We start from the raw sequence: 57,671 nt of genomic DNA, 5'->3' as shown, positions 1-57,671 counted from the left end.
GGCGGCACAATGATAATGTCAAAATCAGATGGATCTTCAAAGGTAATATTCGGTTGAATACGAATACCTGCGGTGAGGGTTGGAGATTCAAGAGTAGAAGCAATGAGTTTAATTTCAAAAGGAGATTGTTGTTGTGTCTTACGATCTCGAAGGCTAGCTGCACTGGTTAACATCTCAGCACTAAGTGAAATTCCCGTAATTAATGCCCTATGAAAAAGTATAAAACCCACTTTCATTATTCCACCTCTGACTATAATTGTGCATAAAACACACATCATTGTAATGTTTTCACACTTCTGGCTGAAATGTCAGTGATTTTGGCATAAATGCAGAATGAATCACAGGTCAATGCTGATATTCTGTTTCAAACGGTGTATTAAATCGATCTCAGGATATTAAAATGGCAAAATTACCGCTAATTGTTGGTTTGGGTGGCATTAATGCCGCTGGTCGCAGTTCTGGTTTTCATAACTACAAACTTATGATTGCTGATGTGCTATCTGAAGATGCAATGCAGTCAACATGGCAAGATCTTGCTCGTCGAATGGGATTGAGTGATGATGGCGCTATTACTGAAGATATTATTACTGCAATTAAAGCGGGTACTTGTGTACGCCGTATTGATTCTTTTGATCCTGATAATTTGCTCTATCAATATAAAGCGAATCTCAATTCAGCCGATGATCAAATCACCTTTACTTTACGTAAATCGAAATTACCTAATCATATTCCAAGTAATTGGCAGGTTGATATTCAAGGTACAAAAGCCGTTATTACTGTGAATGGTAATTTTGATGCATTAGTTGAAGGGCGTGTTACTTTTCCTGTTTCTAGTGGCGGTAATATTCCAGCTGGTTTTGATCCTAGCAAATTATATAACTCTCGCTTCCATCCACGAGGTTTGGCGCTGACTGTCTATGGTGCTTCTGATGCACTTAACTCGTTAGGGTTTGAATGGGATGATGTGCTTCGCCATATCAAGCCTGATGAAGTGTCAGTCTATGCTGGCAGTGGTTTAGCACAAATTGATGATAACTCATTGGGTGGTATGATTGCGGCGCATCTTACTGGCGGTCGTGTAAGTTCTAAGATGATGGCATTATCATTAGCGCAAATGCCTGCTGACTTTATTAATGGTTATGTGATTAATAGCATTGGCGCAACGGGCACAAATATGGGGGCGTGTGCGACGTTCTTATATAATTTACGTCAAGGTATGCATGATATTCAACATGGCAAAGCGAAAGTTGTTATTGTTGGTAATGCAGAAGCCCCCGTTGTTCCCGAAATAATGGAAGGCTTCCGTGTGATGGGTGCACTGGCAGAAGATGAACAATTAAAAGCACTTGATGGTACTGACAGTGTTGATAATCGTCGTGCTTGTCGTCCATTTTCGTCAAATGCGGGCTTTACCATGGCAGAATCAGCGCAATTTGTGGTGTTGATGGAAGATGAATTGGCTCTTGAATTAGGCGCTAATATCTATGGCTCTGTGGCTGATGTATTTGTAAATGCTGATGCCAATAAAAAGTCAATTTCAGCGCCAGGAGTGGGTAACTATGTCACCGTTGCGAAAGCGGCAGCATTGGCAAAAGCTATTCTTGGTGAAGAGGGCGTAAAACAAACATTTGTCCAAGCACACGGCACGGGTACTCCTCAAAACCGCGTGACTGAAAGTCATATTCTTAATGAAGTTGCTAAAACATTTGGTATTGAAAGCTGGCCTGTTGCAGCCATTAAATCATATGTAGGTCATTCAATGAGTGCAGCAGCAGGCGATCAGCTTGTGGCTTCATTAGGTGTGTGGCAATACGGTTGGTTACCTGCGATTAATACCATTGATCATGTTGCTGATGATGTTCATCGTTCAAATCTGAATATTCTTACTGAGCACACCTTTGCGGGTGATTGTGGCCAAGATTACAAAGCCGTTATTCTTAATGCGAAAGGCTTTGGTGGTAATAATGCTTCAGGGCTTGTGTTATCTCCTCAACAAACACTTGCAATGTTAACCGCGAAATATGGTACTGATGCAATGGCTGCTTATCAGGTGCGTAATCAGGCAGTTAAAGCGGTAACAACCCATAATGATGCTAGTGCATGCCAAGGGCAAGAAACCATTCGTTATCAATTTGGTGAAGCAGTAATGAATGAACATTCAGTTACTATTACACCTGATGCGATAAAATTGTCTGAGTTTGAACACGCGATCGTATTGAACAGTGTTAATCCTTATGCTGATTATAACTAGAATAAGATAAGAAAATAGAGAATAGAAAGCAGGTTATTTATGGCCTGCTTTTTATTACGACGAAAATGAACAACAAGGATCATAGGTTAGTGACTAGAAAAAAAATAGCAGCGATATGGATTGGTGTTACCACTTTACTTGCTGTATCAACGTCGGCTTATAGTGCGACATGTTCAAATAATGGCGATGTACTGCCATTATGGAACACCAGTGCTAGCCGTAGTGCGATCACGCAGTTTGTCAATGAAGTAACAACCGTTGGAAATCCTGATTTTGTAAAACCCAGTGCCCGTATTGCGGTATTAGATAATGATGGAACCTTGTGGCCTGAAAAACCAACTTATACGCAGTTTTTGTTTGCCTTTAGTCAAATAAAGCATGAGAGTGCGCAGCACCCTGAATGGAAAACAGAAACACCGTATAAGTGGGTATTAGATAACGACACTAAAGCTATTTTTGCAAAAGGTTGGGGAGCATTACTGCCTATTCTTGCTACATCACAAGCAGGATTAACACCGGAACAATATAATAAAGATGTCTTAAATTGGCTTTCAACAGCGCAATCACCACGATTTAAGCGCCCTTATACCGATCTTGTTTATCAACCGATGGTAGAGTTGATTGATTATCTCCATGCGCATCAGTTTAAGGTGTTTATTGTAACCGGTGCTGGTGGTGCGTTTGTAAAGCCGTGGAGTGAAGCTATTTATCACATTCCTGCTGAAAATGTGATTGGTACTGCATTTGGTTATACCTATAAAGATGGGTCATTAATTAAGAATGATAAGCTAGTGTACATTGATGATGGTCCGCAAAAGGCGATCAATATTGCGACGATCATTGGTAAGCGTCCTATTCTTGCGGTGGGTAACTCGACGGGTGATAAAGCAATGCTCTCATGGACAACCTCTCAAAAAGGGGCAAGCTTAGGTATGCTGATTCATCACACTGATAGTCAGCGTGAATGGCAATATGGTGCTGATTCTTTTGAAGGTAAATTTACGCCGGAGCTAATGCAAGCAGCGAAACAGCATAAATGGCAAGTGGTTGATATGAAACAAGATTGGTGTCGAATTTTTCCAACTAAAGCGGAACGTCGTCCATTATAGTTAGATAATGACTTGATGATGCAGTGCTTACGCTTTTGCTAAAATGCATGAGTGAATAAACAATAAAAAGCCGAGTAAGAGAGTAATCTTAGCTCGGCTTTATCGTGTTTAGTCTTGTTTAAATTACTTCTTTAAACGAGTGATTTTAGTTGCTTTACTGCTAATAGCTTTGCGTAAACGTGCACGACGTTCAGCGGCTGATTGATCTTGTGTTGGGTTGTTTTGACGACCTGCACGATCACGGTAAGCAGCTTTAGTGTTCATTCGCTCAACTAAGGCTTCACGGCTCTTAGGCTCGTAGCCTTCTAATTGTACGCGGTGAATACGTTGATTAATCAAACGTTCGATTTGAACTAAGGTTAGTTCTTCTTCACGGCTTACAAACGAGATTGCATTACCTTTTTGTCCTGCACGACCTGTACGGCCAATGCGGTGAACATAGTCTTCTGCCAAAAATGGCATGTCGTAGTTAACAACATAAGGCAAGTTTTGAATATCTAAACCACGAGCAGCAACTTCTGTTGCTACCATTACGCGTGCTTTACCTTCTTTAAACTCTTCTAATGCACGACGACGCGCACTTTGTGCTTTGTCACCGTGGCAAAGAACCGCTTTAATACCATCAAGTTTTAGCTCTTTAACCAGTTGGTTAGCTGTTTCTTTGTAGTTTACAAATACAAGTACTTGAGGCCAGTTTTTCTTACCAATTAATTCAGATAGCATTTCACGTTTGCGATCTTCATCAACAGGGTATACCACGTGAGCCACTGTAGAAGCAGTACTGTTTTCTGGTGTAACTGTAATGCGTTGTGGTTTACGAAGAATATCTGCTGCTAATGCGTTCATTTGTGCAGAAGATGTCGCAGAGAACAACATAGTTTGTGGCTTAGTACGAATATCTTCTAGAATAACGCGAATCGCACCGATAAAGCCCATATCAAGCATACGGTCAGCTTCATCAAATACTAAACATTCTAGATTAGCTAATGAAACGTTATGTTGTTCCATGTGTTCAATTAAACGACCCGGTGTTGCAACTAGAATATCAACACCTTGTTCTAGGCGTTTTTCTTGTGTTGCCATTTTTTTGCCACCAAAAACAGCCGTACAATTAATGTTGGTGTATTTAGCATAATCGTTGATGTTAACTGAGATTTGTTCTGCGAGTTCGCGCGTTGGTGCAAGGATTAATGCACGAACGTTAAAACGGCTTTTTGTTGCTGGTTTGTCCAACAACTTTTGAATAATAGGTAATGCAAAAGCGGCTGTTTTGCCTGTTCCTGTTTGTGCTAATGCTAAAATGTCAGCACCACGTCGCGCTTGAGGAATCGCTTTTTGCTGAATTGGGGTCAATTTCTCGTAACCAATATCGGTTAATGCTTTAACAAGCTCTGGAGAAAAACCTTGAGATAAAAATGACATGCTGTGTTCCTAAACTGTCGGCCTATGCCGATTACATTCATAAACTAATGATTATGGTCAGTTTATGAATGTAATCCGCGAATAAAATGACCGCGTATTATAATAGATTGTAGATTATTGCGCTACCGTATCCTGAGCTAATATAAACCCCGCATTACGCGGGGTTGATAGCATCATTGATAGAACAAAAAGCTTACTTAAATTCAGCTTTGCGCATACGGTTTAATACCGCCATAACTTCAATGACGCGAGGTTTAGCCATTTCACCATACTTAGGCATCATATCAGCCCAGTTATCGTGCAACATATTGGCAAACGCACGAGTAGGATTTTTTTCCCAACCTTTTGTTTGTGCTAGTTGGAACCATAGGTACCCAATAGCTAATAGCTGGCTAGAGTGAGCTATTTGCTCTAATGCTTGTAAATCAATGTATTCACGACCAAAACGAAGAGACGTCTTGTCTTTAACCTGAATACGGAATTTACCTTCTTCTAGCATTGCTTGTAATGCACTGCGGTTTATTTGACGTGTGCGAGGATGAACAATAACTTCTGTTCCTTCTTGCTTACGACGTGTTGGGTGAGAAGCTACCACAGCACGTGCTTTTTCTGTCACATCAACAGCATCATAGTTGTGCATTTGAATGACAGTATCAGCAACATCAAGATAGTCACCAGAACCGCCCATTACCAACATAACTGAGATGTTGTGTTGATCGCGTAATAGTGCAATACGGTCAACCAATGGTGTTATTGGCTCATCTTCTTTACAGATCAGTGCTTGCATACGTTCATCACGGATCATGAAGTTAGACGCTGATGTGTCTTCATCAATCAATAAGGCTTCAGCGCCTGATTCAATTGATTCTTGTAACCATGATGCTTGTGACGTTGAGCCTGACGCATTTTGACTACTAAAAGCAGTTGTGTCTTTACCCATTGGTAAGTTGCTGATGTAAGGTGATAGGTCAACATTGTGAACACAACGACCATCTTCAGCGCGAATTTTAGCCGCCGCGTAATTGGTAACAACGTACTCACGGCCATCGCCAGGAATATGATCATATACTGAGCGTTCAATAGCACTCAGCAACGTTGATTTACCATGGAAGCCACCACCAACGATAAGCGTAATACCTTCAGGAATACCCATACCGCGTATTTTGCCTTTATGAGGCGCTTCTAGTTCAACCGCTAAGTTATCAGGGCTTAGGAATGGCACTGCTTCCGTTAGTGGTAAATCACTATTACCAGCAAGGCGAGGTAATAAGCTGCCATCAGCGACAAAGGCTAATAATTTGTGTTGTTTAAGCTGGCTTCGTAGCGCAACTTGATCTTCAACCGCTTCACAGTGACGTTGTAACTCATCCATGGGTAATTCACGCGCGATAGTGGCACGACGAATCATCTTTGGTAAGTAGAATGTCAGTAGATTAAGGGTTTTTTTCGCAATAATAGTACGGCCATCAGCGGGCATATTAATGCGGAAACGTAATTCAATACCTTCTTCATCAAACACAACTGAAGTGCGATCAAGAATGGTTTGTCCAGGCATGTCAATTAAGACAGCATTATCTTGCTGGGATAATTCAGCAAAGAAGCGTGCAATAAAATCACGAGCTGCACGTTGATAATCAGTCGATTTTTCACGTAGCCATTCAAGGTCAGTTAATGACCAAGCGCGACGGGCACGAACGCGAGAAGCAGGCGCAAAAGGATCCGACTGAACGGTATCGATAAAAAAGTCGAAATCAACAAAGTGATATTCACCGCGCATACTTGAATAGCTACGGTAGTTATGACGGTCAATTTTATGGAGTTTGGCTTCGAGTAATTGCATATCGCCCCGATATCGTTCGTTATTAAATACAGAGCGCATAATGTGGTTGGCTCTAGTCGCTGGATATTACACTAAACACTGACTTTTAGCATGAAAACTTTATCTAGGTCACAAAAAAACGTTTTAAGCGTCGATTGTTTCAAAACGAAGAAATAACAAAATGTAAAGTAATATTACGCTAACAAAATAATACTAATGCTGAAGTGATCGTTATGAAGCAAAGCTTTTATTTATGAGCCATATCATCATTAAATAGCACCAATAGGGCATTGAATACCCAAAAGGCATATTAATTCCTTGTATATATATGTTTATTCTTGGTTTTTTTGGGGTGATAAATTAATTATATTTATATGAACATTTAAATATAGTTTAGAACACTAAAATATTGTTTATTAGAAGTGATTATTAGCACTAAAAATGAAATTGTAAGTAAAAGTAAACTATTTTCGTCTTTTCTATCACTCAATACTGGTTATCTTTGCTGTTATGATGCATTCTTAAAAGATAAAACAACGAAAACTTACATAAAACCAATGAGTTATTCCTTTTTGGTATAATTTATCTGTGTTATGTAACAATGATTATCAAGGTAACAACTATGAATAAACCACAGCTTAAAACTATTGCCGAAAACGCTTTTTTTTCAATGTTTCGTCGCAAAGCTGATGTGTGTGATATTCAGGAAACCTTTTATGGTTGGGTAGTTTTTCTTGCCTCAGGGAAGTCGAAAATTGTGGTCAAATTTTCGCGTGAAGTAGGTCGAATTGGTAAAGAAGTGGCGAGTTTAGAGCAGTTACGTAAAATTGTGTCGTGCCCTGTGCCTGAAATTTATTTATTTGGTCGAGAAGCAGGCTATGACTATATCGTTTTAGATTGGTTAGACGGTGTCTCTGCACATCAATTACCAGAAGATTCTAAAGCGGTGATGACATTCAGAGAAGATTATACTGATATTTTATTAGCGCTACATGAACATCAGCATCCACAAGGTTTTGAACTTTCAAATGGTCAATTTAGCCAAAATTTAAGTTCAGCATTTGATGATTGGATGGGAAGTGTCTATCACTATTTAATGAGTACAGGTTCCCCTTTCAGCTCGAAGTTAAAAGAAAAATTCACAGAACTTTGGGAAAATAGGACCAAAATATTAGCACCAATTGCCCATGAGTCATCGTCATTTGTACATGATGATTGTCATATTGCGAATGTGTTATTTGATCCTACCACGTTCAAAGTTGCAGGATTATTAGACCCTTGTGACAGTGGTTTTAAACATCGAGAATTGGATGTGATTCATTTATTTGATGTGCGTAGTGATTTACATATTGCAGAACGCTACTTAGAAAAAAGTCATTTAGATGATGGTTTTGAAGAGCGTCGTCATTTTTTTAGTCTATGGGATGATGCTAAGCATAGTCGCAATATGGGTTGGTATAATGAACAATGGTTAACGAATAAGTTTTCATTATATGAATCAGCAGTGCAGTAACGACGTACTTTAACGATATAGAATTATTTGGCATAACGTGAATCTACGTATTATGGTTAGTTATGGTTTGTAAAAATGTAAAGGAAGATGTGATTTATGAAGAAAACGGCAGTAGGTTTATTAACCTTGTTTCTTTTTGGTTGTGCTCAACAATTACCTGTCGACGATCAGCAACAAACAACAGCATCGGTAGCTAAGCCAATTACCAAACCATTAGCATTTGCATCAATGGTGACGGCTGCTGAGATAAAAGCAGCGGCAAAAGCACAAACTGCCGCCGCTGAAAAAAAAGCATCCCAAAAGCATCAACAGGCTTTAGTTAAAAAGGATGTGACAACAGATAAAATTACGGCTTCAACCGCATCAGCTAAGTTAGCATCTGTTGATCATAAGCAAAAGGCGGCCACAAAAAAGACCACCAAAGATGGCATGTTAGTTTTAGGTCACCATGAATGGGTACTAATATTATCGGGTACCAAACATGTTTCTGCTTATATTGATCCTAAATCAACAACGTCTCGAATTGGTGTTAAAGATTTAGTGGAATTTGAGCGTGATGGTGATAATTGGGTGAAGTTTAACTTTCAAGGTAAAGAATATAAATACCCAGTGAAATCATGGTCAAAATCTGAAGATAAAAAACGATTACCTGTTGTGTCACTACGAACAAAACTTGGGGATCGTAATGATGAAGTTGAATATCAATTAATTGCAGGTGGTAATGGGGTTGTTTTAGGTAAAAACTTTATGCGAGATATCGCGATACAGAATATCCAACGCCAATACGTTCAGCCGCGAGCAAAGTAATTTTATATTAAGTTAACAAGATAAGAAATGGCATTGATCTTACTTAAGATCAATGCCGTTTTTTGTTACCGATTAGTGTGCTTTATTCAATAACGATAACTTCATAGCTACTAAATTTTCGTATATTAATCACGCCGGTATCAAACAATAAATACTGACCTTTAATCCCTTCGAGAATACCACTGACTACGGGTTCTTTATCAAAATTATGTGACGCTATTTTGGTTGGAAACTGATCAACAGGGTAATGAATATCCACAATGCTATTATCCAAATATTCGATAGCATCTTCACCAAATTCTGCCGTTATCTCAGCTAATTTTTGTTTTACTTGTGGTAACAGTAACTGCGCTTGTTGCTGTAAATCGATATCGTCATTATTGCCTTTTAGCATTGTGCGCCAATTGGTTTTATCTGCCACCATTTCAGCGATAGCAACTTCAACGAGCCCTGATATTTGGCGGGTTTTTACTTTTAATACCGCAAGAGCTTGAGTTGCACCTTGATCAATCCAGCGAGTTGGGAGCTGAGTATGACGAGTGATGCCAACTTTAAGGGCTGATGTATTAGAAAGATAAACATAGTGAGGCACCATGCAATTTTCTTCACCCCATTGTGGTTCACGGCAAGTTCCTTCAGCGTAATGACAAGTTTCTGGTTTCATGATGCACATGTCACAGCTAGCTAGCTTTTTCATACAAGGAAAACAATGCCCTTGAGAATAGCTTTTTTTTGTCTTTTTTCCGCATGAACAGCAGAAGATATTGCCTGTATGAGTGAGCGTTAATTGCTTACCAATATAGGGATTAAGATGCAGTTGTTGATCGCCAACAGGGAGATAGTAATCAACGATATCTCCAAGAGATGATTTCATTTTACTGAGTGTACCTTGCATGCTCGTGCTCACCATTAATTGTTTGTTCTGAGTGTATCAGTGATTGGTATCAAGACCTAAATATCTTGCGATGATTGATATTGAATCGCAAACCCTATAATTAGGCGGATTCTGATCTCATTACATAAACAGTAGCTATAATTAAATGAATATACATTTGTTGTCATAGAGGGGGCAAATATGAAAAATAAATTTAAGAGGCTAATAAATGCTTATATAAAAATAGTAAGTAGCAAGCAGATCCATAATATTTACAAATAATAAATCTAGTAATGATATTGTTATAATTATACTTATTAAATTCAATCGAAGACGTTATTACAAAATGAAAGTTAAAAAACAAGAAAACCCAAGAATATTGACTATTCTTGGGTTTTATAATAAATATTTATTAATGTTGTAAATGACGTGAACTGTGTTTTTCTAGCTTGCTAAATAGCAGTGATAAGCTAAAGCACAATAAAAAATAAACAACACCAACGATAAGCCATATTTCAAAGATAAACCCAGATGAGTTAGCAATTTCAGAACCAGTAAAAGTAAGCTCTTGTATCGAAATTAATGAAATAATGGATGAATCTTTTACGATTGATATAAATTGTCCCGCTAGTGTCGGAACAATAGCTGTTAATGCTTGTGGGAATATAACAAATCGAAATCGACTATAGGTTGACAAGCCAAGTGAATCTGCCGCTTCCCATTGCCCCTTACTGATAGTATTAATGCCTGAACGAATTATCTCAGCTATATAAGCCGCTGCAATTAATCCTACACATAGCACACCTGAAAATAGGTTTTCCCATAGGTTACTATGTCCAAATAAAATAATCTGTAAGGCGTTTTCTTGGCCATTATAGTGACGAAAGATACCGCTTAAGCCGAGCAGTGGAACTAGCTGATTTGAAATGAAAAAGTAGAAAATAAACACAAACACAAGCGGCGGAATATTACGCAGTAACTGGATATAGCTACTTGAGATAAGTCGCATTATTTTAAATGATGAGAGGTTAGCGAGTGCGAGTAATAAACCAAATGTAGCGGCAAAAATCATGCCCCAAATACTAACACGAATGGTGCTAATGATACCTTGTATAAAATAAGGTAAGCCACCATGATGGCTACAAGTAAAGATAAGCTCAAATGCTTGACGCCAATGCCAATGGTAGTGAATACCAATAGACGAACGATAAGCTAGCCAACTCAGAAAACAACCAATAACAATCAGTAAAAAGATATCGAGTTTATTCAGTTTGAAATTAAAGCGACGCTTTACAGGAGGGCGTAAACCCTCCTGTATTGTATTGTCACCTGACGTTTTAGCGACAGTCATTATTAATTATTCTCGTTAACCAGGTTTTGCCAATCAGTTGTTTTAAACCAATATTGGTAACGATTGTTTAACCAGCCATCTTCTGTGCGTACTTGAATCCAGTTATTAAGGAAATTTAGCAAGTTAAAGTCACCTTGACGAATCGCAAAACCGGTTGCGTAACGTGTTAGAGGCTTTTTAAATGGCATAAATAAGCTTTCTGGATTTTTAATGACCATTTGCTCAGGTGTTGGCGTTGATGCTAATGCAGCTTGAGCATTACCATTAAGCACTTCTTGGAATGCTTGGGTTTCATCATCAAACTGACGTAGTTTTGCTTTTGGAAATAACTTACGTGCAGTTTGGACTGGGTAAGCGCCACTACGAACGGCAATTGTCACACTGCGTTTATTATAGTCAGCAATTGTTGTCATTTTTGATGCTAGTTTTTTGCTAGCAACCATTTGAACCGCAGAATATGAGTATGGGTGAGTGAATAGCACGCTCATATTACGTTCAGGGGTAATGGTTAAACCGCCAATGATGACATCAAATTTACCTGCTAATAGTGCAGGAATAATACCATCCCAAGCGGTAGGTACAAATTCAACTTTTAATCCAGCATCAGCCGCTAAACGCTTAGCAACATCAACTTCAAAACCAATTAAATCGCCTTGCTTATCACGCATAGCCCAAGGAACAAATGTTGATAAACCAACACGTAACGTACCGCTTTCTTTAATTTGCTGTAGCGCATTACTGTCGTCTGCAGCAAAGGCATTATTAGCCCCTAATAAGCAAGTAAAAACGGTAACGAGTACCGCAATAAAGCGTTTCATAGCTTTCTCCATCGATGTGCATAAATTTAATGATTAGGGATACTTAAACGGCGCTCTAGCCAAACTGCTAATGCTGATAATGTTAAAGTGATACAAAGATAAATTGCAGCCACAGTGAACCACACTTCAAATGGCATCGCTGTGTCTGCGACAATATTCCGTCCTTCTGTTGTAAGATCAAATATAGCCATAATACTTACAATAGAAGAATTTTTTACTAACGATACCGCTTCATTTGTGAGCGGTGGAATTATTTTTCTAAACATTTGTGGAATAACAACAAATCGGTAACTATCAATTTGTGATAAACCTAAACTTTCTGCTGCTTCAATCTGACCTCGAGGGATCCCTTGTAGTCCAGCTCGAAAAATTTCAGCGCTATAAGCCCCTTGAAATAAAGACAGCGCTAAAATAGCAGTTGTAGTGCGATCAATTCCTAATACTGGGCCAAAAACGAAATATAATAGGTAAATTTGAACCAATAATGGTGTACTACGAATAACCTCAATATACCCACGAGCAAGGCTTCGCCCGACAATAGAGTCAGACATTCGTAATAACGCGGTGATAAAGCCGATAACAATAGTACAGATTAAGCTGATACTTGATATTTTCAGCGTTACCATTAAGCCTTCAAGTAAGTCACCAGGATACCATTGGCCATCTTCTTTAAACCAAAGGTATTCAGGAATACGGTACCATTGCCAGTGATAATGCATGGCTTTAGCACCGCTATTGAGTAGCAACATGATGATAGAAGCGACACAAATTACTTGTAAGGCGATGGCGATAATTTTAGGAATTCGAGATCGTGTGTTGTGGGTCATTATTTTGATCTCAATAGCTAAGGATATTTTCTAAAAATTGTTGTGTACGCTGATGTTGAGGACGATCAAACAATTGCGTTGGAGGTGCTATTTCAACAATTTCACCTTGATCCATAAATATAACCCGATCGGCAACTTGACGAGCAAAGCCCATTTCATGCGTTACACAAACCATAGTAATACCATCATCGGCGAGTTCTTTCATAACATCAAGAACTTCACGGATCATTTCCGGATCAAGGGCAGATGTAGGCTCATCAAAAAGCAATATATTGGGTTTCATACATAAAGAACGGGCAATCGCTACCCGTTGCTGTTGACCGCCAGACAGTTGGCCTGGAAACTTATCCGCTTGATGACCGATGTTGACACGATCTAGAAACTTACGAGCTAAATTCTCTGCGTCAACTTTTGACATTTTCAATGCGCGACGAGGGGCTAATGTAAGATTATCTAAAACCGTCATATGAGGAAATAAATTGAAGTGCTGAAAAACCATGCCAACTTGGCCACGAATAGTATGAAGTTCTTTGTGGTTTAATATATGCCCAGCGACTGTTATCTCACCATTATTGTATTTCTCTAATCCATTTATGCAGCGAATTAATGTGGATTTACCTGAACCTGATGGTCCACAAATGACCAGTCTTTCACCTTTAGTAATAGAAAGATTAATATTTTTGAGTGCATGATAATTGCCATACCATTTGTCAACATTATTAAATGTGATTATGTTTTTTTCAAGCAACGTTGCACTCCTTAAATTTAATAGGCATCTATTTATATGATCTTTAGTTATGTTTTTTTATGATTAAAGAATACAGAATTATTGAATTAATATGTTAATTTTAGTCAATGATATATTAATAATACATTGAGTGTGTCTATATTTCTTAATGTATAACAAATTTGGTCGCTAATAATTTTTATAAGTATATTTTACAGTGTTTCTATTCTCTAGTGTAATAATATATCCTGTATTTTTGATATTTCTGTTCATATATTGTCATTTATATGTGAAATGATGCAGAAGCTTACAGTGTTATGGAAAAATTGATGCGATTTTTGATTCAATAACCGTTTGCACTCTTAGTTTTTAAAAGATAAGTTAAACAAATGTATCAGAATTAATATTATATGGTTATTTGTCTCTGTAGGCTAATCGTTGGGTATTAAAAGGAATTATAGGAAGTAAGTATATGCATAAGACGGATGATATTCGTATAAGTGAAATCAAACAGCTTTTACCACCGATTGCAGTGTTAGAGAAATTTCCTGCGTCTAATACCGCGGCTAAAACAGTTTATGAGTCACGTAAATCAATTCATAACATTCTCAATGATGAAGATGACCGGTTATTAGTCATTGTCGGCCCTTGTTCGATTCATGATCCTGAAGCGGCATTAGAATATGGTAAAAAGCTGAAGACATTAAGAGATGAGCTTAAAGGCGATCTTGAAATTGTTATGCGAGTTTATTTTGAAAAACCACGTACAACCGTTGGTTGGAAAGGGCTTATCAATGACCCCTATATGGATAATAGCTTCCAGCTAAATGATGGTTTACGTATTGGTCGAAAATTATTAGCGGATCTTACCGATTTAGGATTGCCAACAGCGGGTGAGTTTTTAGATATGATCACGCCGCAATATATGGGGGATTTGATAAGTTGGGGGGCGATTGGTGCTCGAACAACAGAATCCCAAGTGCACCGTGAGCTTTCGTCTGGGCTTTCTTGTCCTGTTGGTTTTAAAAATGGTACCGATGGTAATATTAAAATAGCTACAGATGCTATCGGATCAGCGAGTGCGCCTCATCACTTTTTATCAGTGACAAAATATGGCCATTCTGCGATTGTTGCCACTGCGGGTAATGAAGATTGCCATATTATATTACGGGGCGGTAAAGCACCTAATTACAGTGCTGAAGATGTGAATGCCATTATGCAGCAACTCGCAGATGCAGGTTTACGTAATAAATTGATGATTGATTTCAGCCATGCGAATAGTTCAAAACAATATCAACGACAAGTGATTGTGTCTGAAGATGTTGGGCAACAAATTGCTCACGGTAATAACGCCATTTTTGGGGTGATGATTGAAAGTCACCTTATCGAAGGTCGTCAGGATATCGTTGATGGTAAAACACCGACTTATGGTCAAAGTATTACTGATGCCTGCATTGGTTGGGACGATACTGATAAAGTATTACGCCAACTTGCCGCAGATGTCAGAACGCGTCGTCAAAAATAGTGGTGTTAATTGTTTAATACGCTGTAAATAAACATATTTTTTAAAGCTCCTGCTTATATAGAGTAGGGGCTTTTTTATTGGTAGTATCGATAACCATCATTAAATTCAATATCATAATGTTTACCGTAGTGGTAGCGATTAAGTAAGTTAGGATTAAAAGGAAATTGGCAATAGATGCAATAATGCTGATGTAAGCCATTATTGATAAAAGCTTTAAAAATATCGTGAGTGTCAGCAATAAGTGTTTTTTTATTCATAATGACTCCAAGAGGCGATTCCCGGTAAGTAATATCATGAAAACAAGTTGTCACTTATTTAAGTGTATGCGAATTTGTTGAGAACAGGCGAAATTATGCTTAAAGATGTACACTAAATAGGACACTATTTGTTATTATTGTTTATTAAGAAGACTGTTATTTTTTAGTTTTGTTATTAATAATAAAAGATATATTTTGTTCGTCATCAAATTTGTCGAGATTCATCTCTTATCATTGAGTAAGGAGAAGATGATGCGTAGTCAAAAATGGACATTCAACCTAAAGAGTGCATTGGTGTTAACGCTTTTATTGGGTGGGCACACAAATGTGACTTATGCTAATAACCTGCATTCAACGCACCTCAGTGTCATTTCAACGATCCAAACTTACATTAATCAGCAAACGGTTTATCAACAACCACAGCAGAATATTGTTTATCATCCCACATTAGGCTACATGGATTATCAACAAATTTGGTGTAATAATTCATACCAACAACAAATGATAAATTATCAACATTTTATATTAAAGGTATGCAGTGAAAGAGGTGGAGAGTTAGTTAATCATTGGTGTTCTTTATCTGATTCACATCAGCCACTATTCTATACTTCCATTGCACCTTATGATGCAAATTGTAGCAGTAATAGTGCAATAATTGTTCATATTATTGAGACGCTGCCAGAGGCAAATAAAGATCCTATAGTGGCTGTTGCATGGATAAAAACAGCAAAAAGCTTTGGTTTCTAAATTAACGTTATATCAACTGTTATACCATTGTTTAAATAATTGCTGACTGATTATTTGGTTAAGATTATACCCCATAGAGGTTGTATTAGGGGTTTGTTGACTGAAGTCTTTTGGTGGCGTTAACGTATTATGCCCATTATAAATGACACTGTAACTTTTTTTGACATCAATAACTATTTTGTAATTATTTTCTCGTATTTTTGGAAGTATAAAATTACCGTTATTAGCGATGCTGAACGTTAACTCTTGAGGGTATTCGTTAAGAATTTTTGTTGCGTATTCTTGCGTCAATTTAGTTACTAACGCTTTATTATTATAGAGTATCGCAAAATTAACGATAGGATCTTTGATCTTATTGCTTAGTCGTAGCGGTGATAGTTTTTCATAAAATGCCATACTTGAAATGTTAACTTTGTTCTGATCGTCAAGTAGGGTTTTATCGATGTTATTTGCCATTGCCATCGTTAATTTGTTGTACTGTTCAACATAATTATCGATAGCATGTTGAGATTGTCGTCCCATATTAATTGTTCGTTTGATAGCTAAATTATTATTAGCAATCATGAGATCTTTCTGTAAATAATGATCAAAGACTTGTTTATTATAAGTTGATTCAAAATAACCATTAAGTAGTACCATTGTCTTCCATAACTTTGGTACGTATGTATTCATAACAATATTTACTTGTGATTGATATTGTTGGGGTATTTTATTTATAAGCTCTTCTTTATTATAATAAATACAAGTGTCAGGTGATGTGAATGTGATTTGTTGATATTCACCTAAGTATTTTGAACAATGAAGTGTTTTATCTGTCTTATATTTAAACTTAATATTTGAGATTAGATCAAAAGTGAGATCATCATCAAGCAATATAGTCTGTAACTCATGTTTAAGCGAACGACGTAGTTTTATATAATATTTTTGTTTTTCTTGGATCTTGTTTTTTATGGTTTTTATTTCATTAAGATGTTGTTTTTCATCTTTTTTTATAATTTCCAGATGAGAATTAATAGATGCTAGTTCTTGTTGGTAATACATTAATTTAGCATCGATGTCTGCTTGAAGTTTTCTTTTTATAATATTAACTTCGATCATGTTTTTTTTATATATTAATGCGCTATTATTAAGTGCTTGAATAAAAATATTCGCATTTTTTATATGTGTTTGGTTAAATTGGTAAATTAGATGATTAATATCTTCAAGATAATGTGGGTTAGATAACCAATTTGAGTTAATTAATGCTTTGGATGTGTATTCGAGATTTTTAAAATCTAGCGGTGTTTTAAATGGGCTACATTTATTAGTAATAATAAACCCTTGTTGTTTTTGATCCGGAATAACTTCAGGTTGGATATTAAAAGAAGAATAATCGATATGGCTCTCTTTATCACAGCCTGCAACCATGCATAACATAATAAAAAAATTGCGCAAGATGTTCATATTCCACTGCATTTACAATTACTAATCAATAATATGAATTATACCGAGATTGATAGTATATACAAGCGTATGCTTAGTTGCGATCATCACCTGTGAAACATGGTGTGATTCTAATGTGATAAAAGTGTTTATGTGGTTAAATGTTTAAATAAGATAAGTGATCATAAATAGATAGGAGGCAATAATGCTCGTTACGTTTAGTTGTAAAGCACACAATGATGTCACCATGTTTGGTGATATTGCTCAATCATTAATTAAGATGATGGAATACACAACGGATATACCTGGGGCGATCATTGCAGAAGATGTTGAGCTTGCACTGGCTAATTTAGAAAAAAATCTCATTGGTGCAGCAGCAAAGCAATGTGCAACTCAAGAGCAACAGCAAGTGGTTGATCTGGATGATGAGGATGAGAAAGAACCTGAGATTGGTATTAGCGTGCGCGCAGTACCGCTGATAGAACTATTAAAAGCGGCTATTTTAGCTAAAAGTTATGTGATGTGGCAGTAACCTTATTTAGCTATTTATAGCGTGTCTATTTGACTAAATGCAGGGGAGCAAAAGGGTCATCATTTGGGTCATTGAGCCACAAATATTCAGTATCTGCGGCAATGCGACGGGCAAGCGAATCGCCATGTTGATGACCAATAATAGCTAATGACATATCAATACTGGCAGAACAGCCTGATGCCGTAAAAATATTGTTATTACGCACCCAACGTGCTGATGTTTGCCATTGAATATTGTTGCCAAATTGAGACACCCAATCAAGGTTCTTTTGGGTAGTGGTGGCTTTACTATTATCGAGCAAACCTGCATTTGCAAGTAATGCTGCGCCCGTTGAGGTTGAGCAGATAATGTGTTGTTGTGGCGCTATTTTTTTTAACCAAGTTAAAATATCTTTGTTATGAGCTGCAAAACGAACGCCGGCCCCACCTGGAATAATCAAAATTCCTGCAGAGATTACGTCATTAAAGCTTAATGTTGGTTGCATATTAATACCTTGCGTACTGGTAACATGCTGTCCATTCGTTGTGATTATTTGTAATTGATAATGTTCAGGTAATAATCCAAACATGTGCAGTGGACCTAATGCATCAAGTAATTCAAATTGTTCAAAAAGTAATACCGTTACTGTTTGTCGTTCTAACATCATATATACCTTGCAATAAACCTAATGTTATTAGTCGATACTATTAGTAATAGCCCAATTCATCATGATCCATTGTGTTGGAGATGATAATTTGGCATTTATAATTGCATTATGAGGATAATGCTTGTTATTCAGCTACGAATGATTACAATCAGCTCCCTGTTTGAAAATGGCTCAAAATAACAGCTGACACGATTATGAATAGAAAGAAAAAAATTAACGAAACGTTAAAAAAGAGAATGAAGAAGGCGAATGCTAAGCTTAATAAAAGCAATAAGCCTCGTTATATTTCTAAAGCAGAACGTGCCAAGCTTGATGACGAAGCTGCACAGGTTACTGAAACTGCAGATGTAATATCTGATACTACTGTTGATAGTGATACTGAATCTGCGCTTTAATCAATAGTCAAAAAACATGAATTTTATATCTTAAACAGAAACATGATTTTGGTCGTTTTTCTGTTTTTTCGCATCATGCCTATGAATATTTATAGGATGATTGCTTGCTTATCATTAGATGAGCAATCTACTACGCTATTATGCGTTTAATTTATACAAAGAGAGATGCTATGAGTTTTGCCTCTTTAGGCCTATCCGCCCCAATTCTTGAAGCCGTTGCAAAGCAAGGCTACGAAAAACCATCCCCAATTCAAGCGCAAGCAATTCCAGCAATTTTGGAAGGCAAGGATGTCATGGCGGCGGCACAAACGGGTACAGGCAAAACAGCAGGTTTTACATTGCCGCTGCTAGAAAAATTATCTAGTGGTCAACCTGCTCGTTCAAACCATGTTCGCGCACTTGTGTTAACACCTACGCGTGAGCTTGCAGCTCAGGTTGGTGAAAGTGTTGCAACATACGGCAAAAATTTAGCAATCAGCTCTGCTGTTGTATTTGGTGGCGTAAAAGCTAACCCACAAATGGTACGCATGCGTAAGGGTGCTGATGTTTTAGTCGCAACACCTGGCCGTTTGATGGATCTACATAGTCAAAATGCGGTTAAATTTCGTGATATTGAAATTTTAGTGTTAGATGAAGCTGATCGTATGTTAGATATGGGCTTTATTCGTGATATTCGTAAAATTTTAGCGCTATTACCAAAACAACGCCAAAACCTACTGTTTTCGGCAACGTTCTCTGATGAAATTCGCGAACTCGCTAAAGGCTTAGTGAATAATCCTGTTGAGATCGACGTTAACCCACGAAACCAAACTGCACCGACAGTGAAGCAGTGGATTTGTCCTGTTGATCAAAAGAAAAAAGCGAATTTATTAACAAAATTATTAAGTGAACGTAACTGGAAGCAAGTATTAGTCTTTACTAAAACAAAGCATGGTGCAAATCGCCTAGCAACGCATCTAGAAAGCCGTGGTATCTCAGCTGCTGCAATCCATGGTAACAAGAGTCAAGGTGCACGTACTAAAGCGTTGGCTAACTTTAAGTCAGGTGCTATTCGTGTGCTAGTTGCAACAGACATTGCAGCACGTGGTCTTGATATTGAACAATTACCACAAGTGGTGAACTTCGATCTACCACACGTAGCAGAAGATTACGTTCATCGTATTGGTCGTACTGGTCGTGCTGGCTGTGTGGGTGAGGCGATTTCATTAGTATGTGCTGATGAATTTGGTGATTTGATTGCCATTGAACGTTTAACGAAGCAAATCTTAGATCGTGAAATTGTTGAAGGTTTCGAACCAACCAACAAACTGCCTGCATCAAAGTTAGATACGCGTCCACTGAAGCCTAAAAAGCCAAAGAAACCGCAATCATTTGCAGCGAATGGTGAAAAACGTCCACGTTCAAATGGTAAGCCAACAACGCGTCGTAAACCAACGCCACGTAGTGATGACGCACCACGTGCAGAAGGTGCAAAGCCAGCACGTAAGCCGCGCCCAACTGATGCTAAACCTAAAGCAACTGATGGCAAACCAGCGCGTCGTTACAATGATGAAAAGCCAAAGACTGATGGTCGTCGTGCTCCTCAACGTAGTCGTAAGCCAGCAGCAACAACAGCTAACTAATATCCGCTGACGGTTTAATCCGTTAGGGTGGAGTCGTTGTAATAAAAACCAGCGTGTAATGATAATCTGTCATTAGCGTTGGTTTTTTTATGTGTATTTATTCGAAGTGATTAAGATCTAAGTGACAACGTCACACATGGAATAGCATGATCGGTGCTATAACCATCTTCATCAAAACTGCTATTAACAAGATGTTTATCTTCAGTATGATAATCGCTAACTTCAAACAATGAACCGTGGTATTGGGCGTTAAATTCTTGGGATAATAAAATATAATCAAGCACAGAGCTTTTAGCACCAAAATAGTGTGTTGGTGGGCGAGGCAGTGTGGCTTGTTCTGTATTTTGGGTAAATAAGGTCCAGCTATCGTATAAGCGGTAATAACCAATTAAACGTTCAATATCACTGTCTGACATTCCAAACACATTTCCAGCGATAAGTTGCTCTAAACATGAACTGGATATCTCATCATTGAAATCGCCCATGAGCAGCATTGGATGCGTGCTTGATTCACGTTGTTTAAGTATCGCTAGTAATAATAAATTCGCTTCGGTGCCACGCAACATCGCAGAGCCCCAACTGCCTAGGCGTTGGCTGGCAAACCGTGATAATGCAGTATTTGTTGGTACAATGGTATCAGGTAGTGGATCGTCAAACAGGGAACGTTTGGATTTGAAATGGGTGACATAGCAATCGGTTAAGCCTATATGAGGAATATCAATCGTGGCTCTAAGTGGTTTACGGCTAAAATGAAAATCCGTTAACCCAAGTAATGTTGCGGCTTGTTGATCTGCTGTAACTGCTGCGACTTCAGTGATCGGAAATTTAGAAGCAATGGCTACCACAGGGCTACGGTAGATAAAATCATCAATCACTGTGGGAGAATCAATTACCGCATAATAAGGGTAACCTGCTTTTTCCAACAAAGATTGTAGACTCTCGCTACTGAATACTTCTTGAAAACCAACAATATCAGGTTGGTTTTTATCAAGAAATCGTGTTATCCATGCTTGTTTTTTATGCCACTGCTCCATGGTATAAATATTTTGAAAATCATAATAAGCCATCGGAGGCTCAAGATAATTCAATAAGTTAAAACTGGTAATTTTAACTGTGGGTAATGGCACTTCATAAGAAGGCTGATTTACGTCAGACACTCTACACTCTCAATAACTATAGCCGAACTGTATAACTCGGCTCTATGATTTCGTTAAATTATTGATATGTAGCATACCAGAGTGAGGTCTTAATGACAGTGGTGCTTTGATATAAGTAAATTAATGCACGTTAATTGAATAATTTATTGATATTGGCTTTGGGTGTTTTAGCAAATTTTTGCATTAACCCAAACGATACGTCTTCAACACCATATTGATGTTTTATATCGTCAATCATTGCTAACCATAAGCGGGCGGTCATTTCGGAGTCGGCTAATGCACGGTGAAAGACGCCATCATGATGAATATGTTTATAATCAACTAATGTGCCCAGTTTGTGGTTTGGAGCATGTTGATATAAACGTCGTGCAATAAGCATAGAACACGCAAATTGATCGCTATATTTTCGATTAATTAACGCTAGTTCTGCATCTAAAAAACGCTGATCAAAAGAGGCATTGTGAGCAACAAGGTTTGCATCACCAATAAAATCAGCAAATTCAGCCATGACATTTTCACAGCAAGGGGCAGTACGGAGCATATTGTTACTAATGCCAGTATAGCTCTCGATAAAACTGCTGACTCTAAAGCCTGGATTCATTAATTGCTGGAAATGCGCGACGACCTGACCATCTTCAAGTTTAACAGCACCAATCTCAATTGCTCGATCACCTTGGGTTGGTGATAAGCCTGTGGTTTCAAAGTCGAGTACGATAACGCTATTGGCAGAACGAGAATTAAACATTTGTAAATCTTTAACGATAAGAAGAACAGTATTGTAGCGTTATCCGTTCAGTTGTAAATTGCAACCAGTCAATTTTATGCCACTTTTAATGCTGTATTTTTAAACAAATAAATGTATTTTTATTCATTATTGGGCTTAGATGACATTTTATATTCTATAAAAGTATCAATAGGGTGTTATATTTGACGATTAGCAATTTATCGCCCTCGATTATGAGTCAATTAAACGTTCTATGAAAAACAAACGCTACCGCCAGATTCGCGATCATAAGCAAGAAAAAGCCTTATTCATTCGACGAGCGATTCAAGCTTTTGTTGGTATTTTGATTTTAACCTGTGTGTTAATTGCCAACCTTTATCATTTACAAGTAGAAGATTACAGTGAATATAAAGCGCGCTCAAATAACAACAGTATTAAACTTATTCCTGTCGCGCCTAATCGGGGTCGTATTTATGACCGTAATGGGGTGATATTAGCGGATAATATTCCCGTTTGCTCATTAGAAATAATTCCAGACCAAGTAAAAAATTTATCACAAGTATTAATTCAACTACAACAATTATTAGGTATCTCAGATAAAGAGATAGTGGCTTTCAATAAAGCGAAATCACAAGTACAAGCATTTAAACCTGTCACCCTTATTTCGCACATGAACAATAAACAAGTGGCGGTATTTTCGGTTAATGAATTTGAATATCCAGGGGTTGATGTTGATGCTCATTTAGAACGTTACTATCCTTATGGCGCCTCATTAACGCATTTATTAGGGTATGTCGGAAAAATTAATGATCGTGATATTGCTGCTTTAAAAAAGAGCGGTAAATACGATAATTATAAGGCAACTCGCACTATTGGTAAGTTAGGTATTGAGCACTACTATGAAGATTTACTGCATGGTAAAACTGGCTATGAAACAGTTGAAGTTAACAGTCATGGCCGTGTTGTACGCACATTATCTTATATTCCACCGGTGGCTGGAAAAGATCTCAAATTAACGCTTGATATTAATCTACAACTTTATGCTCAAAAATTACTGACACTACAGCAAAAAGATCCTACAACAGGCTTAATGGTAACCAAAGTTCGTCGCGGTGCTATCGTGGCAATGAACCCCAAAAATGGGGCGATTTTAGCTATGGTTTCAAGTCCGAGCTATAACCCGAATTTGTTTGTTAATGGTATTTCCTCAAAAGCTTATGCCGCATTGTTGGATGATCCTGCACGTCCACTTATAAACCGTGCTACATTAGGTTTATATCCACCGGGTTCAACCGTCAAACCTGAGTTAGCTGCGGCAGGGTTAACAACAGGGGTTATCACAGTACATACTGTTCGTAACAATCATGGCTGGTGGCGCATTCCTAACAGTAAAAGCCGTAAATTTAGAGATGACAGAGTGCAAGGATTTGCCAATGTTGATATCTATAAAGCGATTGAAAAATCAGTGAATACCTATTTTTACCAAGTGGCGTATGATTTAGGTATTGATCGATTATCAATGTGGATGACTAAATTTGGTTATGGTCAGCATTCAGGTATTGATATTGATGAAGATTCAACCGGTATTATGCCAACGCGAGCTTGGAAAATGGCACGTTTTCATCATCCTTGGATGCAAGGGGATACGGTACCACTTGGGATTGGCCAGGGTTACTGGACTGCGACGCCAATACAGATAGCCAAAGCCACATCGGTTATTGCAGAAGATGGGGTTGAGCATCGTCCGCATTTATTGAAAGATATCATTGACGGTAAAGTCCAACAGCCTGTTACTTTTACTGATTTTAAACCGCTTAGCTCTGTACCTCAAAAAGATTGGGCGATCATTAAAAAAGGCATGGAGCTTGTTGTAGAAAAAGGGACAGCCAGTCAAATGTTCCAAAATATGCCATTCCAAGTTGCGGGTAAAACAGGTACAAGTCAGGTCTATTCAATGAAGGATACTGAACATTACAACGCGAATGAAGTTGCTGAGCATTTTAAAGATCACGCTTTATTTACGGGTTTTGCTCCTGCTAATGATCCCACTATTTTAGTGACTGTAGTGTTAGAACATGGTGGTTGGGGGTGGCATGCTGCTCCATTTGCACGAGATATCATGGAGTATGTTTTACTAAAACCAACATTACGTCCACAATCTGATGAGTTAGTGCAACAACCATCGCCATCACTTGCAGGATCAAGCAATGTATCTAAGGTTGCAACGAAGACCGTATCTGTAGTGGCTCATAGTCATTAATTTAATGGTATTAATGCCATGATGTTAGTTGTTTGACTCATGGCTTAAATGGCGTTGATGTGAGGTATTGCACCATAAATTAAGCATTGCCAGCAATTCTGCTGCCATGTAAGGCTTACATAAAATATCGTCCATACCCGCAGTAATACAAGCTTCTCGTTCGGCCGTTGTTGTGCCTGCTGTTAGTGCAATAATGGGTTTGGTGAAGTTTTGTTTACGTAATACTTTGGTAGCATAATACCCATCCATAATCGGCATACGGCAATCCATAAGTACAATATCAAATGGTTTCTCGGCAATAATCTCTAATGCTGTTTGGCCATTATCGACAATCGTGACATTAATATCATGTTTTTGAAGCATTAATTGAATAATCATTTGGTTGGTTTTTAAATCTTCAACAACCAAAATATTTAATTGTTGTAATGCTTCATGTGAAATAGGAGGGTGATTCGATAGTGTCTCATCAAGTGTACTTATTGTTAATGGCAATGATACTGAAAACGTTGTGCCCTTATTGGTTTCGCTAGATAAGGTAATATTACCGTCCATTTGTTCGCATAACTGTTTACATATCGCTAAGCCTAAACCTGTACCTTCATGGCTGCGTTTACTTGATATATCAATCTGGCTAAATGGTTTAAATAACTTATGTTGTTGTTGTTTTTCAATGCCACAACCACTGTCTTCTACGGTAAAGATGAGGCAATTATTTTTCCAACTAAATTTCGCTCTTACAAATCCTTGATGGGTGAACTTTATCGCATTAGCAATGAGGTTAACGTAAATTTGTTTAAGACGATCTTCATCGGCATTAATTGAACGCGGAATACTAGTGTCATAGTCGATAGTAAAATCTAACCGTTTTTCTAAAGCACGATGAGAGAATATATCTCTTAATTTGATGACTAATAAATGGCTATCGAATGGTTTTTCTATGAGCTCTAACATGCCTGCATTGATTTTACTGTAATCAAGTAAATCATTAATAATCGCGCGAAGTAGTTCACCTGAATGATTTAATGTTGTTAATAACTTACTCTGATTTTGGTTTAGTTCGGTATCTTGTAATAGCTCAGCAGTGCCTAATAAACCATTAAGCGGTGTGCGTAATTCATGATTAATCATTGCTAAAAAATCACGGGTTGATTGTTCTGAATCTTCGGCACGTTGACGCGCGTGAATAGCTCGACTAAGCGTTATTTGACGACCAATGGCGGAACGGAATAATTCACAAAAAAGTGCTAGATGTTGCTGAATAATTGTAATCCTATTTATTGGTGCCGATATTCTTGCCGCAAAATACCCCACAATATCGTTGTTATTAATCAATGCCGTCCAGTAAAGGTTGGTGGTTGGGTCCCATAATGAAATCTGATTTTTAAGTGCCGCTGGTGGAACCCACATTTGTTCTCGACCGCTGCAATAATCACCACTAATAGTAATGTTTTCAATAGGCATGATAGAAATATAACAGGCAGTAATGTAGTAGCCATCAATGAGGCTTTCGATTAATTGCTGAATATTTTCACGGCAAGGAGCTTGCTTGAGGAATAACCGTGCATAAGTAAGGAGCAAGTTTTCTATTTTTGTTTGATAAGCGAGTTGAGCGGAATCTAATTCTGCCTGTAAACGTAGTTTTTCTAATGATTTTTCTAATATGTTATTAGTCTCAAAAAGTTCACGACTTTTTATCTCTAATAATTTTTCAGCCATAATACGAGATGCATGTTCTCGTTCTAGTTTGCGTTCTAATAACATAATATGGCGTTTGGCATCCATGTTAGTCACCAGTGAGAGTTAATGAAAATCTGACATGACTTTGTGATGTATTCATTGGTTGCATAGCGATGGTTAATGATTGATTAAAATAATTAGCACAGCCTTCTAATACGCCCATGCAAACATGCCCCATACAACGGGCTGAATGATAATCCATTGTCATTGTTGATTGTGTTTTATTGCTAAAAACAAATTTAGGTGGCGTCACATCAGGGTAGAGTTTTTTAACTTCAATATGAATATGGTGCTCCACTTTTTCGATAAAACTGAAAGTATCATCACTTTCAATATCGGGAATAGGGAGCGTTTTTAACAATGTTGGAAAAACGAGCCGACCATAGGTTTGTTGAAGTTGTTGTGCGGGAATATTAGTAATGTGACTTAAGCTCATGATTAGCCTAATTAATTGTCGATGATCATAGCTACCAACAGCAGTATAAACTCCCGTATCATTAGCATGATCAAACATTTTTTGACTTATTTCTAAACCAAATTGTTCTTCTACTATCGTAATAAACTCTGTGAAAATGATTCCTTTCATATCATTCCTTATTATCTAATTGTATTTAATTAATATAGCCATTATGCAACCAGTCACTATAAATAGAATTGTATTAATATTATGGCAGAGTTTATCGATGCGTCAAAAATACGGAGCGAGAACATCGTATTTTTTAGAGGTCGCCAATATAAAGTATCAAGATGCAATATGGTTACATCTTGATATTTTTTATTATTTTTGAAGTACTACAGTTGTCGCGGCTTGTTGAGCAACATCTAATAAATATTGCTCCATGTCTTGCGTTAGTTGGCTTTGATTTGGAAGTGGTAGTGCATGTATATCACTGACTAAAGCTACTTTATCACCATCGTTAATATCAGTATAAATCATACCTGTTGCTGCAGGTTTACCATTATAAAATCCCACATAAAGTTGTGCATTTTCATCAGCTTCAAACATAATTTGAGTTAAGTATTCAACAATAGCTTGTTGTTGCTCTTCTTGTTGCCAGTAGCTTGAATACACTAATGCATAGCGGATAGTAAGGGGATGACAATCTACAGGATAAAAGGTTAACGATGATTCAGTTGGAGAGGTAATTGAGTCAATAATCTGCGTAGACAGTTCTGAGTGTGCGAGTTGATACAGATGTAAACCTTGTTCACTTAATGGGGTTGGAAATTCAGCATCAGTAATATGGCTAGCCATCCACGCGTTTTTTAAAGTAATCAGTTTTTCTGTAATTAGTGGCATATCATCACTTCTTTTATTCAATTGCCGATACCATAACCTAAATTACGGTAATAAGGTATGCTATTTGATTGTTTTCGATAAAAACGTTCGTAGTTTTACTTTGTGATTGAACAAAGTATGCGCTATTAACATTTAAAGTGCATCTAAAAGAATAAACTAATGGTTGTTACCAAGAATATCGCTATATGATGTTGATTACTTATATTTTAATTATAAACCTAACTATTAGGTATCAGAGTCAGAATGAAAAAATTAGTGTTAATAGCAGCGATGAGTGTGATGCTGGCAGGGTGTGATTTTTCGCACACGTCATCATTCCAAACAGAGGCAAAAGCGACGACAGCAAATGCAGTTCAATCGGTAGCGAGTGTTGAAAAGCAACTTCCTGATTGGATAAAAGACAATACCGTTACTTCGCCATTAGAAGCTATTGTTATGGGCGGTCATACTTATGATGCTGTTTCTTTTTGTAAACCTCATGATTGTGCTAGTGATTTTATGATCACTTTAACGACTGATAATAATAAAAAATATTCAATGATTGTGCATGTGAAAGATGTGCCTGATGCATTGAATACCCCAAGTATTTACGCAACATATCAATATATTGGTCAGCCTGATCAGCAAGTAAAAAGTGTATTCACACAAGCCTTGAGCCAAAATCCCAACTGGCAATAAAAATCACCGCGCTACAATTAGTGGCTATCAGAAAGAGAGCGTTCAGTATTGTACTGAGGGCTCTGTTTGTTCACCACAAGCTGAAATCTTTATTGAATAGTGATAGATATGGGTGTTCTGTATCTCTGTGGTGAAATATAAATATTCCTACTAGTGAATGCCCAACTCACCCCGTCATTCCCTACAGTGAGGTTACGAACGAGATAGGGAATCTACTATCAGCGCGTTGTTGGGCGTTAACTGTAGCTTTCAATATATGGTAATTATTCTCTTTGAGTTGTAGACTAATATTATTTCCGCATAAATGTGCGAGGTAAGCATGAAGTACGAATTATTAGTTTTAGCTGCAATGACACGATTAGAATCTCCAAATACTCAAGCTATTGTTGCTGCTACTGGGATCTCTGAACGTAAAGTACAATCTGTAGTTAATTCACTAATTGAAAACCTAGGCTTAAATATTGAAAGAAAGCGTCAAGGTCGAACCTTTCATTTTTCTATTAATAGTTGGGGTGTTTTTGAATCAGGGAAAGCGATTCAATCTCAACTTAATAATATTGATTTAGTGATGCCTAGTAATTCAATACTTTCTTCTTATGAAGATAAACATGCCTATTTCGAGCAAGTCAAAATGGATAACTTTAAAGAAAGTATGCGTTTAGAAGGGCATGATATTGCTAGTGATTTCGATTTATCACTCGATAGAGAGCAACAACGTCAAATATTGTTAAATAAATACTCAAACGTAAATTCGTTAAAGGCGCTCAATGGCTGATAAATATGGAACAACACATGATCCTTATACTTACGAAAATAGTACGGTTCTAGTTAATAAGCTCAATATTAATAATGAAGCAGTATTAGAGGCTGCTGAGCGTGATTTAACGACGTTAGCTGCAATGTATGTGGAGTTTCAATTACCTCCTTACGACTTTATTTATTTGTGTTCAATTCACCGTATCTTGTTCTCTGATCTATTTGAATGGGCTGGCGAGTTAAGAACAATTGATATTTCAAAAGGAAATACACGCTTCTGCAATGTTGCTAGAATTGGAAAAGAAGCGAATAATCTTTTTTCAATGTTAGAAAAAGATAAGTATTTAGTTGATCTATCATTCGATGAATTTCTTACTAAATTAGCTGAGTATTATTGCGATATTAACGTTTTACATCCATTTCGTGAAGGTAATGGTCGCACCCAACGTTTGTTGTTTGAACACATTGCAATTAACTGTGGTTACAATATTAATTTTTCTGGTATTACGTCTGAACAATGGGTAACTGCAAATATCCATGGTTATCATTGTAATTATGCGCCAATGAAAGAGCTATTTTCTGTTTGTGTAACTAAAGCTGAAAAGCGCAGTTAACAAATAAGTACATGTATCGCGCAGCCGACACCTATTCAAGTGTTGGACAAGTCCGAGCACCTTTATATAAGTAAATATTGCGAATATTATGAAGGGTGATGCTGAAAAGAAGTCGAGCGTTATCCTTGACGTGAGCAAATTAATTTAAGTCATTAATTTATAATTAGAACCTCTTTAATTATTACGCGTTAATGCCATTATCCTTATTATTTTCGCTGACGTCTTTTAAGCTCAATTACGTGATGAATAGATCACGGATAGCTTCGTTCCTCAACTTCCGAGATGACGAATAATAACCAGCCTAATTCTTTACCATAACGCATAAATCAACGATCGTTATTTACAACACAGTGAAACATAAACATTCCTGCTAGTGAATGCTCAACTCACCCCGTCATTCCCTACAGTGAGGTTACGAACGAGATAGGGAATCTACTATCAGCGCGTTGTAGAGTAAAAAACGGAAACTAGCAGGTAAGTGCCTGATTTTGTGATTAACATTGAGATTGATAAGTGGAAATATATCTGATTTATAATGTTTTTTATATTATTAGAAGATAAATACGGGCGCATGTTCAAAGAATAAATTTGGGCAAGTTGTTAATATAATAAGTTTTTAAACGCTTCTTTGTTGGTTCACAACTTGTGAAGTTTATCTGTGAGTGCTATATTCACATATAGTGAACTTAGAGGTATTTATGCACGTAATATCAAGAAAACCATTCAGCGATGCCGCGAAAAAATATCCGAATGATGCTGCGGCAATTTATGCGCTATATAAATCATTAAAAAATAATAACTTTTCAAATCCACTGGATATGAAAAATGTTTATCCAAGCTTAGATAATTTTAAGTATAAAGATAAATGGTATGTTCTTGATATCGGTGGAAATAATTTACGATTAATGACCTTTATTGAGTTTCGAGATAATAGAATGTTTGTTAAGCATATTGTTCCTCACGCAGAATATGACAAGTTATGCGCCAAATATGCAAAGGAGTCAAAATGAAAAATTTTAATCAAGTGAAATCAACCGCATTACAATTATTTTCAATGGCTAGTTTTGTTGGCCATATTTCAACGGAAGAAGAATACGCTGAAGCCTTGGCATTAATGGACGATCTTATTGAAGAATATGATGTCTATAAACCATTAATTGAGGTGTTGGAAGTATCTATCGAGCGTTGGGAAGACAGTGCAGATGAATTTGCAGAGTTTAATTCTCGTATTGAGAATTTAGATGATGGAGTGGCAATACTGCGTGTATTAATGGATCAGTATCAACTTAAAGCTGATGATCTAAAAGATGTCATTGGTGGCAAAAGTTTGGTTTCAATGATCCTCAATGGTTCTCGTAAACTGACAAAAGAGCATATTCAAGCGATTTCATCTAAATATAATATCAGCCCCGCATTGTTTTTTGGCTGCGTTTAACAGATAAGCACATGTGTCGCGTAGCCGACACCTATTCAAGTGTTAGACAAGCCCGAGTGCCTTTCGAGCTTATCATCACTCAAGAGTTTCAAAGTAGAACTTGTAATCACGAACACCATCTATATGAATACCTTTCTCTCTTAACTCAAGATATTGCTGAATCTTAATGGTTCTAAAATCCATTGCTTTTAGTGCCAGAATTATTCGAAGTTCATCCATTGGGCGCGATTTAGCATCAGAACTACAGCTACCACAAACAACATGTGCTTTTTGTTTAAAGCCAACCTGATTAAGCCAGTTAAGATCTTTGGTTTCTTTACGTGTGCCACAAAAATAACAACGATTCTGCTGTTGTAATACAGCCTGTTCCCTCAATGCTTTAGGGCTTGATGATTTGGCTGGTGGGGGAGTGTTCGTCTTTTTATTTTGACTGAACATAGAAAGCTGAACGACATTAGACATTTGAATTACTCTTACTAACCAAGGGATAGCGCATATAACAGAACATTAATGCCATGCGCTTTTGTATTTTATTGCTTGTGTATTCGATGAGTCAAACTATCAAGCATGCGTAATGATGATCTCTTGATTATCAACCCGTTGACGCTCGCCATAAATACCTTCATCTGTGCGCTTGCCACAGCTAACAATCATGGTAATTTCATCGCTATTTTTAAGGCCTAGTAAGGCTTTAGCGCGTTTAGAGTCAAATCCTTCCATTGGGCACGTGTCATAGCCTTCTGCACGCATTGCCATCATAAATGTCATTGCTGCCAGTGAACTGCTTTTGTGCAAACAAACCCGTAAATCGGCTTTACTCACTTCACGCATCATTGGCTTGTTTCTACCTAAAAAGGTGCAGATTAAGCGACGACCTAAGCCCAAAAGACCAAATCGATCGTTGCGATATACAAACGGGATCAGCTTTTCGTAATATTTAAGAGCGCGTTTAGAGGCTTTATCATCACGGCCTTTAAACATTTCTCGAATGTGGGCAGCATTAATGCGTGTGCGCTGTTGCCATTTATCAGGTGTGATCACAAATGCGATTAATTCATTGGCGGTCTTAGCTGCATTTTGACCCATACAAAGTGTGGCTAATTGCTGGCGTTTATCATCATTAATCACGCGGTGGAATTGCCACAGTTGCATGTTGGAACTGTTAGGTGAAAGGGCGGCTAATTCTAAAGCACGAGCAACTGCTTGATGATCAAACTCGGCCGTTAAATCATATTTACGTACCGAACGGCGACTATGAACTAAAGAGGAAAAATCGTAAGGTTGAGAAATAGATTCAGGCATGATGAGAATGAGTTCTAAGGAATAGATAAGTATGTTTTTACCTATATTTGATTTAATTAGCAACTTCTGTCGCCATGTTTGTGTTGGAATACAAAGTTTGATGCAAGAAAAGAGGAAAGACTGGCTGATACTATAAAGCTATAACATCAACCAGTGTTATTAATGATCACTCAGGAGTCACAATGGTTTGGGGGAACACATTGCAGACAATGTTCATTAACCTTGTCAGTACATTAAACGCCACAGAGTTAACATGCGTAATTTTACTCTGTGATGACACGTTTTTGTTTTGACATGTTCTATTTTAAGTTAAAGTAGAAAAGTTAAAAGAGTATAAATCGATAAATAAGGTTCCCCTTTTTATGAGTGGTCAACGGCTTAAATTGCAATTTCAACGTCTTTATAATCACTTTGGTGGTAATAGCATCGAGACTAATTTACAAGATATCTCTGAAGTCTTATTTTGTACGCGTCGTAACGTGCGGATGGTGATTAATAAGATGGTTGAAAAAGGTTGGGTTGACTGGCAACCTGCCGTTGGTCGAGGTAAGCAGTCGCGGCTTATTTTTAATAATACAGACAGTGAGTTACAGCTTAATCATGCCCGTAAATTGGTTGCAGAAGGAAAGCTTGAGCCAGCATTAGTTGCCTTAGATCATAATGCTGAAAAATTGGTGCAATTGATTCAAGAACAGTTGGGTATTTCACATCATCAAGGCAAGCAAATTGTTCGTTTACCTTATTATCGTAGCTTTGAAAATATCACACCTTTAAAGCCGTTACGTCGTTCAGAACAACATCTTGTAAGGCAAATTTTCAGTGGCCTAACGCAGCTAAATGAGGAAAAAGGGGAACAAGAAACAGTTATTGGCGATATTGCTCATTCATGGGAGGCAATAACACCCCGCCATTGGCGCTTTTATTTACGGCCAGCCATTCGGTTTCATGATGGTCGATTACTTGATAGTAACGATATTTTTGCTACTTTTTCAGAAGTGAAGCAACTGGCTTTGTTTGCACATATCGACAAAGTGTCGTCACCATTTATTAATATTATTGATTTTTACCTGACTCAAGATGATTTCCGTTTTCCTGATTTATTAGCCAATACCTGCGCAATGATTCAGCCAGCTAATCATGCATCGTTGCCTAATTATGAAAAGTTTCCGATAGGTACTGGTCCTTATAAAGTAGCAGTTAATGATAAACAACGATTTAAGTTGGAAGCGTTTGAGCATTACTTTGGTTTTAGAGCGTTAAGTGATGTGGTTGAAGTGTGGATATTAAATCATTTTGCGGCATGTTATTTACAACCGACATTGGGGGATAAACTTGAGCAACATGTTCATATTTCATCACGTTTATCCATGGATCAAGGCTGCACCTTCTTATTGTTGAACCGTATTTCTGGTTTAGCGCAAGATCCTCAGTGGCTACGTTATTTTCAATCGCGGTTATATAGTTTAAATGTAATGCGTGAGATGGATTTAACACAGGTAGGGGATTTTAAGCTGTTTAATGCTTATGGGTTATTACCTGGTTGGATTCATACGCAACAATTACCTGAAGCTGTTGTTATACCGCATAAAAGAGTGGTGACATTGGCTTATCAACATGAGCACCCTATCTATCCGTATGTTGCTTCTTTGATTGAAAAAATCCTGATGAAAGATGGTATTCGGCTCAATATAATGGAATTAAGCTATGAAGATATCGTTTTAGGAAAGCATGCTGAAAAAATCGATATTTGGTTAAATGGCATGAGTCTGGGAAGCAATCGTAGTGATGCTATTTTGGCGTGGTTACATAATTTTAATCATATTAAACGTGTAATGCCAAATGCTGAATTTAAGCAATTACAGCAGGTGATCAGTGAATGGCGTTCAACGGTAACCGCTAAGTTCCCCAGTGATATTATTGGCGAAACATTGTCTCAAACAGGACAGATTATTCCACTTTTCCATAATTGGCTTGGCGTAGATGACAACGTACAGTTACAAGGAATGGAGTCGAACTTACTCGGCTGGTTTGATTTTAAATCTGTATGGAGTAAGCCTCAGTCATCGTAATAATAATGGCTTTAATATCTAAGATTAAGGTGTTGTTGTGCCGCCATAAAAATAACATGTAAATCAATCAAATCACGACTTTGTTGTTGCCAGTGTTGCGGTTGCTGGCATTGGCAAAATTCTAATAATTTCACAATGATGCTATCGAGTTTTTTTAAACTCCAGCGTTTTGTGGTGGCACTTTGCTGCGGATCGCAGATAAGCGCTTGTAACTTGGCATAAGGTAATTGGAGATAAGTAAAGGCGAGTTCAGGTTGTTGTTGGCGATGAAACTGGCTGATTTTTTGACACCCATCAAGCCAATAAGCCAACGCTTCTTCATATTTATGATTATCTTGCTTGTTTTGATGTATCTCTGGTGCAGTAAATAAACTCGCAGGGGTAGTGCTAATGATCGCGATAAGAGGTTCAAGATTATGTGGATTATTTTCGCTGTACCATGTTTTTATGGTGGCAACCCATAATTGTAAATCATCCATATATTCATCCTTGTTTAGCGACTTGAAGCTACAGCCTATACTGTATTTTTATCTATTTTAAATTCTACTTATAAGGGTAGTTTAGGATCGTAAAGATGAGAGATAAATTTAGCGTTTCTTTGCTGGGTTGTGATGCATTTCTAAAATTAAAATAAAGCCCATATTCACAGCTGTGTGTTATGGGCTATTCGTTTTGTTAGCTAATTAACAGGTTATTACAAAGCGCTTTTTAGTGCGGCAATAAAGGTGTCAATATCTGCTGTTGTGATATCCAGATGAGTAACGAAGCGCATTGGATTGCCGCCACTGATCAAAATATCTTGCTGTTTTAGGGTTGCGATCAGTTGGGTTTGATTAATGTGTTGATCGACCTTCGCAAATGCCATATTGGTTTGGATATGTTGTAAGTTTACGCTAAAACCTTCAACAGTATTTAACTGCTCTGCTAAGTAACGTGCGTTATGGTGATCGTCAGCAAGACGCTCAATATTTTCAGTTAATGCTAATTTACCCGCTGCAGCAATAATACCCGCTTGGCGCATGCCACCACCCAGCACTTTACGCCAGCGGCGAGCTTTGGCTATCAAGGCTTTATCACCAAGTAATAAAGAGCCAACAGGCGCACCTAAGCCTTTAGATAGACAAATCGTAAATGAATCAAAGTATTTGACGATCTCTGTAATATCCACGTTCATGGCAACAGCGGCATTATAAACACGCGCACCATCAAGGTGCATTTGTAAGCCGTGTTGATTAACAAACTCACGCGCTTGCTGAATGTATTCTAATGGCAACACTTTACCATTGATGGTGTTTTCAAGGCTAAGTAGTTTAGTACGCGCAAAGTGTGGATCTAAGGGCTTAATAGCAGCCGTTAGTTTTGAGAATGGAATGCTACCATCAGCATCATTTTCTAGTGGTTGAGGCTGAATTGAACCTAATACTGCAGCGCCGCCACCTTCAAACTTATAGTTATGTGCTTGTTGACCACAAAGGTATTCATCGCCACGGTCACAATGTGCCATCAATGCGAGTAAGTTGGCTTGGGTGCCAGAGGTGCAATAAATAGCCGCTTCAAAACCATGACGTTCTGCGGCCCATAACTCAAGATCGTTAACGGTTGTGTCGTCACCATAAACATCATCACCAACAAGGGCAGAGGCCATGACTTGGCGCATTTTTTCTGATGGGCGAGTTACTGTATCTGAGCGAAAATCTATCATTTAATTTTTATCTTCCTTTGTTGTGTTTTTTAATATATCACTGCGTTATTTGAATGATCTATAACAAAAGTTATCTTTCTGATGAACTTGTTAGTATGAAGAATCAAGTATATGAAATGATAGAACTATTAATAGAAGCAAAAATGCCCCTAATCTCAATTTATGAATCTACACTTAGAGATGTTATGTGGCTGGGTGTAGTGCACTCATTTTAATAAGAGACAAGGAGAAAACGATGATGTTAATTGAGCAACGAAACTTTACCTTGTGTGGCAATCAGCAAGGTAATGCCTCTGTACGTGTTATTCCTACAGGGAAGTTAGAAGTGGTTATTACGGAAGATGATGCCCTTTGTGAAGCAGATTTTTCGCAATTGTGGTTCAACAAAGCTGGCATGAAAACATTGCTAGTGTGTCGTGAAGCCGAGCAGGTTTGTTGGCAATTGGATCTCACTAATCAAGATGCAAAAGAGCTTCAATGTTTGATTGAATCAGCACAAGAAGATTTTGAAATTTTAATGCGTGCGTTGTAGGTTCTAGGAAAAATAGATGGTAAAGCAAGCGAATTAAGCCCTGCAAGCATGATATGTTGTAGGGCTTGTTATAGATGGTTATTAATAGCTAAGGTTTACTTACGAGGAATTGGTAAATAAAGCATGGCTTTTAAACCACCTAGAGTACTATTGGTTAACACTAAATCGCCACGGTAACTGTGTACTAACTCGTTAACGATATTGAGCCCAAGTCCTGTACCCGGAGTGTTTTCATCTAATCTAACACCGCGTTTTAATACTTGTTTGCATTTTTCACGAGCAATACCCGGTCCATCATCTTCAATCACTAACACGATATGACCATCGACAATGGGTTCTTGATAAACGCGAATTAAACTCGTTGCCCATTTATAACTATTCTCAATAATGTTACCGATCATTTCATCTAAGTCACTTTTTTCAACCGCAATCACCACATCACTATCTAGCTCATTGACTAATACAACACCGCGATGCGCATAGACTTTATCCATCGCTAATGAAATAGCATCAATACGGTGTGATAACGCTGTTTTTGTCGCAAGAATATTCATTGCACCAGCCATACGTGCGCGGCCTAAGTGGTAATCAATATGCTGTTGTAATTGTTGCAGCGCAGGGGCAAGTTTGGCCTGTGTGGTTGGATCTAATAACGATACTTCATTATTTAAGATCGCAATCGGGGTTTTTAGTGCGTGAGATAAATTACCTGAGTGGTTTCTTGCACGCAGCAGTAGCTCTTGATAGTGAAACAAGAGTGCATTTAAGTCATCAATCACAGGCTGAATTTCAACAGGATAAAGCCCTGTAAGTTCAGTTGAATGGCCCTCTCGAACTTCGATAAGGTTTTTACGCAGTTTACGTAATGGCCATAACGACCAACTGACTTGTAAGGTTGTTAAGACTAAAATACCAATTGCCATGATAATAAGAATAATCCATAAACCATGAGTTAATTGTTGTAATGTTTTAAGGAGCTTATCTTGATTTACCGCAACTGATAATTCGATAGGGTAATCACTATCGGGTAAGCTGAATTTACGTTTCACAACAATGAGAGATTGGTTATTAGGACCTTCAAAACCTTTTTGCGCATTGCCTTTTATGGTGGTATCCCATAATGAACGCGAGCGCAATACTTGGTGATTAAGCTTTAATGACCAATATAAGCCGCTATATGGAAAATTAAAGCGAGGGTTTGATAGACGACCATCAACAAACAGTTGACCATGCTTATCAATATCGACTTGGGCTGTAATTTGATCCATGTAAAGGTAGAGCTGTGACTTCTCTTGTTCAATTAAATAGGTTTTTATAAAAGTAGGGACAAGGTAGCCCGCTGCTAATGTAATCGCCAATAACCAGACTGCTGCAGCAATGAGCAGTCGGTTACGAATACTGGGTTGACGATTTTTGGGTAGGTTAATTAGCATTGATACGATATCCAAGACCACGTACTGTCTTGATTACGTCATTACCAATTTTGCGGCGAATACGGCCAATAAACACTTCAATGGTGTTTGAATCACGGTCGAAATCTTGCTTATAAATATGTTCAACGAGTTCAGTGCGAGAGATTACTTTATCTGTATTGTGCATTAGGTATGACAGCACTTTAAATTCAAGTGCGGTTAAATCAATGACATTATCTTGCCAGGTTACCTTTGAGGTACGGGTATCTAAGCTTAAATCGCCAGCTTGAATAACGGGTGATACATTACCGGTTGCACGGCGTAATTGGGCGCGTACGCGTGCCACTAACTCGACCATTTGAAATGGCTTGGTGAGATAGTCATCAGCACCTGCATTTAAGCCATCAACACGTTGTGTTAGCTCATTACGTGCGCTTAGGATCACCACTGGGCAGTTAACGTTTTCTTCACGAATGCCTTTTAAAACGGTAATGCCATCTAGCTTGGGTAAGCCTAAATCAAGCACAATTGCATCCCATGGCTCTGAGGTTGCACGGTAAAGTGCATCAATACCATCTATGGAGTGCTCAGCAACCCAACCGTTTTGTTCTAAACCTGCGACAACTTGCTCGCCTAATGTTACATCATCTTCAACAACTAGAATTTTCATTTTGGAACCTTAAGGACGCTTTCAAGATGGCGACCTTTTATTTCTATCATTTTAAGAGTACGGGCTTCATACTCGACTTTAATTATATTGTTGTTACCATCAATAAGCTTTAATTCATAAATCCATTCATCAACATCTTTGTCTAACTCGACGCGAATAATACGGGCTAATAACTGCTGCTGGACTTTATGTTGTAATGCAGAAAAAGGCTGAATGAGTCCTTGGGCTACTGCATCCATAACATTATCGTGATGTTCATCTATATCAGCCGTCGGGGAGGCAAACACCTGACAACTTATGAGACTGATAAATCCAATTAGATATAAATATTTGCAATGTTTTTTCATATTTATAACTGTAACTAAGTCGCCATGAATGGAAAATGAATAGTACCATTATAAATGGATTCTTTAATTTGTAAGCCTTTAAATTTTTTCACCTTTTTAATGTTATAATATAACGAGAGGCATTAGCATTTTGTACCAACTAATGCGATAATTATCACATAAGCAAGCCCTTTATTAGTATAGCGACAATAGGTTTATTAGCATGGCTTCAACAGCAGCAGCACTCCATATTTTGGTAAAACATAAAGAACAAGCCGATGATATTTTAGAGCAACTTAAAAAAGGTGCTAAATTTCAGACGCTTGCTAAAAAACATTCTACTTGTCCATCAGGTAAAAAAGGTGGTGATTTAGGTGAGTTTAAAAAAGGTGCGATGGTACCGGCATTTGATAAAGCCGTATTTAGCGGCAAAGTGCTAGAGCCAATCGGTCCGATTAAGACGAAATTTGGTTACCATATTATTAAGGTTTTATACCGTACGTAGTTTTAGTAATGAAAGAGGCGTTCTTAACGCCTCTAATTGGTTTTTTAACTATGCAGCATCAGTTTTTGGTATATCTTGTTTAGGCGCTTTTTGTTTATCAACTGCTTTTCCTGAAGTAGTGATTTTTCCATTTCCAAGAGGGAATTCAATCTTTTCAGCACTTTTAACTAAAGCTGATGCTAGTTGATCTATTGGGTGATTGACTTCTACTGATGCATGAGTTTTATCTTTGAATAACCCCTCAGTCATTGCTGTTAATAGCTTATCTGGTATTGAACCGTCTTTTTTCTCATTCCATTCTAAGCACATTTCAATCGTTAGGTGTGCTCTGTTTAAATCACGTACAAATTTTTGATTTTCTAATTCTTGTTGAGCAATACGATCAGCCCAAGAGTTTGTCCATTTGATTAGATATAGAACTGATGTAATGAATAATGTAGAGCCTAAGAATATACGAATATATAAGAACCATAGCATTTCACTTGGTTTTTCTGCTGTCGGTCTTAATACTTCTTCTGATTTACCATAATCAGGTATATTTACTTTGTAATTGATATTGTGAAGCTCTGTAATGGCTGTATAGGTATTTAAGGTTGCCATTAATATTAGAAATAGGCATAGAATAATAGTAACGTAAGAACGCTTATTGACCGAAGGAGAGAAGTTAAACTGTGTTGCTTTTGCTTGTACTTCTTTGAGCATTGATGTTGTCGTATTTCGACGGGTCGTTCTGTTGTCTTTATCTTCTACAGCCTGTTCGCGTATTTTTAAAGCATCATCTTTTCCTAGATACTCATTATCTAATAGCTCTCGCTTATTTTTGAATTCATCTTCTAATTCAGCTAAACGAGTTTGGTGCTTTTCGCAATTCAATTCTAAAAAAGCATGTTTTTCTTGCTCTAATTGAATAGTATGTTCATGTTGCTTTTCAATTAGATTAGCATTCAGTCCTTCTAATTTAGTTAAAACGTCATGGTGAGCAGGGAATATGTCACTTTTCGAATTCATACTATGCGTAAGCATATCAGTATGACGTAACAGCTCTGTATGAACCAGTTGGTGTATTAGTACAACTTCTTCTGTTTTATTTTGATCATTGATGTCTATTTTATCAATGAAAGAATCTTGGTTTCTTGTGTATGTGAAGTGGCTATGTTGTTTAGTGTTGTCAGTAAAATAAATAGATTTAATAGAGTTAGATGCGGAATTTTCTAGGCTAATAAGAAGGTCATTATGATCAGAGAATATTTCATTTTTCTTCTTTTCTTCATCGTACCGTACTGAAACAGTTATATTTATTCCCGCAAGACATATGATTATTTGTGTTTGGCCAGATAGTCCATATTTTTCATGATGTAGAAGAACATCATTTACAAAGACTTTGATTAAGTAATTATCACTGATACGAGGAATTGAGGTGGTAGCCATATTTCATCTTGAATTAATTATAATATGCAATATTTTGCATTAAAATAATAATTTAGCAAGTAAATTAATGCGTGCATTACTGCGTATAAAGTTTGAAAAATTGACATAGTTCTAAGGTTTTATACCGTACTTAGCCGATCAGATTATTGTGGATTTTTAAGAAGGCGCTGATGATTCAGCGCCTTTTTTATAGGTCGTAAAAAATATTGTCATTATGACGGTATTATTATTAATAAGAGAATTACCACCAGAATAGCGTTAAGGTGATTAATATTCGTCACATCATATGACATAAATAAAATGAATCATTGAGGAGGGTATTAAGATGTAATCCGTCGCAGCGGGGATTATTTTCTTTTTGTCGCCATCATGCATTATAAGTATGCTCTATAAGACGCTATTTGCAGCATTATTTTGCGTGTAAAAATTTCATTATTAATTCCTATTAAGCTTATAAGCATTCGCTATTATACATTTTCATTATATACAGGTACTTTTGATGAGTAAAAAAATGCCACTAATAATGTATTGTCTAGTTATGGACTAAATAAGCGTCAAATGGATTTCTATAAGGATTATAACCATGAAAAAAATACTACTTTCTGCCTTAATTTTAGCTTCTGCTAGCGTAAGTGCTGCTGATCTCTCGGTTAAGATGACAGATCTTAGCTCTGGAGCTATGGCGGGGACGATATCGATGGAGCAAACAAAATATGGTGTTGTTTTCACACCACATTTAAAAGGCTTACCAACAGGATTACATGGTTTTCATGTGCATACAAACCCTTCATGTGATACGACTGAAAAAATGGGTAAAACTGTTTTAGGTGGTGGCGCTGGTGGCCATTATGATCCAATGAAAACGGATAAGCATGGTTTCTCATGGACCGATGATAATCATTTGGGAGATCTACCACCTCTTTATGTTAATCATAAAGGTGATGCTGTTCAGCCAGTGCTAGCCCCTCGATTAAAATTATCAGATTTGAAAGGGCGATCATTAATGATTCATGCTGGAGGGGATAACCATTCAGATCATCCTCAACCGCTTGGTGGTGGTGGTGCACGTATGGTCTGTGGTGTGATAAAATAATACACGATAACGTTTTAAGAAGGCGCTGATAATTCGGCGCTTTTTTGTGGGTGTTATAAAAGGGGTTAAATCTAAAGCATTTAACAGCATGTATTATTTTCAGGTTTTGTTAGGTTATTAGAATGAACATACATCGACTTATACGCCAGATAGTATTTTACTCATTAGCAGCTATTGTTTTTTATAGTGCTTTAGAAGCGGCAAAATTTGTATACTTATTGGGTTCAAGTAAAGCACTCTATCCGATTTCAATTTTTGGGTTTTCTTTGTTTTACAGTACGTTATTATTGTTGGTGTCATATTCATTAGGGCAGAAGTTTCTATTTGAAGCGACACGGACTAATCAGCTGTTTACAATTAAAAGACAGTCATACCAAACTCTCGGCATGGTGAGCTTGTTTACGGGATTAACTGTTATTAATGTGATTGTTTTATCGAGTTTTTCTTCTGGAACATTAATATCATCAAGCGTATATACCTTGTGCAGTTTGTCTCTACAATATGGTGTACCTGTAGCCTTAGTGACATTTATTTTTCTTTTTGTTGTCCTGTTAATAAATAATATGATTGTAACTAGGGAAAAGCACATTTAGTACGGTTGTATTTTTAGAATGAGTAATGAATATGTGAAAAACATAACATCGTTAGCTTCTTTTAATTGCATCGCAAATAATTACTTATACTATTGTTTTGATAATTTAACCAATAGTATAAGAATTGCACGTTTATGAAAATGATAATAACACCAGAGTATATAAAAAATTTTTCATGTATCGCGGATAAGTGTGAAGACCATTGCTGTCATAGTTGGGATATTTCGATTGATAAATCAACATATCAGTTTATGACACAGAAAAGTGAGCTAAAAAATAAGGCTGCTAAAGTAATTCTTCGAACTAAAGGAGAATCACCTTATTATGCTAAAATAGAATTAGATAATAATGGTGTTTGTCCTTTTAGAGAAAATAATGGTTTATGTGAGGTTCATAAGGTACATGGGCATAAGCGTTTGTCCAATACTTGCCAATCTTACCCACGAATATCAACAATTCGTGGGCATAAAAAAGAACATAATTTATCGTTGTCATGCCCAGAGGCAGCCAGACAGATTTTATTAAATCCGGCAGCAATGGAATTTCATCAAGAAAATTATCCTGATGATATCTTTAAAGCTAATAATTATTCTCGTCCTGTTTGGTATAATACTGTCCAACAATTTATTGTTGATATTTTATTTATAAATAATTCTAGCTTAGAACAACGTTTATCTTATATTGGTATGACATTGCGTTTAATTGCTCCTTATACTAATCAACCAGATGAACTTCAGAAACGTTTATTACTTTGCTGTGAGGAAATTAATAATAATAATTTTAATCAACTATATGATAATCAACAAACTTCATCTGATATTCAAGCTGGATTATTAATTAAAATATTTAACTTTCGTATTGATCTTGAGTCAAAAAGAAACTTAATTATCGCTTATGAACGATTTGATAGTATCCATAAGCAACTAATAGAATCATTATCCCTTGCAAATGGCGATAGTGATAAACAAAAAAAGATTTTACAATATGGATTTAACAATAATTACACTAATTATTTTAAAGAAAATACACATATTTGGATAAATTATATTATTTATGTTTTTTATCAAAATGATTTTCCTGCTAAAGATATGCAAAAAATTTATAGCGACTTGATTGTGGATTTTTTTATTATTCGAGGGGTATTATCTGCAATCTCTTCAATGCGAGAGCTTAATGATGATGATGTTATATTAGTTTTTCAAACCTATCATCGTATTCGTAGTCATAATAAAGATTTCATGAAAAACATTAATGAAATATGTAATGAAATTAAAGCTAATAATACCATATTACCTTTATTATTAATAAAAAATAGCTAATCGATTAAATAGAATACCTATCATTTAAATGGGCTAGTTTGTTCTAGCCTTTATTCTATCTATTATTTTAATATGAGTTTCTATTATTAATATTCTTATCAAACAATGAATAGAGTAGGTTTTATAGGAACTAAGCACATTAAAAATATGTTTAAAAAATAATCAGCCAATCGTGTGCTAAAAGACCTATTAAGCAGAATACAATAAGATTAATATTCCATTAAAGGATATTGGAGTATGATGAGCCCAAATAGCTAACTTTGATTTGTAAGGTAAAGATATGCGTTATTCATGGGCGATAGTTGGTATGTTTGCACTTTTGTCTGGATGTAGCTCGTCAGCGTTAACATCTACATCTTCTGCAACGACGGCAGAAAAAGAAACCGCTACGCAAACAGCCAAGCCTCTTACACTGAACCAGCAATTTATTCAACATGGCTATAATGATGGATGTAAAGATGCGCTTAAGAATCAATGGCAGCCATCAAAGACAATCCTTGATGATCTTAAGGGTGTTGAAAAAATGAAGTATATCGAAGGCTGGAAAAAAGGTTATCAACGTTGTGTGATTGGTTTAGGCCCTGTAATTATCAACGATACAATGCCTATCTCACATCAGAAAAAATAATAAAAATAGATCGTAATTAACACCGTTAAGCATGAGGATTATTCTATCGCTTAACGGTGTTTTTTCTTATTGTTCAGTGAGGTTACGTTGTTTAACAGGTTTTGGAATATAACGCCCTAATTCATCAATTTTTCGGTTTTTAGAAAAGAACATTTCAAGTTCAATCATAATACCTAAGTTAGCGTGGTAATTATAATCTCGCGGAAATTCAAGTTGTGGTCGTGCCGCGAGATAAAGCCAGTGCTTATACACACGTCGTTTCCATTCAGCCGATACCCAATAGTTAGTGATTTCTTTCATTTCATCGGTATCTGCACTTATTCCCATTGAATACTCAAATAAATCCCTTTCTGTTGCTCGCTGATAAACATTAAATTGTTGTACCAATTCCCATTTATCATCTTCTTGTAAATATTGTGCACTGGTTGTGGTTCTAAAAATATTTTTGTGGTCGGAAGTTAGTGCATAAAATCCGCTTAATTGAGTGAGAGATCCAAAACCTTTTGAATGGTAATAAAACACCTCTTGTTCAAGTTGAGTTGTCCAGTTTTTACTGACATTATCCACGCGAGTCAGGCGAGCTTTTACAAAAGGATCGATAGGGAATTTGAGCTTAATACCAATATCAAAATCAGAGCTCCAGTTACCAAATTGTGCATCTTGAAGTCTAAAACCACCAACAGTGTCTCCATTTTGGGTTTTACTGCCAGAGGCGATACCCCGTTGTTTACTTTCTAGGCTGTCATAATCACTGGGCTCTGAATCCAAGATTAATTTCCAATCACGCTTAACGTGCGGTAAATCGAGTTTAAAGTAAACCTTGAAATCATTTTCTAATTTACCTCGGTATGAATATATCGCCCGCTGACGAATACGAAGATAACTGCGATTGGTCAGTTCGGCTTCATTCTCATCTTTAGTTAGACTTTGATCTATATATTCTCCGACGGTGTGTACTGAATCGGTCATTGATTGTTGAGAGCTATCAATCCATTGCTTCATTTTATACGGTGTATTGTCGTCGTTAGTGTCGTTACTTGGTGTTGTTGTCTGCGGTAATACACTGGTTTCTGTCTGATTCTTGTCTAAGGAATTTTGAGCGAGAGGGGCTGCATTAGCTGTCGCTGTATAGAACACACACAATGACAATGGTAACGAGAGATAAAACCGAATAGTGTGATTTAGAGTCTTCAACTGAGTGTCATATCCTTATTTTTTGTCGTATAAATTTCATTTTTATCTCGCATACGACAACTATACTGATTAAGAAAATAGGTCTAAATACATATAGTGTAGAGTAATATCCTATGGTTATTTTGTTAAGTGATATGATTAACAGTGTATGTTTATTGTTTGTTTTTGATAGATTAATACAATAAATGCGATCCAGCAATTGCTTTTAATCGATCGTTTATTACTATTATTATTGTTGTTTTTCTGGAGGTGTATATGGATAGTTCAGAATTTAAAAGAATCAAACAAGAGGTGTCAGGGAAAGTGAATGACATCTTTGACGACTTTGAAGAATCGAATAATCGTTTACCAACAATGGAAGAACTTCGCGTCATTATTACGGATACAACTGATCATTATTTAGGTCCAATGGATCAAAATGTTATTGATGGTATTAATGCTAATTTAGAGCGGCAGCACATACGCGAAAAGTTATTATGGGATGCTGTCACTGAATGTGAAGCTGAAGTTAGGAAATCTAAAGATTATAATTGTTAATCATATGGTTATGGGATAGTTGCTTTACATTAGTATACGCTGTAATAAAATTGAAAACTCTGTTTTCAACACTATTTCTTAACTATCATTCAGTGAGAGGCTATAAATAGCATATTATTGCTAATTGAATGGATTTTAAAAGAGGTTTAAGGATGACTGGAACGGTAAATATATTTGAAATTCGATGTGGCAGTGGTCATGCAATTGGTGTGCTAGAACTGAATAATGCGTCATCATTAAATGCACTAACACTGACAATGCTTAGAACGATTCAACAACAACTATTGCATTGGCAACATGATGAAAAAATTGTGAGTGTGATGATTCAAGCAGTTGGAGAAAAAGCATTTTGTTCTGGTGCTGATATTCGAGCGCTTTATTATGCGATTGAAAATGATCCTGCTTTGACTGCTGTAGAGCAAGTGACGACGCCAACAGTTGATGATTACATTCATCGTGCTAACAATGATAATAGCTATTTAGCAAAGCCGTTTTTGATTGATTATTTTACCGTTGAATATAGTTGTGATTATTTGATTCACAGTTACCCGAAGCCGATTATTGCTTGGGGAAATGGCTTAGTGATGGGCGGCGGGTTGGGACTCTTTATTGGTGCTAGTCATCGCGTTGTTACACCGTCAGCGTCGTTAGCAATGCCTGAAATGAATATTGGTTTATATCCAGATGTGGGTGCAACATGGTTTTTAAATCAGCTTCCTGCCGGAATAGGACTATTTTTAGGTCTAACAGGGGCTGATGTTAATGCCAGTGATGCGCTTGATTTAGCAATGGCTGATCACCTTATCGTTGATAAAGATCGCGAGCGTTTGATTAAACAGTTGAAGCATTATCCGTGGCAAAATGTAGCAGAAAATCAAATTTCAGCGGTTGTAACAGAGATATTAACTGAGATTGCGATAGATTCTGAACGTCAGCGTCCACCAAGCCAAATGATTCCTTATTTTCCACAAATTCAAGCAGCATGTGTGGCACCAACGCTTGAGATTGTTTACCAACAAATTAATGCTATTGACGGGTTGGGATGTTGGCTTGAAAAAGCAAAACAAACCCTTGCCAATGGAAGCCCATTATCAGCTCACATCTGTTTTCAGCAAATGCAACAATACCAACAAGCAAGCTTAGCTGAATGCTTTAAGATGGAATTATCTCTGTCTGTTCGATGTGGATTAGTGGGAGAGTTTAAAGAAGGTGTAAGAGCGCGACTTATTGATAAAGACGCTCAGCCTCAGTGGTTATATAAGACTATTTCAACAGTAGACATACGCTTAGTTGATAGTTTATTTATGCCGTTATGGCAGCAACAAGCAAATCCATTAACTGATTTAATGTGATTATTCGAATAATGAAACAGTGTTGTGCTTTCTCTATTTTTTCGAATTGTTAATGTTAATCAGTGTTTTTTGATATATGTATAAACAGGTTTAGGAGCGAATTAACGTGGACATTGAGAATAGTGTTATTGTCATAACTGGCGCAGGTCAAGGGCTTGGGCAAATGATGGCTGTAACGCTTGCACAGATGGGAGCACAGCTCGCTTTAATTGATGTGAATACAGTAGGGTTAAGACAAACACAAGATCAATGTCATATGCTTAATAGCATGGCGCGAATTTATGAAGCGGATGTGACAAGTGAAGATCAGGTAGAAGAAGCCTTTACTCATATTATGGAAGATTTTGAGCATATTGATATTCTAATTAATAATGCTGGTATCTTGGATGATGGTTTGTTGGTGCAGAAAGACCAGACCGGCATTAGTAAAATGTCATTGGATCAATTTCAAACTGTAATGAATGTTAACGTTACAGGCACTTTTTTATGCGGCAGAGAAGCGGTTAAGTGGATGATTGAAAATGAAACCAAAGGCGTTATCATTAATATCTCTAGTGCGGCTCGTGCTGGCAATATTGGCCAGACAAACTATGCTGCATCAAAAGCGGCAGTAACGACAATGGCTGTCGGTTGGGCGCGAGAGCTCGGACAATATGGTATTCGAGTTGCTGCAATTGCACCGGGTTTGATTGATACGCCAATGGCTGCACAAATTAACGATGACATGATTGAACGTATGTTGGCGATGGTTCCATTAGCACGTATTGGTGAGCCAACAGAAATCGCCCATTCGGTGAGATTTATTATAGAAAATGATTATTTCACCGGCAGGGTACTTGAGATTGACGGTGGATTACGATTGTAATCAAAGTCTACTCAAAAGTGGTTATATAGTGCAACTAATGCTAAAACGCCACCAACAACAAACATGATCATTGATAGACCAAATGCGAATTTTGCCATATACGGCATTAATTTTTCCATTGGAAAGTCCAAATAACGATGAAGGAATATATTCTACCTCAGTTTGTGGATTAATGAGCACTAATATTGAGGTATGACTGTATTTTTGACATAAAAAAAGATCGTCATATGACGATCTTTTTTATGCCTTTCGGCAATATTTGTTTATAAGTTACCTTGTAAACAGATATTAGAATGCTTTTGGTGCGTAACCTGTAACAGCTTTAATACCCATGCTACGACCAAGTGCCGTCATTGGGTGAACAACAACAAGGTCTTTTACTGATTTTTTCAGTTTACCCATGTCTGCTTGTTCTGCTTTTGTTAACACGCGATTAAAAGCAAGAGATTTTACATCTTTACTTTTGCCACTTACTTCTGTTGACTTACGGTGTTTAACGTTTTGCGCTTTTTTGTTAAGGCTAAGAAGCTCATCTTTAAACTGCTTGATGATAACTTTATCATCACGTTGAATAGCAGCAGCAAGTTTACGCTGGCACTTGTCCATACGATTGTTAAGATTTTGAAGCTCTTGGTTTAAATTCATTTCATTACCTTTGTATTAACACTCGCAATACACTAAATCGTAGTGTTTACGATGAATAGGTATTGAGTTGCCGCTAGTATACATTATATTTTTGATAACTGGATCGCTATCCAGCAACTATTTTTGCTCAAAATTGCATTTTTATGGAGATATATGCCTCTTTCTCTATTTAGATATATCGCTGTCATTAATTGCCATCAACAATTTTGGCTAAAAACGATGGCTATGAATCGCTCTGATAACATTTATCACTAATATTTGATTATTAATTTAATACATGAGTTTTTAGAAGGAACAAAAAATGACAAATTATTGCGTCATTGTTACTACATTTTCAGATGATGAAAATGGTCAAACAATCATTAATGCTCTACTTGAACAGCGCCTCGCGGCATGTATTCAAGTTATGCCGATTAAAAGTTATTACCATTGGAAACAGAAGATTAACTGTGATCAAGAGCAGCAAATAATCATTAAGACTAAAACAAATCTGTTTGAGCAGGTGCAAGCTATCATAGTAAAACACCACCTTTATGAAACGCCTGAAATTATCCAACTACCGATAACAAAAGGTTCCGTTGATTACTTATCATGGATAGATCAGACCTGCATGTGATTTTATATGATTGAAAATAAAACGGATATATTTTGATTTATAGAGAGTGATTAGGTACAAAGGAAACAAGGTGTTTGAAAAAGAAACTAATTTATGCATTTAAATAATTAGTATCTTTCTGGAAGTTATAATAGTTTTAATACAAGGATGTTAACGATAGCGCAACATAATAGCGCTATAGTTAGGAAATATTTGTCATCATCGGTTTAATGATTTATGACTACATTTAGGGCCGATGACAAAACATGGAAGTGATTATTAATGGTAAATCAAGCGTCAGCGACAAATGCAGAATCTGAACTTCGTGTGCGTTATAACGATATTACACGCGGTGTTTATTTTATTGGTACAACGCCGCCAAAAACAAATACGCCTTTAGATGAAGTTGAAGGCATTGCAGATCGATTAGTGAATCGTATTAAAGATCTCGCGATTGATGGTTTGATTGTGTATGACATTCAAGATGAAGTTTCACGGACAAAAAAACCACGCCCATTCCCATTCAAATCGACTCATGATCCTCGTTATTATTCATCGTTACTTAATAAGAAAACTGGGTGTCCGGTAATTACTTATAAAAGTGTGGTGCAATCGGAAACAGAAGCATTTGATGAATGGCTGAATGAAGCGTGGCATGAATATCAAGTACGTGACATTGTGTTAGTTGGAAGTCCATCAGCAAAAAATGAAGTATCGCTACCGTTATCGACAGCGTATCAAGCATTGGCAGAACATCAGAATAACTTTTTTACTGGTGGCATTATGATTGCTGAACGTCATGCTAAGAAAGGTAATGAACATGCCCGATTAATTGAAAAATATCAACAAGGGTGTAATTTCTTTATCTCTCAAGCTATTTATGACACTCAAGCAACGATTGATATTTTAACCCGCTATGCAATTGAGTGTAAGCAAGATGGTATTAAACCTCAGCGTATTTTATTAACGTTTTCACCATGTGGTAGTGCTAAGACACTAGAGTTTATTGAATGGTTAGGTGTGAGTGTGCCTGAGGCAACCAGTTTACGTATTCTAAATGCGACAAATCCATTACATGAATCGATTAAAATGTGCTGCAATAGCCTTAATCAAATTTTAGATGCAGTGGTTGAATATGATTTACCATTGGGGCTCAATATTGAAAGTTTAACCAATCGTAAAGAAGAAATTGATGGGTCTATTTTATTGTATAAATTACTTCGAGCATCAATGGACAGTCATTTAGCTAAACATGAGTTTCGAACATTACAAGCTAAAGCGAGTGCATCAATTGCATTGATTTAGTCATAGCGAAGACAGGAAAGTTAGCCCATACTGATTTATCATGGTATGGGCTTTTTATTAGTGTTATTTGTGTGCTGAGATGATGGTATTAATGGCTTACATAAGGCCTAAAATCGACCACCAAATAATACCTGAAGTCATAAATATTACGGCACCGCCGCCAGAGATAATTAAACCAATTTTCATCCACTGTTTATCGTTATGGTATTGATAGCCCATTAATAATGGATTACGTGCATGACTATAGGTTGTAAGGTTACAGCCTATATTTGTAATTCCTGCTACGGCTAAAATTGAGATTAAAGGGCTAACACCTAAAGCCATTAAAGAACCAATAATCACCGGACCTAAAGCAACAACTTTTGCTGTTCCTGAGGCAAAAAAGTAGGCGGTTACAAGATAGAAAATCATCATGACAATTAAAATCAGTGTGGAACTAGCATGGCCCATATATTGACTGATTAAATCAGAAACGCCGTGACCCACCCAAGCGGTAAAACCGAGTTTTTTTAGTTGGCTTGCCATTCCCATTAATACTGCAAACCAAACTAGCGTATCCCATGCGCCTTTTTCTGATTTGACATCATTCCAATTTAAAACACCTAAGATTAATAAGGCAGATAAACCGATAAATGCTGATGTGGTTGAGTGTAGATGCAGAGACTGTCCACCGACCCACATAATAATTAATGCAATAAAGACCGCGATTAATTTCCATTCAGCAACACTAACAGGACCTAAATGCAGTAAAGCTTGTTTTGCATAAGCTGGAGCTTGTGGCGTTTTTTTTGTTTCTGGGTTAATAAATTTAAACAGAATAAAGGGGATCGTTAATAGTAAAATTGCTGCTGGTAGTAATAAATACAGTGCCCAGTGGCTAAAGGTCATATTAATGCCAGCAACCGAGGCAGCTATTCCGACTAAAGCAAGGTTACCCGCAAACCCGGTTTGAAAACCTACTGCTGATGCGTCGTTCATAGCGCTTACTGAAGAAATAAGGTATTGACCCAACTTGCGATCATCTTTATTGATGACTTTTGCAAGTGAATCGGCAATAGGGGAGATAATAGCTGAACGAGCGGTATTGCTGGGTGTAGCGGGGGCGATAAGAAAATCAGCCACACCTAAACAATAAGCAATACGTAAAGAAGACTGACCAAACCAACTAAGCAAGATAAGCGCAATACGTTTACCTAAGCCTGTTTTAGCAAAGGCACGAGCAATCATAAAGGCAATGACGATCAACCAAATAAGGACATTATTAAAATTGCTGGTGGCTGCCATAATTGCGGCTTTTGCTGATGTTTCTCCTCCTGCATGAAGAACGGCATAAGCGGAAACCGCAATAACAGCAACAGCTCCAGTGGGTAAGACATTCGCAACGATGGCGACAATGGTGGCGATAAAAATAATAGCGGTATGAAAGGCGGCAATATTTAATTCGGATGGTATATCGATAAAGTGCCAGCTGAGGGTACTGAGCAATACAATGATGATGGCGGGAATAATTTTGATAGCAAAGAAAGGCTCTGGTGGTGGTAATGATTCTTTAACGGCAGTTGTAGTCATGATCTTCTAGTTATGTTGTTGTGTATGTCTATATAGTATATGTGATTTTAATAATTCCTACTTAATATGTTATTTATGCGATATAAATATCAAAAAATTGGTTTTTCTTATTCATAATAGCGTGTTTTTTATGCAATAGGTGGATTTGGAAAGGAAGGGGGCGTAAATGTGCGGTAAAAAGAAAACGCCACCTTATTTAAGTATAAAGTGGCGTGAGATAACAAACAAAACTAGGTAGTCATGCCATTTTGTTTATCGCTATCTTTATTGCTGCTGTCATATTTTACTGGTAAATGTACGAGTAATTACGTCTTGCTGTTGTTCACGTGTTAAAGAATTAAAACGTACGGCATAACCTGATACACGAATAGTTAGCTGAGGGTATTTCTCTGGGTGTTCAACTGCATCTAATAATGTGTCGCGGTTTAATACGTTCACGTTTAGGTGTTGGCCACCTTCAATACCGTCTGCTGCACCTGCTGTTTCGTGGTGGAAGTAACCATCCATTAATGCTGCAAGGTTTTGCTTTTGTGTATTTTCATCTTTGCCTAATGCATTTGGCACGATAGAGAAAGTATAAGAAATACCATCTTTTGCATAAGCGAATGGCAGTTTTGATACTGATGTTAATGAAGCAACGGCGCCATTTTCATCACGACCATGCATTGGGTTCGCACCAGGACCAAATGGCATACCAGCACGACGACCATCAGGTGTATTACCCGTTTTCTTACCGTATACAACATTAGAGGTAATGGTTAAGATTGATTGTGTTGGAATTGCTTCACGATACATATGCATTGTTTGAATCTTCTTCATGAAGCGTTCAACTAAATCACAAGCGATATCATCCACACGAGCGTCGTTATTACCAAATTTAGGGTAATCGCCTTCAATTTCAAAATCGATAGCCACGCCATTTTCATCACGAATCGGTGTTACTTTAGCAAACTTGATGGCTGCTAATGAGTCAGCGACAACAGAAAGACCTGCAATACCACAAGCCATAGTACGGCGAACATCGCGATCCATTAATGCCATTAGTGACGCTTCATAGCTGTAACGGTCATGAGAATAATGAATAATATTAAGTGCGGTGACGTATTGAGTCGCTAACCAATCAAGCATGGCATCATAACGAGGCATTAGCGTATCAAAATTAAGCACTTCATCCGTGATTTTAGCAACCTGAGGGCCTACTTGTTGTTGTGATTTCTCATCAATACCACCATTGATGGTATACAGTAATGCTTTAGCAAGGTTGGCTCGCGCACCAAAGAACTGCATGTGCTTACCAACAATCTGTGGGCTTACACAACATGCGATAGCGTAATCATCGTTGTCAAAATCAGGGCGCATTAGATCATCGTTTTCGTATTGAACAGACGATGTTTCAATGGAGACTTTTGCCGCGTATTGCTTAAAGGCGGTAGGCAGTTGCTCAGACCAAAGAATAGTCATGTTTGGCTCAGGAGCAGGACCCATTGTATGTAAAGTATGTAGGTAACGGAATGTGGTTTTAGTGACTAATGTACGACCATCAACACCCATACCTGCCATTGCTTCTGTTGCCCAGATTGGGTCACCAGAGAACAATGAATCGTACTCTGGTGTACGTAGGAAACGCACCATACGCAGTTTCATGATGAAATGATCTACCATTTCTTGTGCTTGTTGTTCAGTAATTAAACCGTTAGCGATATCACGCTCAACAAAGACATCAATAAATGTTGATGTACGACCAAGCGACATCGCTGCGCCATTTTGTGATTTAACCGCCGCAAGGTAGCCAAAGTAGGTAAATTGAATGGCTTCTTGTGCCGTGCGGGCAGGTAAAGACATGTCAATGCTGTATGTAAGCCCCATTGTGCGAATATCTTCTAATGCTTGAACTTGATCAGCAAGCTCTTCACGTAGACGCATGGTTTTTTCTAAATCTTGGCCTTGTTCAAGGAAAGATTGAGTTGAGTTAAATTGCTCTATTTTATCGGCTTTAAGAAAATCGATACCATAAAGGGCTAAACGACGGTAATCGCCAATAATACGACCGCGGCCATAAGCATCAGGTAGACCGGTGATAATACCAGAACGGCGACAAGCTAAAATTTCTTTGGTGTATAAATCAAAACAAGCTTTGTTATGTGTTTTGCGGTAATCAGTAAAGATTTTTTCAACCATTGGGTCTAATTCACGGCCGTAAACTTCACATGAACTTTTCACCATGCGAATACCGCCATTGGCAATAATTGCACGTTTTAGTGGTTTATCTGTTTGTAGACCGACAATGGTTTCAAGATCTTGATTAATATAGCCAGCACCATGAGAAGTAACGGTTGAAGGTAAGTCTGTATCAAAATCAACGGGAGCATGAGTGCTGCTTTCTTGCTTGATGCCTTCCATCACATCATTCCACAACGTAGTAGTTGTCTCGGTTACTTTGGCTAAGAAAGACTCATCACCTTCATATGGCGTATAGTTAGTTTGAATAAAGTCACGTGTATTAACGCTAGTTTGCCATTCGCCTTTACTAAAACCACGCCATGCTTCAAGCATGTCAGTTGTTGGGATTGTCATACTACTTACCTCTATAATAAAAATTTGAATGCGAGTGAGCAATGCTGTTTATTGCTCTCTTTTTGATTAAGTGCCATTTATTCAATGTTATAAATGTTGATTGAGGTGCTGGTTATTACTTTCAATATTAATAGGTTGGCTTTTATTATTGCCATTATCTTGAACCATATTTGGGTGTGATATGCTGCCTTTAAACCTTGAAAGAATAGTATGACTAATATCTATATGAGTAAAATGAATGGTTTTCATTTTGGCTATGATTTTTACGCATAGATTGTTTGATTATATTGTTATAAGTGCTCTGTGGCGGAAGAAATCTATGATGTAGATAGGGCTATATCGTAGGTAAGGCTGTATCGTGGGGATCGTTGAACCATAAAATCGTTAGCTATAATTAAATGACGATTTTATAATAATAACAGTGGGTTAATATTCTATTTACGCAATAGTTTTGGAGAGTTTACGTAGTCTAAATACCATCCATAGTGTAAGCAAAGCACTACAAATAGGTAACGCGAGCCAAACACCAGTAACGCCAATTGTATGCGCCAGCACAAAAATAATAATTGTGATTAGAATGAGTTTCCCCCCTGTTAATAGAGAGGCTTCTTTAGGCATATTTATCGCCTGAAAGTAGGTTGCACCTATGAGTAATGCTCCTTCAAAAGGCAGCCCCCAAAAATAGAGCGACATACCTTTCACTGCTTCAGGTTGAAGGAGCGGATTATTACCTGCAAACATATACACTACGGCATCAGGAATACTATATAAAGTAATGACACCAATAACGGCTATCAATAAGGTCATGGCAAATGCAAGGTTTCGAATTTTAATGACGCGATCTTTAAGACCTGCTCCGGTATTAAAGCTGACAAGGGGTTGAGTGCCTAGTGCGATACCTTCAAAAATCAAATAAAAGAATGCCTCAGTGTAACTAACGATGCTGTAAGCGGCGACATGAATGGGTTTTCCTACTAATAGAAAAGCTTTGCTATGTAGAATTAATACCACAGATAGGTACATGTACATTAATAAACTGGATGTGCCTAATTTAAGTATTTGTAATACAGTATCCCATTTTATTTTAAGGCTATCTCTGTCAATACGTAATTGTGTTTTATCGGTGAAAAAGTGTTGTAGGCATAAGATACAGGTAACGGCCTGCGATAGCATGGTAGCAATTGCGGCACCGGTTAATCCCCAAGGAATGACAACAATAAACAACCAATCGAGAAATATATTTAATATGCCACCTAAGATCATGATCAATGTTACGCGATTAGGCTGACCATCGTTACGCAATAATGCAGAAAAAGCCATTGAAACAATAGCAAACCCACCCATAGTGAAATACCAAAATAGATAGTCTGTTGCCATTGATAAAATATGATTCTTTGCCCCAATCCAAATGAGAATATCTTGTCCAAACATCAGCCCTAACGAGCAAAAAATAAGGCCAGTAATGATACAAAGTGTCAGTGCATTACCAACAATATGACGCGCTTGTTGAGTATTATCTTCTCCCATTTTTATTGAGACTAAAGCAGATGATCCCATACCAATCATGGCACCAATAGCATAAAGGATAGAACCAATAGGGTAACCGAGCATAATAGCGGCAAGGCCATCTTCCCCGATGAAATGTCCAACAAACATTCCATCAACGGCAACATAGATCCCCGTAATAAGCATGGCTGCGATGGTAGGTAAAGTATAGCGCCAAAAAAGACGAAAGATTGAATCATCACGTAAAGATAATGGTTGGGATGTTGATATTGTCATTGGACAGCTTCCATGTGAACCGCAGCACTAAATGTAAAAAATTGTTGGTATTGTCTGTGGCTACATGGGGTTAGTCAATCCAACTAACTGTATTTATGCGTCGGGATCACGTGATTTTGATATTATTATCTATTAAATAAAAAGACCAAAAGGAGGACATTGCACTCCTTTTGGATTTGATAGTTGAATATCTAGCGGTTGGTGTTTTTTGCCGCTGATTTAGTCTGGTATTGATTGGTGTTTTTGGTAAACCATTTCATGATTTTTTGTTTACGGCAATATAACAGCAAGGCACAAACACCTAAGTAAATTGTTGGCTCAATCAATCCTGATTTTACTGACCAATAGT

The 57,671-nt window shown here is 37.3% G+C and carries 58 protein-coding genes (2 of these 58 only partly in view); 27 read left to right on the top strand and 31 right to left on the bottom strand.

All coding sequences use genetic code 11. The features are described from left to right. Positions 1-236: the start of a GlxA family transcriptional regulator gene (locus C9I86_RS03270; RefSeq protein WP_080156070.1), read on the bottom strand. Its footprint begins 745 nt before the window's first position; 236 of the gene's 981 nt are visible here — the first part of the coding sequence; it begins with the start codon at positions 234-236; its stop codon lies beyond the left edge, outside the window. 164 nt (positions 237-400) lie between these two features. Here C9I86_RS03270 and C9I86_RS03265 point away from each other — a divergent pair, with 164 nt between their 5' ends. Together C9I86_RS03265 and C9I86_RS03260 are read left to right on the top strand one after the other, a co-directional pair. Continuing rightward, entirely contained in the window at positions 401-2,251 is a 1,851-nt protein-coding gene (locus C9I86_RS03265) for a beta-ketoacyl synthase (RefSeq protein ID WP_107275611.1), read from the top strand. Between the two features lie 89 nt (positions 2,252-2,340). Then, the gene (locus C9I86_RS03260) at positions 2,341-3,360 is read left to right on the top strand and encodes an HAD family phosphatase (protein WP_241956839.1); all 1,020 of its coding nucleotides are present in this window, start codon (positions 2,341-2,343) and stop codon (positions 3,358-3,360) included. 123 nt (positions 3,361-3,483) lie between these two features. Here C9I86_RS03260 and C9I86_RS03255 read toward each other — a convergent pair whose 3' ends face one another. Beyond that, positions 3,484-4,782 carry a DEAD/DEAH box helicase gene (locus C9I86_RS03255; protein WP_080156067.1) on the bottom strand — a complete coding sequence of 433 codons (1,299 nt, stop codon included), beginning with the start codon at positions 4,780-4,782 and terminating at the stop codon, positions 3,484-3,486. A 193-nt stretch (positions 4,783-4,975) separates the two neighbouring features. Beyond that, on the bottom strand, positions 4,976-6,622 hold the full coding sequence (locus C9I86_RS03250; RefSeq protein ID WP_080156554.1) for an ABC-ATPase domain-containing protein: 1,647 nt from the start codon (positions 6,620-6,622) through the stop codon (positions 4,976-4,978). 601 nt (positions 6,623-7,223) lie between these two features. Between C9I86_RS03250 and C9I86_RS03245 the strand changes: the two genes are divergently transcribed. Further along, the gene (locus tag C9I86_RS03245; RefSeq protein ID WP_080156066.1) at positions 7,224-8,114 is read left to right on the top strand and encodes a phosphotransferase; all 891 of its coding nucleotides are present in this window, start codon (positions 7,224-7,226) and stop codon (positions 8,112-8,114) included. A gap of 96 nt (positions 8,115-8,210) precedes the next feature. Next, positions 8,211-8,921 carry a RimK/LysX family protein gene (locus C9I86_RS03240; RefSeq protein WP_241956838.1) on the top strand — a complete coding sequence of 237 codons (711 nt, stop codon included), beginning with the start codon at positions 8,211-8,213 and terminating at the stop codon, positions 8,919-8,921. Positions 8,922-9,003: 82 nt separating this feature from the next. Here the strand turns inward: C9I86_RS03240 and C9I86_RS03235 are convergent, their stop codons facing one another. The 5 genes from C9I86_RS03235 to C9I86_RS03215 all read right to left on the bottom strand — a co-directional run bounded on the left by C9I86_RS03235 (position 9,004) and on the right by C9I86_RS03215 (position 13,539). Then, positions 9,004-9,816, bottom strand: a complete 813-nt coding sequence (locus C9I86_RS03235) for a DUF2797 domain-containing protein (protein WP_107275609.1) — start codon at positions 9,814-9,816, stop codon at positions 9,004-9,006. A gap of 391 nt (positions 9,817-10,207) precedes the next feature. Then, positions 10,208-11,146 (bottom strand): ABC transporter permease subunit, encoded by a 939-nt coding sequence (locus C9I86_RS03230; protein WP_080156063.1) that lies wholly within the window; start codon positions 11,144-11,146, stop codon positions 10,208-10,210. A gap of 2 nt (positions 11,147-11,148) precedes the next feature. Continuing rightward, entirely contained in the window at positions 11,149-11,964 is an 816-nt protein-coding gene (locus tag C9I86_RS03225) for a transporter substrate-binding domain-containing protein (protein WP_080156062.1), read from the bottom strand. A gap of 26 nt (positions 11,965-11,990) precedes the next feature. Continuing rightward, positions 11,991-12,791, bottom strand: coding sequence for an amino acid ABC transporter permease (locus C9I86_RS03220; RefSeq protein WP_107275608.1), 801 nt, complete (start codon positions 12,789-12,791; stop codon positions 11,991-11,993). Positions 12,792-12,801: 10 nt separating this feature from the next. Beyond that, positions 12,802-13,539: an amino acid ABC transporter ATP-binding protein gene (locus tag C9I86_RS03215; protein ID WP_080156060.1), complete on the bottom strand. Its 738-nt coding sequence runs from the start codon at positions 13,537-13,539 to the stop codon at positions 12,802-12,804. A 451-nt stretch (positions 13,540-13,990) separates the two neighbouring features. On the opposite strand from C9I86_RS03215, the gene aroG reads away from it, so the two are divergent. Continuing rightward, positions 13,991-15,043 carry a 3-deoxy-7-phosphoheptulonate synthase AroG gene (gene aroG, locus C9I86_RS03210; protein WP_107275607.1) on the top strand — a complete coding sequence of 351 codons (1,053 nt, stop codon included), beginning with the start codon at positions 13,991-13,993 and terminating at the stop codon, positions 15,041-15,043. A 74-nt stretch (positions 15,044-15,117) separates the two neighbouring features. On the opposite strand, the gene C9I86_RS03205 is transcribed toward aroG, so the two are convergent. After that, the gene (locus tag C9I86_RS03205) at positions 15,118-15,300 is read right to left on the bottom strand and encodes a hypothetical protein (protein WP_080156058.1); all 183 of its coding nucleotides are present in this window, start codon (positions 15,298-15,300) and stop codon (positions 15,118-15,120) included. A 252-nt stretch (positions 15,301-15,552) separates the two neighbouring features. On the opposite strand from C9I86_RS03205, the gene C9I86_RS03200 reads away from it, so the two are divergent. Beyond that, complete coding sequence (locus tag C9I86_RS03200) at positions 15,553-16,047, top strand: hypothetical protein (protein ID WP_080156057.1); 495 nt, start codon at positions 15,553-15,555, stop codon at positions 16,045-16,047. 12 nt (positions 16,048-16,059) lie between these two features. Here the strand turns inward: C9I86_RS03200 and C9I86_RS03195 are convergent, their stop codons facing one another. Then, entirely contained in the window at positions 16,060-17,502 is a 1,443-nt protein-coding gene (locus C9I86_RS03195) for a hypothetical protein (RefSeq protein ID WP_146142623.1), read from the bottom strand. A gap of 172 nt (positions 17,503-17,674) precedes the next feature. Here C9I86_RS03195 and C9I86_RS03190 point away from each other — a divergent pair, with 172 nt between their 5' ends. After that, a complete protein-coding gene (locus C9I86_RS03190; protein ID WP_080156055.1) occupies positions 17,675-18,001 on the top strand; it encodes a DUF1840 domain-containing protein in 327 nt (108 codons plus the stop codon). Between the two features lie 25 nt (positions 18,002-18,026). On the opposite strand, the gene C9I86_RS03185 is transcribed toward C9I86_RS03190, so the two are convergent. Continuing rightward, positions 18,027-18,647: a DJ-1/PfpI family protein gene (locus C9I86_RS03185; protein ID WP_235865772.1), complete on the bottom strand. Its 621-nt coding sequence runs from the start codon at positions 18,645-18,647 to the stop codon at positions 18,027-18,029. A gap of 194 nt (positions 18,648-18,841) precedes the next feature. On the opposite strand from C9I86_RS03185, the gene C9I86_RS03180 reads away from it, so the two are divergent. Next, positions 18,842-19,042, top strand: coding sequence for a DUF2986 domain-containing protein (locus C9I86_RS03180; RefSeq protein ID WP_080156053.1), 201 nt, complete (start codon positions 18,842-18,844; stop codon positions 19,040-19,042). Positions 19,043-19,212: 170 nt separating this feature from the next. After that, entirely contained in the window at positions 19,213-20,664 is a 1,452-nt protein-coding gene (locus C9I86_RS03175; RefSeq protein ID WP_107275605.1) for a DEAD/DEAH box helicase, read from the top strand. 110 nt (positions 20,665-20,774) lie between these two features. Here the strand turns inward: C9I86_RS03175 and C9I86_RS03170 are convergent, their stop codons facing one another. Continuing rightward, a complete protein-coding gene (locus C9I86_RS03170; RefSeq protein WP_241956837.1) occupies positions 20,775-21,821 on the bottom strand; it encodes an endonuclease/exonuclease/phosphatase family protein in 1,047 nt (348 codons plus the stop codon). 130 nt (positions 21,822-21,951) lie between these two features. Then, positions 21,952-22,566 (bottom strand): PolC-type DNA polymerase III, encoded by a 615-nt coding sequence (locus C9I86_RS03165; protein ID WP_080156051.1) that lies wholly within the window; start codon positions 22,564-22,566, stop codon positions 21,952-21,954. A gap of 232 nt (positions 22,567-22,798) precedes the next feature. Between C9I86_RS03165 and mrdA the strand changes: the two genes are divergently transcribed. Continuing rightward, on the top strand, positions 22,799-24,805 hold the full coding sequence (gene mrdA / locus C9I86_RS03160; RefSeq protein WP_107275604.1) for a penicillin-binding protein 2: 2,007 nt from the start codon (positions 22,799-22,801) through the stop codon (positions 24,803-24,805). Between the two features lie 24 nt (positions 24,806-24,829). Here mrdA and C9I86_RS03155 read toward each other — a convergent pair whose 3' ends face one another. The 3 genes from C9I86_RS03155 to C9I86_RS03145 all read right to left on the bottom strand — a co-directional run bounded on the left by C9I86_RS03155 (position 24,830) and on the right by C9I86_RS03145 (position 27,842). Then, positions 24,830-26,587 carry an ATP-binding protein gene (locus C9I86_RS03155; protein ID WP_107275603.1) on the bottom strand — a complete coding sequence of 586 codons (1,758 nt, stop codon included), beginning with the start codon at positions 26,585-26,587 and terminating at the stop codon, positions 24,830-24,832. A 1-nt stretch (position 26,588) separates the two neighbouring features. Then, positions 26,589-27,128 carry a heme NO-binding domain-containing protein gene (locus tag C9I86_RS03150; protein ID WP_080156048.1) on the bottom strand — a complete coding sequence of 180 codons (540 nt, stop codon included), beginning with the start codon at positions 27,126-27,128 and terminating at the stop codon, positions 26,589-26,591. Between the two features lie 192 nt (positions 27,129-27,320). Beyond that, positions 27,321-27,842, bottom strand: a complete 522-nt coding sequence (locus tag C9I86_RS03145) for a hypothetical protein (protein WP_080156047.1) — start codon at positions 27,840-27,842, stop codon at positions 27,321-27,323. Positions 27,843-28,085: 243 nt separating this feature from the next. On the opposite strand from C9I86_RS03145, the gene C9I86_RS03140 reads away from it, so the two are divergent. From C9I86_RS03140 to C9I86_RS03120, 5 genes are all read left to right on the top strand, one after another. Beyond that, positions 28,086-28,520, top strand: a complete 435-nt coding sequence (locus C9I86_RS03140; protein WP_107275602.1) for an Ivy family c-type lysozyme inhibitor — start codon at positions 28,086-28,088, stop codon at positions 28,518-28,520. 319 nt (positions 28,521-28,839) lie between these two features. Next, complete coding sequence (locus C9I86_RS03135; RefSeq protein ID WP_241956836.1) at positions 28,840-29,295, top strand: YhfG family protein; 456 nt, start codon at positions 28,840-28,842, stop codon at positions 29,293-29,295. Then, complete coding sequence (locus C9I86_RS03130; RefSeq protein WP_080156044.1) at positions 29,288-29,890, top strand: putative adenosine monophosphate-protein transferase Fic; 603 nt, start codon at positions 29,288-29,290, stop codon at positions 29,888-29,890. The genes C9I86_RS03135 and C9I86_RS03130 overlap by 8 nt, the downstream gene beginning before the upstream one ends. Positions 29,891-30,588: 698 nt before the next feature. Next, positions 30,589-30,900 (top strand): type II toxin-antitoxin system HigB family toxin, encoded by a 312-nt coding sequence (locus C9I86_RS03125; protein WP_107275600.1) that lies wholly within the window; start codon positions 30,589-30,591, stop codon positions 30,898-30,900. Continuing rightward, complete coding sequence (locus C9I86_RS03120; RefSeq protein WP_107275599.1) at positions 30,897-31,325, top strand: type II toxin-antitoxin system HigA family antitoxin; 429 nt, start codon at positions 30,897-30,899, stop codon at positions 31,323-31,325. Before C9I86_RS03125 ends, C9I86_RS03120 begins: the two co-directional genes overlap by 4 nt. 75 nt (positions 31,326-31,400) lie before the next feature. Here the strand turns inward: C9I86_RS03120 and C9I86_RS03115 are convergent, their stop codons facing one another. Beyond that, entirely contained in the window at positions 31,401-31,787 is a 387-nt protein-coding gene (locus C9I86_RS03115) for a hypothetical protein (protein ID WP_107275598.1), read from the bottom strand. 99 nt (positions 31,788-31,886) lie between these two features. Further along, the gene (locus C9I86_RS03110; protein ID WP_107275597.1) at positions 31,887-32,627 is read right to left on the bottom strand and encodes a nitroreductase family protein; all 741 of its coding nucleotides are present in this window, start codon (positions 32,625-32,627) and stop codon (positions 31,887-31,889) included. A 362-nt stretch (positions 32,628-32,989) separates the two neighbouring features. On the opposite strand from C9I86_RS03110, the gene C9I86_RS03105 reads away from it, so the two are divergent. Beyond that, the gene (locus C9I86_RS03105) at positions 32,990-34,696 is read left to right on the top strand and encodes an SgrR family transcriptional regulator (protein WP_107275596.1); all 1,707 of its coding nucleotides are present in this window, start codon (positions 32,990-32,992) and stop codon (positions 34,694-34,696) included. Positions 34,697-34,707: 11 nt separating this feature from the next. On the opposite strand, the gene C9I86_RS03100 is transcribed toward C9I86_RS03105, so the two are convergent. Next, positions 34,708-35,175 (bottom strand): hypothetical protein, encoded by a 468-nt coding sequence (locus C9I86_RS03100; protein ID WP_107275595.1) that lies wholly within the window; start codon positions 35,173-35,175, stop codon positions 34,708-34,710. 215 nt (positions 35,176-35,390) lie between these two features. Then, the gene (ltaE, locus tag C9I86_RS03095; RefSeq protein WP_080156036.1) at positions 35,391-36,398 is read right to left on the bottom strand and encodes a low-specificity L-threonine aldolase; all 1,008 of its coding nucleotides are present in this window, start codon (positions 36,396-36,398) and stop codon (positions 35,391-35,393) included. A 235-nt stretch (positions 36,399-36,633) separates the two neighbouring features. Between ltaE and C9I86_RS03090 the strand changes: the two genes are divergently transcribed. Further along, positions 36,634-36,930, top strand: coding sequence for a hypothetical protein (locus C9I86_RS03090; protein ID WP_241956835.1), 297 nt, complete (start codon positions 36,634-36,636; stop codon positions 36,928-36,930). A gap of 95 nt (positions 36,931-37,025) precedes the next feature. Here the strand turns inward: C9I86_RS03090 and C9I86_RS03085 are convergent, their stop codons facing one another. The 3 genes from C9I86_RS03085 to C9I86_RS03075 are packed head-to-tail and all read right to left on the bottom strand — an operon-like array spanning position 37,026 to position 39,299. Continuing rightward, the gene (locus C9I86_RS03085) at positions 37,026-38,363 is read right to left on the bottom strand and encodes an ATP-binding protein (protein ID WP_080156035.1); all 1,338 of its coding nucleotides are present in this window, start codon (positions 38,361-38,363) and stop codon (positions 37,026-37,028) included. Beyond that, complete coding sequence (locus tag C9I86_RS03080) at positions 38,353-39,012, bottom strand: response regulator transcription factor (RefSeq protein ID WP_080156034.1); 660 nt, start codon at positions 39,010-39,012, stop codon at positions 38,353-38,355. Before C9I86_RS03080 ends, C9I86_RS03085 begins: the two co-directional genes overlap by 11 nt. Beyond that, a complete protein-coding gene (locus C9I86_RS03075; RefSeq protein ID WP_235865769.1) occupies positions 39,009-39,299 on the bottom strand; it encodes a PepSY domain-containing protein in 291 nt (96 codons plus the stop codon). The genes C9I86_RS03080 and C9I86_RS03075 overlap by 4 nt, the downstream gene beginning before the upstream one ends. Before the next feature lie 262 nt (positions 39,300-39,561). Between C9I86_RS03075 and ppiC the strand changes: the two genes are divergently transcribed. Further along, entirely contained in the window at positions 39,562-39,843 is a 282-nt protein-coding gene (gene ppiC, locus C9I86_RS03070) for a peptidylprolyl isomerase PpiC (protein WP_107275594.1), read from the top strand. A 48-nt stretch (positions 39,844-39,891) separates the two neighbouring features. Here the strand turns inward: ppiC and C9I86_RS03065 are convergent, their stop codons facing one another. Further along, positions 39,892-41,271, bottom strand: coding sequence for a hypothetical protein (locus tag C9I86_RS03065; protein WP_107275593.1), 1,380 nt, complete (start codon positions 41,269-41,271; stop codon positions 39,892-39,894). 583 nt (positions 41,272-41,854) lie between these two features. Here C9I86_RS03065 and sodC point away from each other — a divergent pair. The 4 genes from sodC to C9I86_RS03050 all read left to right on the top strand — a co-directional run bounded on the left by sodC (position 41,855) and on the right by C9I86_RS03050 (position 44,904). Then, positions 41,855-42,364, top strand: a complete 510-nt coding sequence (gene sodC / locus C9I86_RS03060) for a superoxide dismutase family protein (RefSeq protein WP_107275592.1) — start codon at positions 41,855-41,857, stop codon at positions 42,362-42,364. Positions 42,365-42,486: 122 nt separating this feature from the next. Continuing rightward, complete coding sequence (locus tag C9I86_RS20225) at positions 42,487-42,957, top strand: hypothetical protein (RefSeq protein WP_146142622.1); 471 nt, start codon at positions 42,487-42,489, stop codon at positions 42,955-42,957. A gap of 134 nt (positions 42,958-43,091) precedes the next feature. Further along, on the top strand, positions 43,092-44,276 hold the full coding sequence (fliB, locus tag C9I86_RS03055) for a flagellin lysine-N-methylase (RefSeq protein ID WP_107275591.1): 1,185 nt from the start codon (positions 43,092-43,094) through the stop codon (positions 44,274-44,276). Positions 44,277-44,556: 280 nt separating this feature from the next. After that, positions 44,557-44,904, top strand: coding sequence for a hypothetical protein (locus tag C9I86_RS03050; RefSeq protein ID WP_107275590.1), 348 nt, complete (start codon positions 44,557-44,559; stop codon positions 44,902-44,904). Between the two features lie 66 nt (positions 44,905-44,970). Here the strand turns inward: C9I86_RS03050 and C9I86_RS03045 are convergent, their stop codons facing one another. Further along, on the bottom strand, positions 44,971-46,098 hold the full coding sequence (locus C9I86_RS03045; protein ID WP_080156027.1) for a hypothetical protein: 1,128 nt from the start codon (positions 46,096-46,098) through the stop codon (positions 44,971-44,973). A gap of 255 nt (positions 46,099-46,353) precedes the next feature. On the opposite strand from C9I86_RS03045, the gene C9I86_RS03040 reads away from it, so the two are divergent. From C9I86_RS03040 to C9I86_RS03030, 3 genes are all read left to right on the top strand, one after another. Further along, entirely contained in the window at positions 46,354-46,635 is a 282-nt protein-coding gene (locus tag C9I86_RS03040; protein ID WP_080156026.1) for a hypothetical protein, read from the top strand. A gap of 152 nt (positions 46,636-46,787) precedes the next feature. Further along, entirely contained in the window at positions 46,788-47,987 is a 1,200-nt protein-coding gene (locus tag C9I86_RS03035; RefSeq protein WP_107275589.1) for an enoyl-CoA hydratase/isomerase family protein, read from the top strand. 106 nt (positions 47,988-48,093) lie between these two features. Further along, a complete protein-coding gene (locus C9I86_RS03030) occupies positions 48,094-48,852 on the top strand; it encodes an SDR family oxidoreductase (protein WP_107275588.1) in 759 nt (252 codons plus the stop codon). Between the two features lie 11 nt (positions 48,853-48,863). On the opposite strand, the gene C9I86_RS03025 is transcribed toward C9I86_RS03030, so the two are convergent. Continuing rightward, entirely contained in the window at positions 48,864-48,971 is a 108-nt protein-coding gene (locus C9I86_RS03025; RefSeq protein WP_045036908.1) for a hypothetical protein, read from the bottom strand. Positions 48,972-49,140: 169 nt separating this feature from the next. Then, on the bottom strand, positions 49,141-49,497 hold the full coding sequence (locus C9I86_RS03020; RefSeq protein WP_080156023.1) for a YibL family ribosome-associated protein: 357 nt from the start codon (positions 49,495-49,497) through the stop codon (positions 49,141-49,143). A 301-nt stretch (positions 49,498-49,798) separates the two neighbouring features. Between C9I86_RS03020 and cutA the strand changes: the two genes are divergently transcribed. Both cutA and C9I86_RS03010 read left to right on the top strand, forming a co-directional pair. Further along, complete coding sequence (cutA, locus tag C9I86_RS03015) at positions 49,799-50,113, top strand: divalent-cation tolerance protein CutA (RefSeq protein ID WP_107275587.1); 315 nt, start codon at positions 49,799-49,801, stop codon at positions 50,111-50,113. Positions 50,114-50,374: 261 nt separating this feature from the next. Further along, positions 50,375-51,397 (top strand): methylenetetrahydrofolate reductase, encoded by a 1,023-nt coding sequence (locus tag C9I86_RS03010; protein ID WP_080156021.1) that lies wholly within the window; start codon positions 50,375-50,377, stop codon positions 51,395-51,397. A 96-nt stretch (positions 51,398-51,493) separates the two neighbouring features. On the opposite strand, the gene C9I86_RS03005 is transcribed toward C9I86_RS03010, so the two are convergent. The 4 genes from C9I86_RS03005 to msrQ all read right to left on the bottom strand — a co-directional run. Next, entirely contained in the window at positions 51,494-52,966 is a 1,473-nt protein-coding gene (locus tag C9I86_RS03005) for a DASS family sodium-coupled anion symporter (protein ID WP_107275586.1), read from the bottom strand. 276 nt (positions 52,967-53,242) lie between these two features. Next, entirely contained in the window at positions 53,243-55,540 is a 2,298-nt protein-coding gene (gene pflB, locus C9I86_RS03000; protein WP_107275585.1) for a formate C-acetyltransferase, read from the bottom strand. A 438-nt stretch (positions 55,541-55,978) separates the two neighbouring features. After that, entirely contained in the window at positions 55,979-57,322 is a 1,344-nt protein-coding gene (locus tag C9I86_RS02995) for an MATE family efflux transporter (RefSeq protein ID WP_107275584.1), read from the bottom strand. Positions 57,323-57,513: 191 nt separating this feature from the next. Beyond that, positions 57,514-57,671 carry the 3' end of a protein-methionine-sulfoxide reductase heme-binding subunit MsrQ gene (gene msrQ / locus C9I86_RS02990; RefSeq protein WP_107275583.1) on the bottom strand. Its footprint extends 514 nt past the window's final position, so the window shows 158 of its 672 coding nt (coding positions 515-672); its start codon lies off the right edge, out of view; its stop codon occupies positions 57,514-57,516.

Source organism: Photobacterium sp. NCIMB 13483 (assembly GCF_003025475.1).
Taxonomy (GTDB): Bacteria; Pseudomonadota; Gammaproteobacteria; order Enterobacterales; family Vibrionaceae; genus Photobacterium; species Photobacterium piscicola.
This window is presented reverse-complemented; position numbering and strand designations above follow the sequence as displayed.

Bases quoted from the DNA above. Each gene is read 5' to 3' on its own strand.
- C9I86_RS03265 (WP_107275611.1), top strand. From the start codon at position 401: ATGGCAAAATTACCGCTAATTGTTGGTTTGGGTGGCATTAATGCCGCT.
- C9I86_RS03255 (WP_080156067.1), bottom strand. From the start codon at position 4,782: ATGTCATTTTTATCTCAAGGTTTTTCTCCAGAGCTTGTTAAAGCATTA.
- C9I86_RS03250 (WP_080156554.1), bottom strand. From the start codon at position 6,622: ATGCAATTACTCGAAGCCAAACTCCATAAAATTGACCGTCATAACTAC.
- C9I86_RS03245 (WP_080156066.1), top strand. From the start codon at position 7,224: ATGAATAAACCACAGCTTAAAACTATTGCCGAAAACGCTTTTTTTTCA.
- C9I86_RS03240 (WP_241956838.1), top strand. From the start codon at position 8,211: ATGAAGAAAACGGCAGTAGGTTTATTAACCTTGTTTCTTTTTGGTTGT.
- C9I86_RS03235 (WP_107275609.1), bottom strand. From the start codon at position 9,816: ATGCAAGGTACACTCAGTAAAATGAAATCATCTCTTGGAGATATCGTT.
- C9I86_RS03230 (WP_080156063.1), bottom strand. From the start codon at position 11,146: ATGACTGTCGCTAAAACGTCAGGTGACAATACAATACAGGAGGGTTTA.
- C9I86_RS03225 (WP_080156062.1), bottom strand. From the start codon at position 11,964: ATGAAACGCTTTATTGCGGTACTCGTTACCGTTTTTACTTGCTTATTA.
- C9I86_RS03220 (WP_107275608.1), bottom strand. From the start codon at position 12,791: ATGACCCACAACACACGATCTCGAATTCCTAAAATTATCGCCATCGCC.
- aroG (WP_107275607.1), top strand. From the start codon at position 13,991: ATGCATAAGACGGATGATATTCGTATAAGTGAAATCAAACAGCTTTTA.
- C9I86_RS03205 (WP_080156058.1), bottom strand. From the start codon at position 15,300: ATGAATAAAAAAACACTTATTGCTGACACTCACGATATTTTTAAAGCT.
- C9I86_RS03200 (WP_080156057.1), top strand. From the start codon at position 15,553: ATGCGTAGTCAAAAATGGACATTCAACCTAAAGAGTGCATTGGTGTTA.
- C9I86_RS03195 (WP_146142623.1), bottom strand. From the start codon at position 17,502: ATGCAGTGGAATATGAACATCTTGCGCAATTTTTTTATTATGTTATGC.
- C9I86_RS03190 (WP_080156055.1), top strand. From the start codon at position 17,675: ATGCTCGTTACGTTTAGTTGTAAAGCACACAATGATGTCACCATGTTT.
- C9I86_RS03185 (WP_235865772.1), bottom strand. From the start codon at position 18,647: ATGATGTTAGAACGACAAACAGTAACGGTATTACTTTTTGAACAATTT.
- C9I86_RS03180 (WP_080156053.1), top strand. From the start codon at position 18,842: ATGAATAGAAAGAAAAAAATTAACGAAACGTTAAAAAAGAGAATGAAG.
- C9I86_RS03175 (WP_107275605.1), top strand. From the start codon at position 19,213: ATGAGTTTTGCCTCTTTAGGCCTATCCGCCCCAATTCTTGAAGCCGTT.
- C9I86_RS03165 (WP_080156051.1), bottom strand. From the start codon at position 22,566: ATGTTTAATTCTCGTTCTGCCAATAGCGTTATCGTACTCGACTTTGAA.
- mrdA (WP_107275604.1), top strand. From the start codon at position 22,799: ATGAAAAACAAACGCTACCGCCAGATTCGCGATCATAAGCAAGAAAAA.
- C9I86_RS03155 (WP_107275603.1), bottom strand. From the start codon at position 26,587: ATGGATGCCAAACGCCATATTATGTTATTAGAACGCAAACTAGAACGA.
- C9I86_RS03150 (WP_080156048.1), bottom strand. From the start codon at position 27,128: ATGAAAGGAATCATTTTCACAGAGTTTATTACGATAGTAGAAGAACAA.
- C9I86_RS03145 (WP_080156047.1), bottom strand. From the start codon at position 27,842: ATGCCACTAATTACAGAAAAACTGATTACTTTAAAAAACGCGTGGATG.
- C9I86_RS03140 (WP_107275602.1), top strand. From the start codon at position 28,086: ATGAAAAAATTAGTGTTAATAGCAGCGATGAGTGTGATGCTGGCAGGG.
- C9I86_RS03135 (WP_241956836.1), top strand. From the start codon at position 28,840: ATGAAGTACGAATTATTAGTTTTAGCTGCAATGACACGATTAGAATCT.
- C9I86_RS03130 (WP_080156044.1), top strand. From the start codon at position 29,288: ATGGCTGATAAATATGGAACAACACATGATCCTTATACTTACGAAAAT.
- C9I86_RS03125 (WP_107275600.1), top strand. From the start codon at position 30,589: ATGCACGTAATATCAAGAAAACCATTCAGCGATGCCGCGAAAAAATAT.
- C9I86_RS03120 (WP_107275599.1), top strand. From the start codon at position 30,897: ATGAAAAATTTTAATCAAGTGAAATCAACCGCATTACAATTATTTTCA.
- C9I86_RS03115 (WP_107275598.1), bottom strand. From the start codon at position 31,787: ATGTCTAATGTCGTTCAGCTTTCTATGTTCAGTCAAAATAAAAAGACG.
- C9I86_RS03110 (WP_107275597.1), bottom strand. From the start codon at position 32,627: ATGCCTGAATCTATTTCTCAACCTTACGATTTTTCCTCTTTAGTTCAT.
- C9I86_RS03105 (WP_107275596.1), top strand. From the start codon at position 32,990: ATGAGTGGTCAACGGCTTAAATTGCAATTTCAACGTCTTTATAATCAC.
- C9I86_RS03100 (WP_107275595.1), bottom strand. From the start codon at position 35,175: ATGGATGATTTACAATTATGGGTTGCCACCATAAAAACATGGTACAGC.
- ltaE (WP_080156036.1), bottom strand. From the start codon at position 36,398: ATGATAGATTTTCGCTCAGATACAGTAACTCGCCCATCAGAAAAAATG.
- C9I86_RS03090 (WP_241956835.1), top strand. From the start codon at position 36,634: ATGATGTTAATTGAGCAACGAAACTTTACCTTGTGTGGCAATCAGCAA.
- C9I86_RS03085 (WP_080156035.1), bottom strand. From the start codon at position 38,363: ATGCTAATTAACCTACCCAAAAATCGTCAACCCAGTATTCGTAACCGA.
- C9I86_RS03080 (WP_080156034.1), bottom strand. From the start codon at position 39,012: ATGAAAATTCTAGTTGTTGAAGATGATGTAACATTAGGCGAGCAAGTT.
- ppiC (WP_107275594.1), top strand. From the start codon at position 39,562: ATGGCTTCAACAGCAGCAGCACTCCATATTTTGGTAAAACATAAAGAA.
- C9I86_RS03065 (WP_107275593.1), bottom strand. From the start codon at position 41,271: ATGGCTACCACCTCAATTCCTCGTATCAGTGATAATTACTTAATCAAA.
- sodC (WP_107275592.1), top strand. From the start codon at position 41,855: ATGAAAAAAATACTACTTTCTGCCTTAATTTTAGCTTCTGCTAGCGTA.
- C9I86_RS20225 (WP_146142622.1), top strand. From the start codon at position 42,487: ATGAACATACATCGACTTATACGCCAGATAGTATTTTACTCATTAGCA.
- fliB (WP_107275591.1), top strand. From the start codon at position 43,092: ATGAAAATGATAATAACACCAGAGTATATAAAAAATTTTTCATGTATC.
- C9I86_RS03050 (WP_107275590.1), top strand. From the start codon at position 44,557: ATGCGTTATTCATGGGCGATAGTTGGTATGTTTGCACTTTTGTCTGGA.
- C9I86_RS03040 (WP_080156026.1), top strand. From the start codon at position 46,354: ATGGATAGTTCAGAATTTAAAAGAATCAAACAAGAGGTGTCAGGGAAA.
- C9I86_RS03035 (WP_107275589.1), top strand. From the start codon at position 46,788: ATGACTGGAACGGTAAATATATTTGAAATTCGATGTGGCAGTGGTCAT.
- C9I86_RS03025 (WP_045036908.1), bottom strand. From the start codon at position 48,971: ATGGAAAAATTAATGCCGTATATGGCAAAATTCGCATTTGGTCTATCA.
- C9I86_RS03020 (WP_080156023.1), bottom strand. From the start codon at position 49,497: ATGAATTTAAACCAAGAGCTTCAAAATCTTAACAATCGTATGGACAAG.
- cutA (WP_107275587.1), top strand. From the start codon at position 49,799: ATGACAAATTATTGCGTCATTGTTACTACATTTTCAGATGATGAAAAT.
- C9I86_RS03010 (WP_080156021.1), top strand. From the start codon at position 50,375: ATGGTAAATCAAGCGTCAGCGACAAATGCAGAATCTGAACTTCGTGTG.
- C9I86_RS03005 (WP_107275586.1), bottom strand. From the start codon at position 52,966: ATGACTACAACTGCCGTTAAAGAATCATTACCACCACCAGAGCCTTTC.
- pflB (WP_107275585.1), bottom strand. From the start codon at position 55,540: ATGACAATCCCAACAACTGACATGCTTGAAGCATGGCGTGGTTTTAGT.
- C9I86_RS02995 (WP_107275584.1), bottom strand. From the start codon at position 57,322: ATGACAATATCAACATCCCAACCATTATCTTTACGTGATGATTCAATC.